Here is a 56,123-nt window from a genome sequence, read left to right on the forward strand (position 1 = left end):
GCGGTGGGCGGCTGAGCGGCCGACCCACCGGGCCGCGGACCCGCTGAGCCGCCGGGCGCCGGCCGCGCCCCGTCAGGCGTCGCCCCGCCCGAAGAGCGGCGCGAGCAGCAGCTGGGCGGCGCCCTCCGCCACCCCGCGTGTCCCGCCGGGCGCGACCCGCACCGGTACGGCGCCGTCCTGACCGCCCTCGCGCCGGGCGCGGGCGTCCAGGACGGCGCCGACCCCGTGGACGAACGCCTCGGGTGCGGCGGCGACGGTACGGCCGCCGAGCAGGACCAGGTCGATGTCCAGCAGCCCGGCGAGGTTCGCGGCGCCCGTGCCCAGCACCCTGGCCGCCTCCGCGAGGTCACCGCGGGCGACGGCGGCCAGGCACAGGGCCTCGGTGCAGCCACGGGCGCCGCAGGTGCAGGGAGGGCCGTCCAGCTGGATCACCTGATGCCCGAACTCGCCCGCGCCGGTCCGGGCGCCCCGGTGCACGCCTCCGCCGATCACGAGACCGGCGCCGAGTCCCGTACCGAGGTGCAGGTAGGCGAACGAGCCGCCCTCGCCGCCGACCGCGAGGCCGAGCGCCGCCGCGTTGGTGTCCTTGTCGACGACGACCGGCAGCCCGAGCCGCCGCGCCAGCGCGTCCCGCAACGGGAACCCGTCCCACTCCGGGAAACCGGTGACGCGGTGCAGCACGCCCCGGACGTGGTCGAGCGGGCCGGGGAGAGCGACACCGAGACCGAGCAGACCGGGGACGGCGGCAAGCACGCCGTCGGGTGGTGACGGGGTGCCGGGCGACGGTGGCGCGGCGCCGGGCGACGGTGGCGCGGCGCCGGGCGACGGTGGCGCGGCGCCGGGCGACGGTGGCGGAAAGCCACCTGACGGCGCCGGAGTACCGCCGGACAACTGCGGAAGGCCGCCCGACGGCGCCGGAGTACCGCCCGACGACAGCGGAAAGCCACCCGACGGCGCCGGAGTACCGCCCGACAACTGCGTAAGGCCGCCCAAGACTGGCGGGGCGCCACCCGCCGACCGCGACGACACCCCGCCCTCCGTCACCCCCAGCGCACCCGCGACCAGTTCCCGCGCCGCCCGCGCCACCGCCTCCACCACGGCCGGTGCCCCCGCCCCCAGATCCAGCGCGGAACGCCGCTCCCCCACCACGGCACCGTCGAGATCGACCAGCACCGCCCGCAGCTCGTCCCGGTCCAGGTGCACGCCGATCGCGTGGCCCGCCTCGGGGACCAGGCGCAGTACCGTACGCGGCTTGCCTCCCGTGGACGCACGGCGTCCCGCCTCGGTGGCGAGGCCGTCCTCCCGGAGCCGGGCGGTGATCTTGCTGACCGCCTGCGGGGTGAGCCCGGTCCGCTCGGCGAGCTCGAGCCGGCTGATCCCGCCGGCACCGGCGGTGCGCAGCAGGTCGAGCACCAGCGCGGTGTTGTGGCTGCGCAGGGCGAGCAGATTGGCCCCGCCCCCGGCCCCCAGCACCCCGGCCCCCCCGGGGACCGCGCCCGTACCCGTTCCTCCTCCGCTGCTCCTCTTCACGCCCCCATTGTCCCCGGCGCTTGCACTTTGGCAACACCGTTGCGAAAGTGGAGGACATGACTGGTACTCCTCCCGGCAGCCCCCTGCGCGTCGGCCTCGTCGGCTACGGACTCGCGGGCTCCGTCTTCCACGCCCCGCTGATCGCCGCCACCGAGGGCCTGGTCCTGGACACGGTGGTCACCTCGAACGCCGACCGGCAGCAGCAGGCCCGCGCCGAGTTCCCGGACGTACGGACCGTCGCCACCCCCGACGAGCTGTTCGACCGGGCCGCCGAGCTGGACCTCGTCGTCATCGCGTCGCCGAACAAGACGCACGTACCGCTCGCGACGCGGGCCCTGGAGGCCGGCCTGCCGGTCGTGGTGGACAAGCCGGTCGCGGGCACGGCGGCCGAGGCGCGGGAGCTGGCGGCGCTGGCCGAGGAGCGCGGCCTGCTGCTCTCCGTCTTCCAGAACCGCCGCTGGGACAACGACTTCCTGACCCTGCGCAAGCTGCTCACCGAGGGCGCCCTGGGCGACGTATGGCGCTTCGAGTCCCGTTTCGAGCGCTGGCGGCCGAAGCCGAAGGGGGGCTGGCGCGAGTCCGGCGACCCGGCGGAGATCGGCGGTCTCCTGTACGACCTCGGCAGCCACGTCGTCGACCAGGCCCTCGTCCTGTTCGGCCCGGCCACGCAGGTGTACGCCGAGTCGGTCGTGCGGCGCGCGGGCGCCGAGGCGGACGACGACACGTTCATCGCGATCACGCACGCGAACGGCGTCCGCTCCCACCTCTACGTCTCCTCCACCGCCGCCCAGCTCGGCCCGCGCTTCCGCGTCCTCGGCTCGAAGGCCGGGTACGTCAAGCACGGCCTGGACCCGCAGGAGGCGGCGCTGCGCGAGGGCAAGCGGCCCGGCCCCGGCTGGGGCGAGGAGGACGAGTCGCTGTGGGGCCGGGTGGGCGCCGGGGAGTCCCCGGTGACCGGCGGCGGAAGCGTGGCGGCGACCGTGCCGGGCGACTACCCCGCGTACTACGCGGCGGTGGCGAGTGCCCTGCGCGAGGGCGGCCCGAACCCGGTCGGCGCCCGTGAGGCGGCCGCCGCCCTGGACGTACTGGAGGCGGCCCGCAAGTCCGCCCGCGACGGAGTGGCGGTGGCCCTGTGAGCCCCTCCCCCGACACCGCCGCCCCGACCGTGGACGAACTGGAGGCGCAGGAACGCCGCCTGGTCTTCCGCCGGTTCACCCACGACGACGCGTGGGCGCTGGGCTCCCTCCTGGTCGAGCTGGCCCGGGAGCGCGAGGCGCCGGTCGCCATCGACATCCACCGGGCCGGCCAGCAGCTCTTCCACGCGGCCCTGCCAGGCTCGACCCCCGACAACGACGCCTGGATCGCCCGCAAGCGCCGCGTGGTGGAGCGGTACGGTTCCGCGTCCTACCTGGTCGGTTCCCGTTTCCGGGCCAAGGGCACGACGTTCGAGGAGTCCTCGCGCCTCGACCCCGACACGTACGCGGCGCACGGCGGCTCCTTCCCGGTCACCGTGGCCGGCGTCGGAGTGGTCGGCGCGGTGACGGTGTCCGGTCTGCCGCAGGTGGAGGACCACCGCCTGGTGGTGGAGGCGCTGGAACGCTTCCTGGGCGAGTAGGACCTCTCCAGGCCCGCTCCCCGTGTGGTCGGGGAATCAGCGGTGGGTACCCGTGGTTGGCAGGCAGGTACGCAGGATGATCACGGTGCCCACCGGAGGGATCTCAACCGATGAACGACGCGACGGCTTCACCGAAGGGTCTCAAGGAATCGGTCGGACGGTACGGCGTGTGGAGCGCGGCCCTGCGCGCCGACGACCCGGAGCGCCGTGACGAACGGGCCGGGGCCGTCGCCGAGCTGGAACGGCTCGGGTTCGGCGCCGTGTGGCTGGGCGGCAACACCTCCGCCCAGGACGCGGCCCCGCTGATCGAGGCGAGTGAGCGCATCGTCGTCGGCACCAGCATCCAGAGCATCTGGGAGCACCAGGCCTCCGAGACCGCGGCCCGCTTCGCCGAGCTGGAGGTGGCCCACCCCGGCCGCTTCGTGCTCGGCCTCGGCGTGAGCCACGGCCTCCGCGTGGAGGGCTACAGCCGCCCGTACTCGACGATGGTCGGCTACCTCGACCACCTCGACAAGGCGGGCGTGCGGCCCGGCCACCGCGTGCTGGCGGCGCTCGGCCCGAAGATGCTGGAGCTGTCCCGGGACCGGGCGGCGGGCGCGATCCCGTACCTGGTCACCCCCGAGCACACGGCGCAGGCCCGCGAGCGGCTGGGCGGGGGCCCGTTGCTGGCCCCGGAGTTCAAGGTGGTCCTCGAATCCGACCCGTCCCGGGCCCGCGCGACCGCCCGCGCCTACCTCGGCCGCTACCTGGAGCTCCCGAACTACACCAGGAACTTCCTCAACCTCGGCTTCACCGACGCCGACGTCACCGGCGGCGGCAGCGACCGCCTCATCGACGCCGTCTTCGCCTGGGGCGACGAGTCCACGATCCGCACCCGCGTCGACGCCTTCCACGACGCGGGCGCGGACCATGTCGCCCTCCAGCTGGTGGAGGACGACATGACGTCCCTGCCCAGGGAGGGCTGGCGCCGGCTGGCTTCACTACTGACGTGAGTGAAACGCGTCCCACAGGGGCGCGGGGAACGGCGCGACCAGCCACAACACACCGCAAGCCGCCCACGCAACCCCCGCCCCACCCCCCTTAGGCGCTCTTGAGCTCCTGCCTCTGCCGCCCGAGCCCCTCCACCTCCAGCTCCACGACATCCCCCGCCCGCAGATACGGCTTCGGCTCGGGCTGCCCCATCGCCACCCCCGCCGGCGTCCCGGTGTTGATGACGTCACCGGGGCGCAGCACCATGAACTGGCTGACGTACCGCACGACCTCCCCCACTGGGAAGATCTGGTCCGCCGTCGTCCCGTCCTGCTTCAGCTCCCCGTTCACCCACAGCCGCAGCGACAGCCGCTGCGGGTCGGGCACCTCGTCGGCGGTGACCAGCCACGGGCCCAGCGGGTTGAACGTCTCGCAGTTCTTCCCCTTGTCCCAGGTGCCGCCCCGCTCGATCTGGAACTCCCGCTCGGACACGTCGTGCGAGACGGTGTACCCGGCGACGCAGGCGAGCCCCTCCTCGGCCGACCCCAGGTAGCGGGCCGTACGCCCGATCACGACCGCCAGCTCCACCTCCCAGTCGGTCTTGACGGAGCCGCGCGGCACGAGCACCGTGTCGTCCGGCCCGACCACGGTGTCCGGCGCCTTGAAGAAGACGACGGGCTCGGCGGGCGGCTCGGCCCCGGTCTCCCGGGCGTGGTCGTGGTAGTTGAGCCCGATGCACACGATCTTCCCGATACGCCCCACGGGCGGACCGACGCGCAGCCCGGTCGCGTCCAGAGCGGGCAGCTCACCAGCCGCGGCCGCGGACCGTACCCGCTCCAACGCGGCATCGTCGGCGAGCAGTGCCCCGTCGACGTCCGTCACCACGCCCGACAGGTCTCGCAGGGTTCCGTCGGCGTCGAGCAGCGCGGGCCGCTCGGACCCCGACGTACCGACTCGCAACAGCTTCATGTACCCAACTCCTCGATCGCGGGCCGGCCCGCCCGATGAGTGCGACCTGGGTGCGGCAGTGACGCGACGACATCGGAGGACTGTTCGATCCTCCAAGGTCCCGTTCCACTCCGCAATACCCCGTTCACGTACTGGACCGTAGCCACGCCCCGGGGGCGGGCCGCGCTCAGCGGTAGAGCACGGCCCGCTCGACGGCGCTCCACGTCGTACTGGTGACCACGTACAGCGCGGCGGCCAGCGGTACGACGGCCACGGTGACGAGCGTGAAGAAGGACATGAACGGCATGACCTTGGTGACCGCGCCGAGCCCCGGCACGGGCTCCCCGTCACCGGCTGACGGCAGCACCGGCCGGTCGGCCATCGTCCGCTTGGTGAGCCGGTAGCTGAAGGCGGCGACCCCCGCGACCACGGCGAACAGCACCGCGTACACGACCCCCGCACCGCCGACAACCCCGCCGTCGCCGAGCGCGTCCGCCCACCGCCCGCCGAGCGGAGCGGCGAGGAGCCGGTGCGAGAGCAGTTCGTTGGCCTGCCCGCCGATCGTGGAACTGGAGAAGAGGTGGTAGAGCAGGAAGAAAGCCGGAATCTGGCACAGACTCGGCAGGCACCCCGACAGCGGCGACACCTTCTCCTCGGCGTGCAGTTCGAGCACGGCCCGCTGAAGCCTCTCCGGGTCCTTCGCATGCTTGCGACGCAGCTCGGCGACCCTCGGCTGGAGCGCGGTGCGCGCCTTCTGCCCGCGCGCGGCGACCCGGGACAGCGGGTGGACGAGGAGTCGTACGAGGGCGGTGAACAGGACGATGGCGGCGGCCGCGGCGGAGGCGCCGAACAGCGGCTGGAGCAGGTCGGCGAGGCGCTCGACCAGGCTGGCGAAAACGGACATGGGTGAGTGAGCCCTCCGGGGGTCTCGTCGTGCCGGGGTGAGGTGGAACGGCGGCATGACGACACGACCCGCGCGGGGAAAGTGCCCTGGATGGGGGGAAGTGCCCTACGCGGCGGTCGCCGGGAGGGCGTGTCCGGGTGCCCGGGGCCGGCGGCGGCCGGGGGCGTCGGGATCGCGTTGGGGCAGGAAGGCCGTACGCAGGTCCCGGTCCCTGATGGCCGTGCGCACCCGGGTGCGCGGCACGGCGGGCGCGCAGCGCGCCGCGATGACGGCACAGACGGCGAGCGCGGAACCGACGGCGGCGGTCGCGGCGAGCGCGACGGCGGCGGAGAGGCTGCCGAGGTCGACGGCGGCGACGGGCAGGACCACGAGGAGCAGCACGAGCACCGCACGGGACACCCGAACCACGGTCCGTCCCCGGCTCATCCGCGCCCCTCCCCTCGGCTCACTCCCACACATACGTTCGCCCCAGTTATACAGGAGCCGTACGCGGGCCGGTATCGCCCCCGGGGCCCGACCGCACATCCCCGGCCCCTGCCCCCGGGGCCCCTCACCATCGCCACCTCACGGCAGTACGGTGTCCTCCATGCGCCCCGACACGCCCGCCGAAAACGTCGACCACGCCGCCGAGGCGGCACGCCTGGAACGGACCGCCGGCCTCTACCCCGAGGACGCCGAGGCCCTGCTCCTGCGCGCCGCGGCCCACCTGGAGCTCTCCGGCGACCGCCCCGCCGCGACCAAGCTCTACGACCGCCTGCTCGCCTCCGACGCCCCCTTGGAGAACCCGTCGCTGGTCCGCGCCCTGAAGGCGTCGAACCTGTGGGAGTACGGCCACGAGGCGGAGGCCAGGGCGATTATCGACGGCGTCCGCACGGCGTCGCCGCGCGATCCGGCCCCCTGGGTGATCGCGGCGGAGGCCCTGGAGGCGCACGACGAGCTGGAGGCGGCGCACGAGACGTTCACGGAGGGCGCCCGCCTCCTCCTGACGGACGTCCCGGAACCCCCGTACTCCACCCACCCCCTCCTCTACGGCCGCCACCGCGTCCGCAGGATGCTGGGCCTGGCCCACGACGAGTGGGACACCCTGGCCGACACCCTGCACACCATGCCGGTCTCCCTCGACGAGCTGCACGACCCGAAGCGCGTCTGGTCCCTGGGCTCGGACAACCCGGCCGACCTGGAGGCGGAGATCTCCCGCCTGCGCGCCGAGCTGGGCGCCTACCGCGAGGCGCTCTCCCGTCCCTTCCCGGTGGCCATGCTCCACTGGCCGGCCGCCGAACTGACGGAACTCCTCGACGCGTACCCGTCCCTCTCCGCCGAGTACCCCTCCTACGACGACCACCTGGCGGCGACGGAGGCGGCCCTGCGCGAACTGGCCTCCTCCGGCACCCCCAACCTGGGCGTGGTCCGCGGCACGGTCCCCTCCTACGAAGCCTTCGCCGCCTCGGAGGGCACCTCCCCGGCCGACGCGGCCCTCCTCCCCCAGTACGCGACGACACTGGCGGCCCGGGGCCGCGCGGTGGCCTGGCCGCCGCAGCGGGGCGCGGCCTGCTGGTGCGGCTCGGACCGCCCGTACGCGGAGTGCCACGGAGCGGACATCCCGACGGACCGATGAGAATCGGCGCCGCCGGATGTCTAAAGGTGCGACAGCGTTACTCACCCTGAGGAGACGGACACCATGAGCACCGACCAGACCTCCACCCCGGCCGACGGTTTCTCCTACACCCTCACCCGCACCCTGGACGCCTCTCCGGCCCGGGTCTGGCAGGCCTGGACCACCCCCGACCAGTACGCCCAGTGGGCCCACGCCGTCCCCGGCTCCGTCGAACTCGACGTCCGCCCGGGCGGCGCCTGGAAGGCCACGATGCAGACCCCCGACGGCGCCGAGTTCCCCCTGACCGGCTCGTACGTGGAGGTGGACCACCACAGCCGCCTGACCCTCGGCATGGACATCCCCGGCCGCCCCGACCCCACCCTGATGACCATGGAACTCACGGAACAGGGCCCCCGCAACACGGTGATCGTCCTCAGCCAGACCTGCGAGACGCAGGAGGAGCGGGACATGGCGGAGCAGGGGAGCGGGATGCTGCTGGACGGGCTGGAGGGGTTCCTCGCGGACGGGGGGCAGGCCTGAGCACCGTTCCCGACGCGCACCTGCTGGCGGGACACCGACCTCGCAGGGCGTGAACACTTCCCGGTGAAGTGTTCACACCGCGCTCATGTGAGCAGCCCGCACGGCCTCGAGGCCGACTCAGGCAGGTCAGTTGATGATTTCGGCCCGACCTTCCTGATGCATCGCGGCCAGCCGGTCCCGCCACATCTGGAGGGCTTCGGGGGTCTGCCGCGTCCAGTCGGTGACCTCACCGACGATCCGGAGCGGCTCCCTGCTGCGGTAGGAGCGGGTGGGGTTTCCGGGGAACTTCTTGTCGGTGACGTTCGGATCGTTCTCGAACTGCCCGGTCGGCTCGACGGCATACACGCGCGGTTCCCCGTCACCGGCGGCAAGCTCGGCGGCAAGCCCGGCGCCGTCGCGCAACGCGGTGAAGTAGATGTGGTTCATCACGATCTCGGGCCGGTAGTTCGAGGGGAAACCAGCGGTGAGGTGATCTCCGACCCGCAGATCGGCCTTTGTGCCGTGGAAGAAAGGCCCTTTGTCCAACACCTCGTCCATTGCGGGAGGTTAGCAAAAGACGGCGGCGAGGCGAGACACTCCGGACAGCTCGGCCACCGCAGCCCGCCTCTGTACAGGAACTCCGGAGATCGCGGTGCGCCGACTGCTCCACGCGTCGGGCCTGCGTTACCGCGTGAACGTGCCGGTACTGGTCACGCCCCGCTCGGCCGACGGCGATCACGACGCTCAGGAAACTGTCGGCCAACACTGTCGATTTACGGACTGTTGTCGCCTCGTGACCGTCGATAGCCTGCCTGGTGACTGCTGGGAACACAGTCTGGGACAACGAGGGGGACCGTGGGACGGCGCGACGTGCGAGGGCATTATGACGGTCTCGCAGCCGAGTACGACGAGCACTGGGTCTACGGGCCGGGTTACGTACCGTGGATGTCCGGCCAGATCGCCAAGGCCTTGCAGCTCGGCCCGGCCGACCGGATCGCCGACATCGGCTCTGGAACCGGCCTGTTCGCCAAGGAGGTGGCCAGGCAACTGCGCCCGAGTCATCCCATTCTCTGTGTCGACCCGTCCCAGGCGATGCTCGGTGGGCTCGGCATCCCGCCCCCGCCGGGCCTGACCCCCGTCGTCGCCTCCGCGGAAGAGGTGGCCGAAGGGCGGGCGCGGCTGCCGTACGAAGCACTGGACGCGATGTGGCTGAAGGAGTCCGTGCACCACGTGGCCGACCAGGCACGTACGCTGCACGGTCTCGCCGACCGGCTGGCCCCGGGCGGCCGGCTGCTGATCGTCATGCTTCCGGCAACCATCCGGTACCCCCTGTTCAAGGCGGCCCTCGCCCGTTTCGAAGAACTGCAGCCAGATCCGGCGGTGATCGAGGCACACCTGCACCGGGCCGGGCTGGACACCCGGACCAGCCACGTCGAGCACGAGCTGCGTATCGATCGGGACAGGTACCTGGACATGGTGCGCGCACGCTACATGTCCCTCCTCTCCACGTTCACCGACAGCGAGCTGGAGGAAGGTGTGGAGGAGATGCGAGCTGCCCATCCGGAGCCCGTACTGGTCTTCCCGGACCGGTTCGCGTTCGTCCTCGGCCGGCGAGCGGAGGAGCGCGCGTGAGTACCGTCGTCGACGAACGGCTGCGGCGCCTGCGGAGCGAACTCGACGACCACACGAGAATCGCAGACCGTCTCGGTCTCGATCTGGAGCGCCCGTTACGGTCACTCAACGACGGCTACCCGGAAAACGCGGTCGCGCTGGTCGGAAAACTGACTGAGAAGCTTCTCAAAGAGTTGTGGCGGCACCACGGTGTGGAAGGCGACCCCTCCACCAAGGCACTGAACGACCTCGTCAAACGCTGCCGCCCGCACATCCGCAGTAGCACGGTCCTGGACGCCCTCGACGACATCCGCCGTCTGCGCAACCGCTCCACCCACGACGGGTACGACATCAGCGACGAGGACGGGCTGCTGGCCGTGCGCAGACTCGTCGACGTCCTCATCTGGTTCACCGACACGGGCAGCGCGGCCCTGGTCGGCGGTGAGCCGGACGTGGCCCCCGAGATCGCGCGGCGCTGCGAGTTCCTGGCCGGGCTCCATGTCACCCTTGGTTACCGGCAGGCCAAGCGGTTCGTGCTCAGCCGGGAGACCGTGTACCTGTTGTTCTGCCGCGAGTCGGGCATGCGGCTGGAGTACGTGGAGCTGATGCTCTCCCGGGATGCCGACGACCTCGGCACCGTCCTCACCTCCAGCGGAGGTGAGCTGCTCCGCACCCGGCTGCCCAAGCTGACCCGGTTCGTGGTCGTGGACAACGACGGCGGCGCGACTCCTGGAGCACTCCACCAGCTACTGGGTACGGATTTCCGGATCGTGAGATACGACGGGTTCGTCGACACCGTCGTCAACCTGGACGCCCACCTGGCCGGAATCGTCGAGGCCACCGTCCCCGACGGCACCCCGGGAGCTGCGCTCGAGCCGCGAACCGCCGTTCCCGCGACGGTCCTGAGCACCGACCCGCGCACCGGCGAGTCGACGGTGACGGAGTCCGGCGACGCGGCGGAACTCCTGACCCGTCTCGCGAGCGGCAGCGCGAACGTCCTGGTCACCGGGCGTCCCGGCAGCGGGAAGAGCACCCTCCTGCGGGCCCTCGCCGCAGACCCGGAGACCCGCCGCTTCCGCTTCTACTTCGATCTCGGCCTCAAACCAAAGGACGAACCCTTCTCCGAGTACGCCGCCCGCGTCCTCGCACCGGCCATGGCCTCGGAGCGCTCCCGAGCGTACGACCTCTTCCTCTACCTCATCCGTTCCGGGACCGCCCTGTGCGTACTGGACGCCTTCGACGAGGGGGTCGAGGAGTCGAGCCCTGCCGGCTTTCTGCGCCTGTTCACCGACCTCTCGGCCGTCCTGTCCGCGGAGTCGGCAGTCGTCATCAGCTCCCGGGTCTCCTTCCTGGCGGACTCACCTCAGGTACGTCAGCTGCTGGACAGCGGCGCCGGCCGCTCCGAGCAGCTGGTGGAGCAGATGTACGCAAACGGCGTGGACCCGTCCCGCGTACCGCACTTCCATGTTGTACGCCTCTCCGAACCGGAGGACACCCCGCTCGAACGAAATCTCAGCGCGCGGCTCGGCTTTTCTCCGGGCGAGTCCCTTGCGGACATCCTCGGCACCCACCTCACGCGTACGCTGGCGGAACGCGGACACCCGGAGCTGGAGCAGCGCCTTCCCGCCTCACTCGGCCGGGCGTTCGTCACCGACCGGACCGTGTTCTCCCTGCTCGACCTGCACCGCGAGCTGGGCGCCGACGCCTTCCAGGACGGACGGCTGGAACAGGACTCATGCGTACTCGCCCCGCTACTGCGCCCGGCGGGACAGGACCTCGTCGCCTTCGTGCACACCGCGTACCAGGAGCTGCTGGCTGCCCGGTATCTCGCGGATCCGGTACACCGGGAAGCCGCGGCAGACCTGTCCCACGGCTCTTTCCTGACAGAGCAGGTGCGTGCCTTTCTCGCCGGACTCTCCGACAACCGCGACTTACATGGCACCGCCCGCGACGACTGTGTGCTGCCCGCCGGGGCTTACGTCGTCGGCCCTGCCGAGCGGCTGCTGGTCCGCCGAGTCGACCGCGACGTGCGCTTCGACCGCCGGGCCGTGACCGTCGCCCGCTATCGTCGGTTCCTCGACGCCCTCGATGCGCAGGGCACGTCACAGTGGGATCACCCGGACCAGCCGCCGCATGTCACCCACCACCCCTGGACCGACAGGCTGCGCCATTCCGACTACTACGAGAACCCTCGCTACGACAACCACCCGGCGATCTGCGTGAGCTGGTGGAGCGCCTACGCCTTCGCCTCGTTCGAGAACAAGCGGCTGCCGACCTCACTGGAATGGGAGGCGGCGGCGCGCGGCGCCGACGGACGGCTCTTTCCCTGGGGCGATGCCCCGGACAGCAGCCGCGTCAACTGCGCCGACAGCTGGGTCGGCCGCCCGGTCGTGACGTACCAGGCGTGGTACCGGGACTTCGCGGGCGACGCCGTCCGACGGGCAGGCGTCACGCCCGCTGACGAACGCCCCGGAAACCGCTCCCCGTTCGGTGTCCTGGACATGGTGGGCAACTGCTGGGAGTGGACATCCACGTCGGTGGACGACCCGGCCGAGGCTGTCATCTGCGGTGGAAGCTACGACAACCCAATGCGCGCGGTACAGACCAGCACCAAGGGCCTCTACCGCAAGCGCGGTGGAAGCAACGCGGTCGGCTTCCGCTGCGTCGAGGACTTGGGCACCCCGGACGGTCACCTTGTCCCGAGTACGGCCGCAGTGGAGAGGACGACACCATGAGCAGCGGCGAGCCACGGCACGGAACCATCGTCGACCGCCGTCCGAGCGGCGGTGGAGCGAGCGGCTCGCTGGGCTCCTACATCGTCCGTGACGACGCCGACGAGCGGTACTACAGCTTCGACTACCGGCAGATCGTGACAGAGGGCTTCCGCACCATCCGTACGGGCGAGCACGTCCGGTTCCACATCAGCGCCGTCAGCCCCGACCGGGCAGAGTTCGTCATCCGCCTCGACCAGCCCGACCCTGCCGAGTACTACCAGTGACCACAGCCGACTCCACAGCGTCACTCGTCGAAATCACAGGGGCCCGGCAGGAGCTGACCATCGTCCTGCCCGCCCGGCTGCGTCGTGTCCCCGACTGGTCCGAGGGCCCCTTCCCGTTCGAACTCGGCAGCCGTCGTACGGACACACCGACGAGGTCCACCTACTTCGCACCAGCTTCCGCACGCGCCCTCTACGGCGCCCCCGGGCGGCCGCGCCGCTGGCATCTGCCACTGGACGTCAAGCACGACGGGCTGCGCCTGCTCGGCGTGGAGTTGCTTCGCGCGGCCACTGCACGGGATCCAGAACACGCACTTGCTGTCCTGCACTTCAGTGTCGAGAGGCCGCTCCTGCCCGTGCTGCGGACCCTGGCTGGCCGGGGCTTCGCCACCACCGAGGAGCCACTCACCGGGCTCACCGGACCGTTCGATCCGGCTCTGCTGCTCGACGGCATCGCCGACGTACGGAACCAGTCCACGCCCTTCGCCATCTCCCGGCCGTACACGATCGCTTTCCTCACGCCGACGGCACACCACACCCCCGCGCTCCGCGACGGCCGCGAAGGGGAACTGCCGGCCACCGCGGACCGCTGGCTGTGGCAGTTGGCCTCCCGCTCTACCCCACAGGACTTCCCATTGGCCCCGGAGACGGCCGCCGAGCACCTCCGGGACGCCGTGCGCATCTCCGCGGACTGGAGCGCCCTGGTACTGCGGCAGGGAGCCGCCTTCCTCGGCCACAGGCCCGACACCGGCGAGGGCGACTTCTACGGCTTCGGCGCGCTGCACGCCCGCACCGTCTACCTCGACGCCCTCCTTCTCGGCGCCCTCCAACGTGACCACATCGACGAGCTCACCGACGAACTCTCGGAGGTCTTCAGCCAACCCAGGCACCTGGCCCGCCGGGTCGCCGCCTTGGAACGCAACATCGCCCACTTCCGTAGCGGTTACTGGCGCCAGCACCTCACGGCCCACGGCCCTGCGAACGAACTGCTGCTCGCCTTCCAGAACCAGCATCGGCTGCCGGCCCGGTTCAACGAGATCCTCGCCGAGGCCGCCGACTACAGCCGGCTGGTCCAGACACAGGAAAGCCAGCAGATCAGCGGCACCCTGGGCGTACTGACCATCCTCGGCCTCCCCCTGGGCACGGCCCTTGGCATCCTGCAGGTCCTCGACGACAAGTCGCCGTCCCACCTGCTCATCGCCCTGGCTCTGTCGATCGCGGCCACGGCCGGGGTGCTGACCACGCGGTATGGGCGGTTGGTGTTGTCGTCGTTGCGGGGTGGGGAAGGGCGGCAGTGACCGCGTCCAAGGGCCGATTGCGGACGAACCACCCTTCTTCACAGTTCAACTGCCCCTATGTCGGACCTTTGCAGTACCGTCACACGAACCAACCGATCCGGAGGGCCCATCACTCGTTGAGCAGGCCCAGATCTGTGTGTAGAGGAAGCGCAATGCCCTACGAGCCCGGAACCGTCTGGCAGTACGAGGTCCCCACCACCGGGAGCACCCATCTGCCCCCGGACGCCGGCTACGGCAAGGCTTTGACCAACCAGGGCTATGGCTTCGAGGTTGCAGTCGCTGACCTGATCGACAACTCGATCGACGCTGGCGCCGACAAGGTCGTCGTGCACTTCCTGCGTGATGCCAAGCGGATCCTGACCCTGCTGGTCATCGACAACGGCAGAGGTATGGACGATGCCAGCCTGGACGGTGCTATGACAGTGGGGCGGCGCCGCGAGTACGGCGGTAGCGCCCTCGGAATGTACGGCACGGGCCTCAAGGCTGCTTCACTCTCGCACGCCGCGTCGCTCACCGTGGTCAGCCGCACCAAGCGCAGCCGCGCCGCAGGGCGTCGCCTCACCGCAGAGGGCATCGAGGACAGCTTCCGCTGTGACACCGTCGACCCTCGCTACGCCCAGGAACTCGTGGACCGGTACGACGGCGTCATCGAGTGGCACGGCACGATTGTGCGCTGGGACCAGGTGCGGGTGTTCGAGACCGTGACGACTGGCCAGAGCGACCAGTTCCTGTCCAAGGCGATTGCACGCCTGGAGACACACCTCGGTCTCTACCTGCACCGCTTCCTCCAGGGTGGCCTCAAGCTCGACATCGCCGTATGGGACGTAAGCAGCGGAGAGGGCCTTCTCGGCGAGGAAGTGGATCACATAGCTGTCGAAGCACTGGACCCCTTCGGCTACAAGGTGCCTGGGAAGGCTCGCTATCCCCGGACGTTCACAGCCCCCGTAGAGGGTCTGGGGGACATGCAGCTGACGGCACACATCTGGCCCGCCAAATCGAAGCAGGCCGGCTTCCGTCAGATCGGTTCCGTCACGGACAGGCAGGGTTTCTACTTCTACCGAAATAACCGGCTTGTCCAAGCTGGCGGGTGGAACGGTCTCCGCAATCCCGAGGGGCACCTGTCCCTGGCCCGCGTGGCAGTCGACCTTCCGAGTCACGAAAGCAGCGTGCTGAGCCTTGACGTCAAGAAGGAGAGCGTCACTGTCACGCCCGCCTTCACGCTCGGAGTCGAGAAGGCCCTTGATGCAACCGGAGGGACCTTCCACGCATATCTAGGTGACGCAGAAGCCACGTACCGCGACGGGGCGAAGCGCACTGAGATCGTCCGACGGCCGGTGACGCCTCCGGGGAAGGGGATGGACCCGAAGATCAAGCGGGTCATCAAAGAGGAGCTGCCCGAGAAGCCGGGCGAAGAACCGATCGCCTTTACCTGGGTCACGCTGCCGCAGGACAAGTTCTTCGATCTGGACCGCGAGAACAACTCGGTGCGTCTCAACAAGGCCTTCCGCAGTGACTTCAATGACGGGAGGCGAGGAGGAAGCAATGACGCACCCGTCACAAAGGCTTTGCTCTACCTCCTGCTTGAGGACTGCTTCGGCCTTGGCCGCTGGGAACGTGGCCGCCAGGACCGAGTGGACTACTGGAACACCATCCTCCTGACCTCGGTACAGGCGCAGCAAGACCGCCGGGCACAGGATGCCGACTGACCCAGTCCGCTCTGACTTCACGCCTGTTCTGGCCCTGAACGAGGAACAAGAGATGACCAACACTCCCCCTGGCGTGCTCCTTGACATCCACGCCGACGCCTTGGCGGGCATGAGCATTCTGCCGCGTCCTTTCCAGCGATGGGCAACGCTCGCCGCAGAAGACCGTCAGCCAGATGCAGACTTGGGGGAGGAACTCTTCCGTTCCCTCCTCATCAGCGGTGAGGAAACCCTGATCGCCCTCTGGTCCCGCCACCTCACCACCTGGGATTTCGCGGACAATCCTTCATGGGGCGAGGGCTCCTGTGCTCGCACCGAGGAACGGCGCGCCGTGGTCTACGAGCGCCTTCGCTTCGGAAGTGAACTTCGCAAGGCCTTGGACGAAGCGGTTCCTGTAGCCAAGGTCCCCGGCGAGACCGTCATCACCCGGCAGTTCACCCCGTGGTACACCCCTGAACGCGCAGCGGCCAGATCCTTCTACTGGGCTTCCTACGAGCAGAAGCTCCGCGACAAGGGATGGTCCGAAGCCGCTATCGCCAGCCTCGACCAGGCAAGTCGTTCAGTCGTCGAACGTCTCACCGATCCTGAACAGGAGCTCGCCAAACAGGCAAAAGGCCTGGTTGTCGGCTACGTCCAGTCCGGGAAGACAGCAAACTTCACAGGAGTGGCCGCCAAGGCCATTGACGCCGGGTACCGTCTAGTCATTGTCCTCGGGGGAACCCTCAACCTGCTCCGCGCCCAAACCCAGCGACGCCTGGACATGGAGCTGATTGGCCAGGAGAACATCCTGCGTGGCGCTGACGTCACGGACGTGGACTCCCTGGTCGGGGTGGACTATGTGGGTGATGACGAGGACTGGCCGGAATTCGTGCGCCACGGTGGCCGTCCGTCCACGCTTGGCGCGTTCGACATCGAGCGGCTGACGACACGCGAGAATGACTACAAAAGCCTTGCACAAGGAATTCGGGCCCTCGAATTCGAGAAGCGCTTGCCTGCCCGCCCGTTGCACGATCCGGCGAACCTTCACCACGCAGCGGCGCGGATCCTTGTCGTGAAGAAGAACAAGTCTGTCCTCACCAAACTCGTCAAAGACCTCAAGCAGATCCACGGAATCCTGGGGGAGCTTCCGGCTCTCATCATCGATGACGAGTCCGATCAGGCTTCAGTGAACACTTCAGACCCGAAGAAGTGGGAACGTGGGAGCACTGAGCGCACAGCCATCAACGGCTTGATATCCAAGCTCCTGGAACTGCTGCCGCGAGCCCAGTACGTGGGATACACCGCGACACCCTTCGCCAACGTCTTCGTCGACCCCGGCGACGACATGGACATCTTCCCCAGCGACTTCCTGATCTCTCTGCCACGCCCGGCCGGGTACATGGGTGTCCAGGACTTCCATGACCTGAACTCGCCCGTCCCTGGGGAAGAGCGCACCTATACCAACTCGCAGGAGAAGGCCCACGTTCGGGGCATCTACGAGTCCACGGGCGACAGACTCCAGGAGGCCATGGATGCCTTCGTCCTGTCGGGTGCGCTGAAGCTCTATCGGGCAGACCATGGCGTGCCCGACGCAGCGTTCCGGCATCACACCATGCTCGCTCACGAGTCAGTACGTCAGGATGACCACGCTGACCTGGCGCTTCGTATCAACTCTCTGTGGCACCAGGCGGGTTATAGCTCCACGGCAGGGCACGACCGTCTTGCCGCGCTGTGGGAGGCAGATTTCGCGCGCGTGACGGCAGCACGCGCAAGCAGCCTTCCGCAACCGTCCTCGTACGCCGAGCTGCGTCCGTACGTCCACGCCGCACGGCAGCGCATCGGCAGCGGCGGCAATCCGGTTGTCGTCGTGAACGGGGACACGGACCGCTATTTCGCCCAACTCGACCTCGACTTTGACCGGACACCTAACGTCTGGAAGATCCTCGTGGGGGGTACGAAGCTGTCCCGCGGCTTCACCGTCGAAGGGCTCACCGTCACCTACTATCGCCGAACCACTCAGCAAGCCGACACGCTCATGCAGATGGGGCGATGGTTTGGCTTCCGCCCCGGATACCGAGACCTCGTCCGGCTTTACATCGGCCGTGAAGAGCCGTTCGGCCGTGACAAGTACGTCGACCTTTACGAAGCGTACGAAGCAGTCTGCCGCGATGAGGAGAGCTTCCGGGAGCAGCTTGCCCAGTACTCCGAGTTGGTGGACGGAGAGCCCCAAGTAACACCAGTTCAGATCCCCCCACTGGTAGCCCAGCACCTGCCGTGGCTGAAGCCCTCTGCGCGGAACAAGATGTTCAACGCGGAACTTGTAGAGGTCCGGTCCCCGGGCCGGCCTATCGAGCCCGCCGCCTACCCTCTGAACAGTGCCGCCAACAAGCGCAACACAGAGCGCTGGCGGCCACTACTGCATGCGCTGGGAACCACACCGCTGCCCTTCAGCAACCCTCCGGATTCCTCAAGCACACTCACCAGGACTTTCACCGCTCTCACAGCCACGGTGACGCATGGGAACCTGGTAGGGGTGCTGTCCCAGCTCGAATGGGAGCGGCCACAGTACTTTGAGCCTCATCTGACTTACCTGCGCCAGCTTGACGGCAGCCTCGCAAAGGTCGATGACTGGCTTCTCATTTCCCCTCGGCTCGCCTCGGACAATCGCATCGAGGCCAGCGTCCTGGGCTCCGCCCCCCTGTCTCTCGTTCGAAGGAGCATTCAGGACGGCAAGAGTTCCTTCGGCCGTATCGCCAGCGTCGAGCACCGCACCACAGCGCAACGGCTCATCAATGAGGCTGCTGCCGGATCAGGCCGGGAGGTCGGGCCCAGGACCGGCGTCGCCCTGGTCTACGCCGTCGTGGAGGGAACCAGCACCGACAGCGTCCGGGCGGCCGTCCGTAACGGCGCCGCCGACCCGTCCAAGGTCGTCATGGCCTTCACCTTGATCCCGCCGAAGTCAGCCACCAACGCAGATCGCCGCCTGGTGCGCTTCCGGGCTAAGGACTCACGCTTCAGCAACGAGGCCACTGTGACAGTGCCACAGTCCTCATGAGCACGGGGCGCCTCCTGCTCGGACAGCAGGCGCCCCGCTGAGGGCCTGGCCTTGGCCTGGCCCTCACCCTCGATGCGCACAGTGTCCGCACTCGTGTGCGCCTCACACGTCGACTCACACCCTAGGGCAGGAATTGCTTCCCTTCGACGAAGACGCCAACACTCGAGCGGCCAACTGGATTGCACGGCACAGTATGGTCGCGCAGGATTCGGACGTGAAGAAGGTCGCCGACCACATCCTTTCACTCGATCCTGACGGAAATAGATTCGCCGCAGTTCTTCGCGAAACGATCGACCAATTACTGAACGGCGAAGCGACCGGTCGATACGCCTGGGAGCAGCTCTTCAAGACCGAAAAGACCCACGCGGGCACTCTCGTCGAGATTAACTTGCAGCGCGAGTTCAGGTTCGACGACGGTGCAGACGTAGGATTGCACGGCCAGCACCCCATGGATTACAAGATTCTCGGTGTAGACGTCGACTGCAAGTTCTCGCAGGACTTTGGCGGATGGATGATCCCGCCTGAGGCAATGGGACATCTGTGTCTTCTGGTATGGGCCGACGACCGCAGAAGCAAGTGGAGTGCCGGCATCTTCCGAGTGCGCGAGGAATGGCTCAACACTGGTAGCAACCGCGACAAGAAGCTCACTCTGAAGGCAAAGCATCGCATGGATAAAGTGCATTGGCTCTGGCACGAGGCAGAGCTACCAGAAAACGTGCTTCTCCACCTCGATGACGCCACGCGCGAGCAGATTCTTATCGAAGGACGCGGTAAAGGGCAGCGGCGAGTCATCGAATTGTTTCGGCGGGTACAGAACCGCCGTATCGGACGCGGCGCCATACGGACCGCCGCAAAACAACTGGATTACATGGCGCGCCTACGGGAAGGCAAGGGGCGGGCGCGCACGGTGCTTCGCGAGAAGGGCATCGTAATTGCTGGCCCCTACAGAAAACACCGGGATATCGCTCACCGTATCGGGGCAGAAGTTCCCCAGAGAGGGGAGTTTGTAAGCTTTCGGGTAGCTGAGGCCATGCCTCACCACGGCGACCGCCCATATGTTGAACTGGAGGGGCGCCGCTGGGTCCTGGCAGGGCCGGAAGACCCAGTGGTGACAGCACCACTCCTACCGAAGGTCACGGGTGAAGAAGAAGCCTGACCAGGCAAGCAGCAACAGGGACACACAGGCAGGCGGGCCCGGCGGCACTGCCGCCTGGGTGCCCCCCGCCGGCTCCTGGGCTTCCTCAGCCGCGCGAAGGCGCAACATGCAGGCGATCCGCAGTCGGGACACCACACCCGAGCGCCTGATCAGACAACTGGTGCACGCGCAGGGGCTGCGCTATCGGGTGGCCGCGAGGCCGCTTCCCGATCTTCGCCGGACGGCTGACTTGGTCTTCCGCCCCTCGAAGGTGGCTGTCTTCATAGACGGCTGTTACTGGCATGGGTGCCCTGAGCACTACGTACCGCCCAGAACCAACTCTGGCTACTGGTCAGACAAGGTCGCACGGAACATGGCTCGTGATCGAGACACCGACCAGCGCCTCACCTCGGAGGGCTGGACGGTGCTCCGGTTCTGGGAACACGAACCGCCGGAAGAGTGTGCCGCCTACATCGCTGCGGAAGTAGAAAGGCGTCGCAACACCGCACGAAAGGATCGACCCAGCAGCTAGTCAGTCCTTCCCGTCACGCTCACGGGCCGCCTTGAGTACCTCCATAATCGACTCCCCAACAGCTCGGGCTACTGGCGGAGGGAAGGCGTTGCCCACCTGACGGTACTGTGCAGTCTTCCCACCCGAGAAGTCCCATTCCGACGGGAAGCCCTGGATCACAGCAGCCTGCCGGACTGTGAGCATCGGGCCATCAGCACCGAAGAGGTCACGCTCTTCGCTGGCCTTCTGCTCGCAGGTCTCGATGTCGTTGGCGACACCCATGCCCGAGATCCCGAGTTGCTTCCAGGCCGCCTTGGCACGACTGGGCCCGAGATCTGCGCCACCGTGCTTCTTCGAGCCGCCGACGAGTGTGGGAGCGATACCTCCGCCCTTGCCCTTGAGTTCGGCGTCTCGTTTGCGAGCCTTCTCAAGCCACCGGTCGAAGCCCTGGCGGGCACGTTCCCCGTGCACGCCGTTGAAGTACCGCTTGTACCTCTCTCGCATGGTCGGCTCAAGGCTCACCGCGACACTGACCGGTTCCTCATGAGTGGGCGCGGGCCACTCGTACTTGAGGTCCTCGATGACGTCATCACGGAACGCGACGAGGATGGCACGCGGACGAAGCTGAGGGACGCCGAAGTCGCTGGCTTCCAGGACGTCCCACCTGCAGACGGTGTACCCGAGACCCTCCTCACGGGCGGTCTGTCCATCGTCCGCCCGGTACTCGCCCCCCTCGAGCCGAGCCCTGATCCAGTCGCGGTAATCAGAGAACTTCGGGTCCATGATCCCGCGGACGTTCTCGATCATCACCGCTCGGGGCTTCAGCTTCTCAACCAGTTGCAGCATGCGGGGGAACAGATCACGTTCATCGTCCTTCCCCAGCTGCTTGCCCGCGTGGGAGAAGGGCGGGCACGGCACGCCCCCGGCCAGGAGATCCAGCCCGTTGGCCGCCAGCAGACCGGCACCCTTGTGCAGGTCCTGGTGAGGCTCGAACTTCGTGACGTCGGCCGACAGGACGTCGCAATGGTCCCGTTCCCAGGACCACACCTCATGATCTTCGATGTTGAGGCGCAGCGTTTCAACCGCGTACTTGTCAATCTCCACCAGCGCAAGGTGCCCGAAGCCGGCCTGATGCAGCCCGATGGCCTGGCCGCCGGCGCCTGCGCAGATCTCGATCGACGTAAAGGCGGGTTCCCTTCGCTCCTCCGTTGCGGGCTTCGGATCAGTTGTGCGGGTCATGCCCCCTCCTTACAGTCGTGCAGCGGCAGGCACTCTTTGCAGCCCACCATCACTGAGGGTGACAGACCCCACTGACAACAACGAGACCTCACCAAGTTTGCAGCACGTCTCACGGTCCGCCGTACACGCCTCACGCCACAGCGAACACTCATACGATATTCCACATGCGGATACCTGCCTGGACTGCGGACGAACTCGTGCTGGCCGGAGCCCTCGTGGTGCGGAACGGCTGGCGTGAGCTGCGAACAGGAGATCGCGAGGTCGAGTACATGTCGGAACTGCTCCGGTCGCTGCCGCTCCACGAACCCGAGGCGCGCACACTACCCTCCTTCAGATCCGTAGACAGCGTGAGCCGCAAGACTACGGATTTCATGACAAACCACCCGAACTACGTCGGCAAAGCAACCCGGTGCGGCAGACCGACACTGCTCATGATCCAGGCCTTCATCACGCGGGAAAGAGAAATGCTTCAGGTCGCCCAGGCCATTGAGGACGGCATCGGCTCTGGCGAGCTGCACCTGCTTCCCGCACAACCCGACGAAGTCGATGAAACGGGCAATTCTGCCATCGAGGGGCGACTCCTCGTCCGACGGGCTCTGGCTCGCGAACGGAACCCTCAGCTCCGGGCCCAGAAGATCAAGCACGTTCAGCGTCACGGCGCTCCGCTCCGATGCGAAGTCTGTGCGTTCAGCTTCGCTGAGACGTATGGGGAACTGGGCGAGCAGTACATCGAAGTCCACCACCTCACCCCCCTTCACATCTCCGGAGTAGGAGAGACCCGGCTGGATGACCTCGCGTGCCTGTGCGCGAACTGTCACCGCATGTGCCACAGGGCCAGCCCCGGGGAATCCTGGCGCACGCCGGCCGCCCTCCGGGAGCTGATGCGCGCGCCGAGAAGCGAGACGGATGAACACTAGGCGGCCTCCTCTTCCGCCTCGTAGTGCATCTGGGCTTGGTCCAACACGTCATCCGGAGCCAGACCGCGCCCCGACGCCCAGTGCAGTAGGTCGGCGATCAGCTCGATCGCCGACTCCTCGAGAGCCGCTTCGCGTGGGCGCCCTTCAAGGACCCTGCCGCGGCCCGCCTGATAGTTCTCCAGCGCGAGCACGGCACGCTCGACTCGACGGCACATCGCCTCGGAGCCCAAGCTGATCTCGCACCACACTGCTTTGCCTACGGCCGTCATCATGACTCCCCAGTCCAGCGACATCGCCATGAGCATGTGCAGACCACGGCCACATTCCGTGTCACAGGCGGCGGCTCGCAAGATGGGCAGCGACGCGTTCTTGTCGTGCATTTCCACGCGCAGCCGCCCGTCCTTCCTCTCAAGGACCAGGGTTGCCGACGCACCCTCACCCACGTGCTTGATGACGTTCGTCGCCAGTTCCGTGACGACGAGCTGCGCCTCGTCGTGGGCCACCGGGATTCCCCACTGAGCTAGTTGGGTTGCGGCAGCTCTCCGAAGCAGCCGCACTTCTGACGGCAGCGCCTCAAAAGGCAGGATGCAGCGGCGTACGCAGCCCGTGGCGTCATCAGCAGACATGAGCACTCCTCCTCCCCGCCACGCTCATGCTGCGCCCACCGTGCCCTTACGGCTGCAATGCGTAGCGGTCCGTAACGTGAGAATGACACAGAGAACTCTCGCCATGTAACTTCTCATCGGTTCTCGATCGAGTGAATCCAATGGTGAGCCGCCCGCCGCGATGCCTAGCCTGTTCACGCCCGAGCGCGATGCGCCGGCCCCCTCAAAGGAGCCCCATGCCCGTAAGGACCACCACGCGCCGTCGCCAACTGGGCGCCATGTTGCGCAAGTTGCGTACACACAAGGGAATGACCCTTGAGGACGCAGGGCGACTGGTCGGTGTATCCAAGGCGACAGTCAGCCGGTACGAGACTCAGGCTGGGCCAGTGAAGTGGATCGTCGTCGACGCTCTCTGCCGCGAGTACGGAGCGTCGGACGCCGAGCGAGAGGCTGTCGTAAGGCTGGCCAAGGACGCGAAACAGCAGGGCTGGTGGAGTTCGTTCGCCGACTCCATCCCGGAGAGTATGAACTTGCTGCTGACACTGGAGGACGAAGCCGTTCACGAGAACCACTTCTCCTGCGTCTACGTCCCCGGCCTTCTGCAGACTCGCGCCTACTGCACCACCTTGCAGAAGGCGAACGAGGTGCCGCTGGGACCAGCCGAGGTCGAACGGCTTGTAGACATCCGTATGAAGAGGCAGGGGGTCCTCAACCGGCCGGAGCCGCCACGCCTGTGGGCAATCCTTGACGAGTCAGTGATCCGCCGCGTGGTCGGCTCCCCGGAGATCATGAAGGAACAGCTCGGTCGGCTGCTCGAAGCGAACGACACTCCCCACGTCACGCTTCAAGTACTGCCGTTCTCCAAGGGAGCCCACAGCGCCGCCCTCGGCAGTTTCGTGATCATCGGCGGTATCGAGCCCACATTGGACGTCGTGTACGTCGACTTCCATACGGGCTCGCTTTTCCTGGAGAAGGACGAGGAACTGGCGCGGTACAGACTTGCGTTCGAGTACCTACGCGCACAAGCGTTGGACGTGGAAGCTTCCTCCGCCATGATGCACCGCGTCCAGAAGGAGCTGTGATGTCTCTCAGCCGCCAGCCTGCTACCCCTGCGCCTTCCTGGTTCAAGTCGTCGTACAGCGGCGGCAACGCCACTGAGTGTGTCGAGTGCGCCCACGCCTCGCCTCGAACGCTCATACGCGACTCAAAGTGCGCAGACGGCCCTGTCCTATCCGTAGACGCCAAGGCCTGGCGTCGCTTCGTCGAGGCGCTACGCCAGGGCTGACGAACCACAGAGAGCCAGACTCATAGAAGTTCGTGCAAGTAGCCGACACGCAGAGCTGCGGCCGCGCAAGCCTGTTCATCTCGACACTCCTCAATGCCACCGAAGGCCATCATGACGCTGCCGCCTGGGCAAGGGCCCGAGAGTCCCAACGTCGGTTCTTCTGCCGTGTATCTAGACGACGAAGCGGGGAACTGCATCAGCGACACTGGCGGGTCACAGATGCTGAGCTTCTGGCGCGGTGAGACACCCCGGGCACGAGACGTTGATCGAGCTGCCCACGCGCACTATGCAGTTCATCCCGGAGGTGAGCGGCCGTGCCTCAGATGACGTTTGAGGAGCTCTTCCGGTCAGCCCGGCACAGCGCCTATCACCTGGAGATGCGCGACGCGTACGGCCTTGACGAGGACTACCGGGAGTGGTCAGCGGGCCACCGGTTCGACCCAGCGGAGCGCTGGCCCTGGTGGATCGAGCTCGTCTCCTCGGCGGTGGCCCGCGGCGTGGCCGTGCACCGCGCTCGTGTCGTTTCCGAACCACTGTCCTCCTACGCTCGCTACGAGTACGAGCTGACCAGCGGGCACAACGTCAAGGCCGGCGAAGACGTACGCTGGCTACCCCGCAGGCAGGCTTCGGGCCTTGCTCTGCCGGGAAACGACTTCTGGCTCTTCGACGACACATCCGTCCTGTTCAACCACTTTGCCGGGGATGGGACGATGACTGGCGAGGAACTTTCGACCGACCAGAGCGTCGTCAGCCTGTGCACTTCCGCGTTCGCTGCCGTGTGGGAGCGGGCGATCCCACACGACGAGTACCGCCCGGGCTGACAGCGACCGTCTGCCTCGTCGCCTAAAACCTCAGGCCTGGTCGCCGTCCCGTCCCTCGTCGCCACCGTCGACGACCCTTAGGTCGGCACGTTCCCCTGCGTACGGGTCGGGAGTCCCGGCAGGAATACCCTGCACCGCCTGGCCCTGCGCTACTCCATTGCCGTTGAAGACAAAATCGGGACGGATGCGCCAGTTGCGGCCGTCGGGGTAGATGAACCCCTCGGCCGCGAGCTGCTTGAGGGCGCGCGAGACGGACGCCTGCGACATGCCCACCTGCTCGGCGAACTTCGTCTGGCTCTCCACCAGGACCAAGCCGTGATCCTTGCGGTTCTGGAGGGCGCACATCTTATGGAACAGCTTGTATGCGCTGACGCTGAGATTCGCGTCGGCGAGGGCGTTGTGTGCCGCGTATCCCATCGTGGTGAATCCTCCTCCCCTGAACCAGAGACCGTGCGCGGCCGAGGCCGAGGAGTGGACGGTGAAGTCGTTCACCTCGCCCGTCCGCTTGTTCACGGTCTCGATCCGGGTCACTCGCCGGGCCGCACGCACAGAGTACCCCCAAGGGTGAATGAAAGACGGGCAGCGCTGACTGAAGCATTGCAGAGCTGCCGAGATGCGATTCAGCACTGCATAGTCTAGATCGTTTATTCAGGTCTGAATGACACTATCCAGTACTGTAGTAGGCCTCTTGCATTCCCCCAGGTCACCGGCCTGGCCGGGATCGTGCGTCTTTAACAGGTAAGGGGCCCGCCGTCCTCGCCTCCCCTCACTGCCCCGTGGGCGGACGCCGTGCCCCGTCACTGGCCGTCGCGGGTACTCCAACGTCATCGAATGGCGTGGCTGATGCCCGGACGTGGCTGATGGAGGCACACGTGACGGGCGACCGTCCGGCTGTCCCACCGTCGTGGCGTGCTTTCGGCGGCTGAGGTCCCCGGGGCCGGGTCCGTAGAGGCCGAGCTCAGGTGTTCCACGGACTGTGGTGGGCCCGCCCCCCAGGGCCGTTCGGTGCGATGCCCTCTACCCACGGGCCTCGGGACCCGGCTCGATATCCTGCGCCCATGATCCGCGCAGTAGCTTTCGATGTCGGTGAGTGTCTCGTGGACGAGACCGGGGAGTACGGAACGTGGGCGGACTGGCTTGGGGTGCCGCGGCACACCTTCCATGCGATGTTCGGCGCCGTGATCGCCCAAGGCCGCGACTACCGTGAGGTCTTCCAGGAGTTCCGGCCCGGGTTCGACCTCTACGCGGAGCGTGAGAAGAGAGCCGATGCCGGGCAGCCCGAGACCTTCGACGAGGGTGATCTTTACGGGGACGTCCGAGAGTCCTTGCAACGGCTGCGGGCCGATGGCCTGTGGCTCGGCATCGCCGGGAACCAGACGGTCCGCGCCGGTGGCATCCTCCGCGAGCTCTTCTCCTCCGATGTCGACCTGATCGGCACGTCTGACGACTGGGGGGCCAGTAAGCCAGACCCCGAGTTCTTCAAGCGGGTCGCGGAGGCGGTTCCCTTCGAGGCCGACGAGATCCTGTACGTGGGCGATCGCTGCGACAACGACATCCGGCCGGCCCGCGAAGCAGGGATGCAGACCGCACTCGTCCGTCGGGGGCCTTGGGCCACCATCCAGTGGGAGAGCACGGAGGCCCGGGAGCTGCCGACCTTCCGTATTGAGACCCTGGCTGAACTTGACGGCCTGATCCGTCGGTTCAACGGCTCAGCGCACTAACTGTGGTCGACCAGTCGTAGAGGCGGTCGTCCAGGTCGCGAACGCAGCGCTCCTGCTGGTGAGGAGTCAGCGCGCGCCGGACTTCGCGCACTCGGTCCATGCCGGTTGCATACCAGGTCAGAGCCAGTTGGTCCAGGGCTTGTCCGGCGTACGAGCACGCTCCTTCCGGGTTTCCGGACGCAGCTTCGACGGCCGCCAGATCGCCGTAGACGACGGTTCGTTGTTTCTCCTCGCCGGGCGCCATGGCGTCCAGCGCCTCCAGCAAGGTCGTGCGGGCCTGCGGTAGGTGCCCGGCGAGCAGTTGCGTGTTGCCCTTGAAGGCCGCGAGCCTCGCCGGGGAGAACCAGTCCATCCACTCCGGTGACGAGTGGGCGTTGCCGTCCTTCATTACATCCTCGGCGTGCCCGATCAGCCGGAGGGCCATACGGGGATCACCGCACCGCGTCTCGCACTCCGCTTCGACCGCGTCCAACCAGGCCAGAAATTCCGCCGACGCGTGGGTGCGACGGGCGTAGGTCCGTGCTGCGGTCATTCGCTCACAGGCTGCCTCACGGTCCCCGACCCAGCCGGGAATGAAGGCCATGTGCGCGATGACCGCCGAGCCGAGCAGCGGTGCATCAGCCTCACTGGCCGCTTGCAGCGCCAGGAGGAGCGTCTCGTGAGCCAGGCCGGGCTCACGCAGGTCGAAGAACTCGATCCGGCCAGCCAGGAGGTACGTCTCCGCCAACGCCGCGGCGATCACGCTCCGGGTGGGCTCGGCAGCCTCCCGAAGCAGGACGCAGCCCAACGTGGCGTGAGCCTCGACGGCGGGATGCAGGCCGGCCGGTGCGACCGTCCAGTAGAGCCGCCGGTGCGACTTGGTCACCGCGTGAAAGTCTGTTCCCACGGTTGCCGGGTGGGACGCTGTTGTTCTCCGGCCCGGGACACCTGGTAGTCCCAGGGCCGTCGCTGCCCCTGGCACGGGCACGCGCTGCCCAGGGCCTGCACTCACTCCGTCGGTGCCTCATGGCGGTGTGAATCCGAGGGCCTCCAGGCTCTGGCCCAGCAACTGCGCCAGCACACGCTGGCAGTCCGGCTGCGGCCACGGCGGGTTGTCGGACTCCCAGCGCCGGACCTGCCTGACCCCGATGGAGAGCCCGCGGACGCCCATGCGCTTCGCATGCTCCGATAGGGCATCGGCGAGGCCCTGCTGCGAGTTGAACCCGGCGGCCACACGTGCCGCTTTGAGACGGACGTTTCCTGTCGGCCTGGTCACGGACACCTCCTGGAGGTTCGACTCGTTCAAGCCTCCCACAGCGAGTCCGCTCCGGAGCCTTCTACCACTCTCAAGTTGGCCGGTACGTCCGCTTCAAGTCCTCTCGAAGGCCCTCAGAAGACCTATGTTCAGTCCGCCTGCTCGTGGAGTCTGAACCGCGTACCCCACCATGAAGAGGCGCAGGAGGCATCGGTGTTCACGCAGGAGGCTCTGGACAGGGTCATTTCCGAGTGGCTGGCCCGGAGTGGTCCAAATCCGGAGCGGGCTCGGCTGGAGTGGGCAACCCATGGCGTCGCGCTCCTGCCGCTCGGGGAGCGTTTCGCGGCTGTGCGCTTGCCCGGACGCGTCGTTCACGCGGCGGTGCGCTCCGAGGACCCCGATCAAGTCGCCGTGTCCCTGGGCGAGTCGCTAGGAGGGTCGATCATCCACGACCGACGGGTGGAGGGTGGCACTTACTACGCGCTGATCCAGGGCCATGTCGCTCTCGTATGGCCGTACGACGACATCGCGACCTGTCTCGGCCACGGCACCTACCTCGGCGTTCCCCACATCGACCGGCAGCAGCCGCCCGGCACTTACTGGGTGGTCCCGCCTCGGTACGAAGGCGACCTGTGCGCTCCCCGTGCGATCACGGCGTTGGTACGGGACGGACAGGCACGCCTCGCTCAGCAAACCGAGCAGGTCGGGACTCTCGCTTCCGCTTCCTGCGCGAAAAGGAGTGAACACATGGCTCACACGACGACACCGGCCCCCTGGGCCCTACGTCTGGTCACCAATCGGCTCCCTGTCTCACCGGCCCCCTACGCATCCGTCACCCTCGACGCCACCACCCAGACCGCCCGCTACACCGACGCCCTCGGCAAGGTGGTCGAGATGGGCAAGCACGGGACGTCCCGGACGAGCAGTACGGCGTCCGTTTCGGGCGGCGGGGACGGGCAGCAGCCGCAGCCTCAGTCTCAGGACGACACGACGACCGACTACGAGTCGGACTGAACGATGACACGTACCGTTCTGGTGCTCACTGCCCTGGAGGACGTGACCGCGGACTGGGTCATCGCCGCGCTGAACGAGCGCGAGGTGCCGGTGGTGAGGGCCGACCCGGCCGACATCGGCCGACGTCTGACCTTCGGGTTCCGCCTCGGGGCCGGTGAGCCTGCGTGGAGTGGGCCGCTGCGTACGGAGAGCCGGGAGGTGGACCTCGGGGAGATCGGAGCCGTTTACTACCGTCGCCCCACCCCCTACTCGGACCGGTTCGGAGAGCTGCCGCGACAGCAGCGGCGATTCGCGGCGGCCGAGGCGAGGCACGGGCTCGGGGGTGTGCTGCGGAGTCTGCGTTCCGTCCGGTACGTCAACCATCCGGCGGCTGTGGCCCGCGCGGAGTTCAAGCCGGGGCAGCTGCAAGCCTTCGCCGAGCTGGGGTTACGGGTTCCGGCGACGCTCGTCACCAACGATGACGTGGCGGCGCGGGAGTTCGCCGAGGAGCAGCCGTCCGTCGTGTGCAAGACCTTTCGCGGGCTGCCGCCCGGGGAGGACGGGCGAGCGGGTGCGATCTGGACTCAGCGTGTTCATTCGGAGGACTTCGATGACTCGCTCTCGGTGACGGCTCATCTGTTCCAGGCCGAGGTTCCGAAAGGCAGCGACGTACGGATCACCGTGGTCGGCCGGCGCGTCTTCGCCCAGCGGATCACTTCACCGCGCGGAGCCGTCGACTGGCGGTGCGGGGACTGGAGCGACCTCGTCCACGCGCCCGTCGTCGTGCCCCCAGTCGTCGAAGCCGCCCTGCACGGCTATCTGGCTGCTTCCGGGCTGGCTTTCGGGTGCTTCGACTTCGCGCTCACAGGTGACGGAAGTGATCCGGAGGACTGGCACGCAATCGAGTGCAATCCCAACGGTCAGTGGGGCTGGCTTCCGGACGCCCCCGCAATCACCGAAGCCTTCGCCGACATTCTGAGCACGGAAGGGACTGGCAGCTCATGACTCTGCCCACAGACCTCGCCAACGACGCGGGGGCGCTGCGCGCGGCGATGGTGAAGGGGCTGACCGATGCCGGGGAACCGGTCCACCCGGACTGGCTCGCGGCCGCGGGGAAGGTGCCCCGCCACGCCTTCGTGCCCGGCTTCTACCTCCCGGCCGACGAACCGGACGTACGCGGGCTGACGGTGTGGGAGCCGGTGACGTCGAAGCTCGACTACGGCCGCTGGCTTGCGGCGTCGTACTCGGACGCCACGCTGGTCACCCAGTTCGACGGGGAAGAGACCGACTGGGAGCAGCCGGCCGTACGGCACGGAGGAGCGCCCACGTCGTCGTCGACGCTCCCATCGCTCGTGCTGCGTATGTGGTCGGACGCCGATGTCCGCGAAGGGCACACGGTGCTGGAGGTCGGGACGGGGACCGGGTACTCGACGGCGCTGGCCTGTGAACGGCTGGGCTCGTCGCACGTGACCAGCATCGAGGTCGATCCCGCCAGGCTGGCAGGCGCCGCCGACGCCCTGTACGGCTGTGGCTACACGCCGACGCTCGCCCGGGCCGACGGGCTGTACGGGTACTGGCCCGAGGCCTGGTTCGACCGGATCGTGGCCGCCTGCTCCTTCCGGTCCGTGCCGCCCGCTCTGCTCCGGCAGGTCCGTCCCGGCGGGAAGATCCTGCTGCCCCTGTCGGGATGGCTCTACGGCAACGCCCGCGTCCTGCTCACCGTCGCCGGGGACGGGGCCGCCGAGGGGCCGCTGCTGCCGGGGACCATCTCCTTCATGCCCGCCCGGACCGATGCGGCACCGGCGTACGGGAATCCGGCGGACTGGGTCGCGGGGCTCGACGAGGAGCGGTCCCGGTCCGCGCGGCACGCGCCGGAGCGGCTCACGGCTCCGACCGAGGAGGCCTTCCACCTGCGGTTCCTCGCCCAGAGTGCCGTACCGGACGCGCAGCTGGTCACCATCGGCGATGTGCCGCACCTCATCGACGTGGTCTCCGGGTCCGCCGCCACGCTCACTCCCGAGGGTGGGGACTGGAGGGTCCGGGAAGGCGGTCCGCTCAAGTTGTGGAGTCGGGTCGAGCACTTCATCGACGCCTTCGACGCCGCGGGACGGCCCGGGCCGGAGACGTACACCCTGCGGATGGACGGCGACGGGCAACGGCTGCTGCACGCACACGTGCCGCGGCTGCGACTGCCCCGAGGGTACTGATCGGCAGGGAAGCGCCCCGCACGGAGCCAAGAGCTCGGGGGCTCAGGAACTCACGTGCGGGGCCGCTCGCTGGGTGCGGGCGCCGTCAGACCGCGGTCAGGTCGAACGTGCCCGTGCCGTCCTGCCGGCCGCTGGAGTACTGGCGTATGAACTCCCCGTCCGCGTACCGGTCGTAGCCCATCATGGAACCGGTGTACTTGTTCTGCACACCGATCTTCGAGCTGCCGGGTACGTCGCGGTAGATGTAGAACCGCTGGAGGTCGTCCTCCGCGCAGGGGACCGTCATCAGGACCGCCCGCTCGGTGGACGCGTTCTGCTCGGCGATGGTCGCGCAACCGCCGTTGCCCCAGTTCCACAGGGACGCCTCGATGACCCCGTCGCGCTCCGTCACGTTGCACAGGCGCCAGTTGTCCAGGTGGGCGCTGAAGATCGACGAGGGGCGCAGTCGGACGCCGTCGTCCGCCAGGAGCGGGGCGCCCCAGGACAGGGGCTTGCCGGGTACGGCGATCTTGTAGGCCTCGGCCGAGCAGTCGAGGGCGGCCCGCGCGCTGTGCGCGGTGGCCGTGGGCTGTTCGGCGGTGGTGCCGGTGGTGGGAGCCGGGTCCGGCGCGGAGCGGGCCTGCTTCTGCTGCGCCGTCGGCGCCACCGCGCCCGCCGGGTGGTCGGCCTTCGCGGCCGCCGAGCCGCAGTCGAGGAGGGCCTGCGCCTTGGCCATGATGCTGTCGGCGGGCACGCTGTCCTCGCAGCGCACCGCGCCTTCCTCAAGGGTCGTGAAGGTGGTGAAGCTGCCGCCGCCGGGTCCCTCGGTCCACTCCAGCGCCCAGCTGCCGTCGTCCTGTTGGGCGCGGTTGCAGTTGAGGCTTCCGTAGGTGCCGGTGACCTTCTTGGTGCCCTTGTAGAAGCCGTAGTAGCCCGGCTGGGTCAGGTTCCAGGTGACCGAGCTCGACTCATTGCTGGTGGAGGTGTACTCGAGCTGCACGTCCAGACCGACGGTCGCCTTGACGCTGCTGAGCGCCTCTACCGCGAAACTGGTCTCGATCGTGTCGTTGAGGCCGACGGAGACCTTGATGACCGTCGTGGTGTCGGTGCTGACGGTCTGCTCACCGGTGGTGCCCTCGGTGACGTACCAGCCCTTGAAGTGGGTGATCGTCGGCGACACTTCGGTGGTCTTGATGTACGGGTGGCGGGTGCCGAGGTCGGCCGCCGTACAGCTGTCGCCGGGCCGGGGCGCCGTCGCGTCGGTGGGTGCCGCGGCGGCCGGTGTGGCGGCGAGGCTCAGGGCGGTGACCGCCCCGGCGGCCGCGGTGGCGGTCACCGCCATGAGTGATCTGCCGATGCGGCTGATGGGTCGTGCGGAGCGCGTCATTGACTGTTCCCCCTGGTCGAGTGGGTCGGGTCGGGGGTGAATGTAGCGGCCACACAGGGTGGTGGTGTGAGGCCCGAACTGGCCACGAATGATCACGGAGGGGCTTGTTCCGCAGGTACGTGCACACACTCATCGGCGGCCCGAAGTCAACCTGAAGAGTTGCAGGACCAGGTCGGCACGCCCTCCCCCTAGCTTGGCCGAGGACAGGAACGACCCATCCTCAAGGGGGAGTGACATGATGAGCAGGCTTCGTCGGCTGGCCGGAACCGCGGCTGCGGCCGCGGTCGTGACCGGAACCATGGGCGCCTCACCCGCCGCTGCCGCCGCCCCGCCAGAACTGCCGGCCGCCGTCCAGGGCATGTGCAGCGGCACGGCCACCGACCGGGTCGAGGTCGTTGTCGACAAGGGGTACATCAGGACTGGTTACTACCAGTCGACCTCCGTGGTGAAGACCGTGTACCGGGGTGCTTCGCTGGCCTTCTTCGACAGCGTCAGGAACAAGTACGGAAACGAGTGGTTCAAGGTCCAGTACTCCAACCGCACCAACGACTGGTGCGGCTGGATCTACACGGGCTCCGTCTGGTAGGAGGACTGAGCTTCTCCAGCCTTGCCGCTCCCGGCCGTGTCCGGGTTCCGGCCGCGACGCGTCCCCCACCGTCCCCCGGGAGTTTCCCCGCCGCACCTCTCCCGTTGGCCGCGCACCGCTACCTTCGCCTCGCCCGGTCCTGCGCAGGAGAGGTATGTCCCCATGAGCACCCCGGTCCAGCACCCCTCGCCCCGGCCGTCCGTGGCCACGCTGGCGTCGGCCAGGCAGCGTCGGCAAGGGGGCGGGAGCCGGGCCGGGAGTGCGTCCGGGACCTCGGCGGAGACGGCCTTTCTCCAGTTCCAGTCCGCCGTCGGCAACCGGGCGGCGACGGCGGCGGTGCAGCGCGTCAGGAACGCGACGGCGGAACGGGCTCCGGAGTCCGCCGGGTCGTCCCGGCCGGGCACCCCGGACAGCTTCGTGACGGCGAGCGCGTCGGAGAGCTTCGTGACGGCGCGGGAGACGGAGAGCTTCGAGACGGCGCGGGAGACGGAGAGCTTCGAGACGGCGCGGGAGACCCAGGTGGACGACACCGCCGCCGGGGCGAGGCCGGTGAACGACCTGGCCAAGCGGGCCGCCGAGCTGATGGACCGGTTCAAGAAGAACCTCGACCCCGTGGACAACGCCGTCAAGGGCGCCCAGACCCCCACCAGCGCCGGTCTCGGCCAGGCGGCCACCGCCTCGGGCAACGGAGCCCTGAAGCACGATGCCGCGGCCTCGGGCACCTCCGCCGGAGCGTGGAACCTCCTCACCGAGGTCACCGGCGTCGTGGTCAACGCGTACGACTCGCTCAAGAACCTGAAGGACGCCAGGCGGAACCGGACCGGGGCCGCGCACCACACGGCGAGCAGGAAAGGGAAGACGAAGGGGGCGGACGCGGTCGTCGGCACGGCCAGTTCGGGCGGGTACGGCGCCGCCGTCGCCAAGGAGGCCACCAAGGTCCAGGGGGCGGCGGACGCCGCGACCGCCGCCGAGGTGAGCGGCATCTTCAGTGCCGTCACCGGCCTGTGGAAGGGCGCCAGGGCCGCGGGCAAGGTCGGGGGCGCGACCCGCAAGTACAAGAGGATCAAGCGGCTCGGCGACCCGGGCGCCGTGCACGCCGAGTTGCTGGGCCGGTTGCAGGAGGAGGCGAACCGGGCCGAGCAGCGGGTCGACGAGGCGTTCGAGCGGCTGAACGCCATCACGGAGGCCGGCCAGGGGCGCCCGCCCAGGGAGTGGTACCCGGCCGCGGAGGCCGCCTTCGACGCCCTGCGGGAGGAGTACGAGCGCGCCGGCCGCGCCGCGGCCGCCCACCAGCGCGCCGTGCAGGACACCGAAACCCTGGGCGAGACGCAGAAGTACGCGAAGAAGAAGCAGGTCGCCAAGATCGGCAAGGAGACGGTGGGCGGCGTGGTGGGCGAGCCCGCCAAGGCCGCGGGCGGCATCGTGGTGGCGGTGACCGCGGCGGGTGCGCTGGGGAGCAACCCGGGCGGTTGGATCGCCGCCGCGGTCGGGGCCGGTCTCGTCCTCGGCGTCGCCGGTTACAAGGCGGGCCGTGCGGTCACCAAGCGCTACGAAGAGGCCCGGCACCCCGAGCGCTGGGCGGCGGAGGACGAGGGACCGGTGGAGGGCAAGTCCCGCACGGACTCGCTGAAGCACGCCCTGAAGGTCTGGAAGAAGGTGTCCAAGGGCGAGCGCCAGGCCATGGCGCGCAAGATCTACGGCCTGGCGGCGGGACCCGGCGTCCCCGGGAGCGCCGACACCACGCCCGAGTTGCGGCAGTCCGCCCGGGAGCTGCTCGTCGCGCTCAAGGCGGGCCCCGAACAGCACAAGCTGGCCCCGGAGGCGTGGGCGGCGACCCTCGACGACCCGGAGCGGAAGGCCGCTTGGGTGAAGGAGATCGCGGAGCAGCTGGCCTCCGGGTGACCCCGGGGAGGGGTGAGGGACGGCGGGGTCGTCCACCGTCCCGGACGCCTCTTACCAGTGCACCGCCTCTCGTTCCAACTTCCTTTTCAGCCATAGGGGTTCGGCGGTCATCGACGTATTTTTCGCGTCAAACCCACGGCGGTTACCCGCCATGGTCACCGGGGTCGCACGACCCTTGAGCACATCGTGAGCACAAACGGTATGGTCCCCTTCCGTAAGTCGAACGCCGGTCGTGGATACGGGAGTTCGAAACGGGTCGGGATGGTGCGCGGTCCCCTTCCGCTTCGAGTCCGCGTCGTCGTCGCCCCGCTGCTCGGACCGGTCCGCCGCTCGTACCGGCCCTCGCGTGTTCCTTGGAGATCCATGTCGTGCGCCCTCGCCGTCGTCCGCGTCGCCGACTCCGCGGCACGTGGTGGCCACGGGAGACACCGGTCCGCTGCGGCCTGTTGAGAGCCCGGTCGTCATCGGGCCGCCCCGGCGCCTCGCCGCTTCGCGCCGTCCGGCCCCGGCCGCCCTCCCCCACACCGACGGCTTCCCATCCGTGAGGACCTGATGACTGAACTGATAGTGACCGCCACCGCCGTACTGGCGGTGGCCGGAGTCGGGGCCGCGTGGTACTTCCGGCGCGCGTACGGGCGGGCCCGGCGCCGCTCCGAGCAGCTGCGCGAGCACGCCGACCGGCTCACCCTGCAACTCGTCGCGGCCGAGCAGTGCGTGGGGCACCTCACGGCCGCCGTGATCCCGGCGGTGGTGAAGGGCGGGCACGGTGGTGAGGGCACCGAGGGCGGGCCGCTGCCCGTGCCGGCGCAGCTCGACGGGACACCGCTCGCCGAGCGGCTGCGTGCCGTACCCGGCGCGCTGGCCTCGGCGGTGGGGGACGTACGGGCGCGGGAGCGGGCGGCCGCCGAACGGGCCGCGGCCCACGCCGCCGACCAGGTACGCCAGGACGCCGAGCGGCGGATCGCGCAGGTACGGCAGGAGTCGGCCGGCGTGGCCCGGGCCGCCGTGCGCGGCTTCGCCAACAACATCGTGGCCCGGTCGGCGAGGCTGGGCCGGGCCGTCAGCCAGGGTGTACGGCGGCACATCTCGGACGAGGCCTACGCGACGCTCGTGGAGATCGACCACCTCGCGCAGCAGATGCTGCTCACGGCCTCCGGGTACTCCGTGCTCGCCGGGGACAAGCTGTCCCGGCGCTGGCCCGCCACCACGCTGACCGACATCGTGCGCGCGGCCATGGGCCGGATCGAGGGGTACGAGCGGGTCAAGCACCCCGAGATGGGGTCCGTGGTCGTCGAGGGCCGCGCGGTCGAGGCGGTCGTGCACGCGCTCGCCGTACTGCTGGACAACGGGCTGCGCTACTCGCCGCCCGCCGCGAGTGTCCACGTGTCGCTGGAGCAGGGGCACCACGCCTGCTTCCTGATCGTGGACGACGCCGGGCTGCGCATGGACGACGAGCGGCTGATGTGGGCCAGCGACGTGATGTCCGGCGAGCAGCGCGACGACATCACCCGGCTGGGCGCCCATCCCCAGACCGGGCTGCGCGTGGCGTCCCTGCTGGCGGAGCACTACGGCTTCCGCGTCGAGCTGACCGCGCCGAACATCTACCAGGGGACCCGGGCCATGGTCGTCCTGCCGAAGAACCTCCTCGTCGATCCGGCGGCTGCCCAGGCGGTGCCGAGGGCTGCCGCCGCGCAACCGGCCCAGGCGGCCCAGCCCGCACTGGCGGCCCCTGCGGCCCAACCTGTCCCGGTGGCCCAACCTGCCGCGGCGGCTCACGCGGCCCCGGCGGCTCAGGCGGCTCCCGCGGCCCAGGCGGTAGCCGCGTCTCCCGTCCCGCCCGCCGCGACCGTCGTGGCTGCCGCAACCGTCGAGCCCGCCGCGACCGCCGAACCCGCCGCGCCTCGCGAACCCGCCGCTGAGCCCGGCGCTGAGCCGGCCGCCCCGCCGGTGACCGCCGCCACGGGCAGCTCGGCGGCCCCGTCCGTCGGAGCCACCCCCTCGGCCACCGCCCCCTCGACCGACACCCCCTCGGCCACCACCGCCAGCGGGCTGACCGTCCGCCGCCGCTCCACCGCTCCCGCTCCCGCGCGCCGCCCCGCCGCCTCGGACGACACTGAGCCCGGCCGGCCCGCCGTCGCCGCGGCCTGGGCGGCCGGCAGTCGCCGCGGAAGGGAGGGGGAGCCCTCGCGGGCCTCCGCCGACGCCACCCACGACGCCGCCCGGACCCCCGGCACATCCCCCCGCACCGCCGCTGACGACGAAGGACACTGATCGTGCAAGACACACACACCAACAGCCTGGGCTGGCTGCTGGACCAGGAACTCGGCAGCGTCGAGGGCGTCCGGTACGCCGTGCTGATGAGCAGCGACGGGCTGCTGAAGGCCCGTACCGAGACGATCGGCCAGGACGACGGGGAGAGGTTCGCCGCGCTGACGGCGGCGCTGCGCGCGGCGGGCAAGGCCTGGGACGAGTTCACCGGCGGCGCGGGGATGCGGCAGCTGCTGATCGAGTCGGTGGGCTGCATCGGCCTGACGACCACCGCGGCGAAGAACACCATGCTGTCGGTGTGCACGACCGGCCCGGACGCCGACGTCGGCCTGATCTCCCACCACATGGTGCGGCTCGCCACCCGGGTGGGGCACGAACTGGCCACGGAGGAGCGCGTGCCGGTCCAGCAGCGGGTACCGGTCGCGGAAGGCGGCTCACCGGCATGAGCGGGCCGCGGCGCGACCCCGACATGGTCCGGCCCTACGTCCGCACCGGGGGCCAGGTCCGCGCGCGTGACGACGTGCGCCTGGAGAGCGTGGTCGTCGCCGCGAACGGTCCCACGGACACCCTCGGCCCGGACGCCCGCCGGGTGATGCGGCTGTTCGCCGGCGCCCGGGGCGGACTGGCCGTCGCCGACATCGCCGCCGCGCTGGAGCTGCCGCCCTCCACGGTGCGCATCCTCGTGTCCGCGCTGATGGACTCCGGCCACCTCTCCAGCCCGGTCGCCGCGCTCGACGACCAGCCCGACTTCGACCTGCTGCAGGAGGTACTCCGTGGACTTCGCTCCATGGTCTGACGGAACCGGCCGGCCCGACCGGCCCGACCGGCCCGACGGGGTGGCGGACCCGGCCGTCACTTATGTCCCGGCCTCGGTGACCCGGTCGGCCAAGATCGTGGTGGCGGGCGGCTTCGGCGTCGGCAAGACGACGTTCATCGGCAGCGTCTCCGAAGTACGGCCGCTGCGGATGGAGGAGCCGATCACGCAGATCAGCGCCGGTGTGGACGACCTGCGCGGCACCCCGCACAAGACGACGACCACCGTGGCGATGGACTTCGGCCGCATCCACATGGCCGGCGGCCGGATCGCGCTGTACCTGTTCGGGCTGCCGGGGCAGTCCCGTTTCCAGCCGCTGTGGGAGGACCTGGCCGAGGGCGCCCTCGGCTGTCTCGTCCTGGCCGACACCCGCGACCTCGACGCCTCCCACGACGCCCTCGGTCTGCTGGACGGCGCGGGAATCCCGTACGCCGTCGCCATCAACACCTTCCCCGGTGCCCCGGCTTACCCCGAGGCCGAGCTGCGCGAGGCGCTGGCCCTCGAACCGGCCACCCCGCTGACGTACTGCGACGCCCGTGACCGCACATCCTCCCTGCACGCCCTGATCACGCTCACCGAGTACCTCACCGAGCACCGTTCAGCCGCCCTCCTGGAGTCCCGCCGATGACGTTGCCTTCCGCCGAGCCCGCACCGGACGGCTCGCCGGGCCGTGTCGCCCTGTACGCACCGGAGTTCGCCGCCGACCCGCACGCCGCCTACCGGCGGATGCGCCGCACCCACGGCCCGCTCGTCCCCGTCGACCTGGCGCCCGGTGTCCCCGCGACCCTCGTGATCGGCTACTACCAGGCCCGCCGCATCCTCAACGACCCGCTGCACTTCCCGGCCGACCCGCGCGCCTGGGAGAAGCTCATCCCGGCGACCTGCCCGGTCCGGCCGATGATGGAGTGGCGGCCCAACGCGCTGCGCTCGGGCGGCGCCGAGCACGCCCGCTACCGGGCGGCCAACACCCACGCCATCGACAAGGTCGACCAGCACGGGCTGCGCGCCCTGGTCGAGAGGGTCGCCGACGGCGCCATCGACGGATTCCGCGCCGCCGGGTCGGCGGACCTGCTCACCCAGTACTCGTTCCCCATCGCCTTCCGGGTACTGAGCGCGCTGCTGGGCTGCCCCGACGAGATCGGGCAGCGCATCGCCGACGGCATGGCGAAGATCTTCGACACCACCAACGCCGAGCAGGGCAACCAGATCCTCGGGCAGGCCGTGTCCGACCTGGTGGCCCTGCGCCGCGCCCAGCCCGGCGACGACATCACCTCCCGGCTGACGCTGCACACCGCCGAGCTGACCGACGAGGAGATGAGCCATCAGCTCGTCACGCTGTACGGCGCGGGGATCGAGCCGCTAACCAACCTGATCAGCAACACGATCCTGAAGATCCTCACCGACGACGACTTCTCCGCGGACCTGCACGCCGGTCTGTCCACGGTGCGCGACGCGCTCGACGCCGTCCTCTACACCGACCCGCCGATGGCGAACTACTGCATCTCCTACCCCCCGTACCCCATCGACGTGGAGGGCGTGCTGCTCCCGGCCGACCAGCCGGTCGTGATCTCGATGGCGGCGGCGAACAACGACCCGGCCCTCACCGAGGGCGTGCCCGAGGGGCAGCAGGGCGGCAACCGCGCCCACCTGGCCTGGAGCACCGGCCCGCACACCTGCCCCGCCCGCTCGCACGCCTACCTCATCGCCGAGACCGCGGTCACCCACCTCCTGGACGCGCTGCCGGAGACCGACCTAGCCCGGCCCCTCGCCGAACTGACGTGGCGTCCGGGCCCGTTCCACCGCGCCCTGGACTCCCTGCCCGTCACCTTCCCCGTCACCCCCGCAGCCGCACAGCACACCACGCACCCCACCTCGCACCCCGCCGCACACTAAGGAGCCAGGCCATGGCGACCCAGCAGCCCGCCCTCGTCCTCGACCCGACCGGCGCCGGTCACCACGCCGAGCACCGCGCCCTGCGCGACCGCGGCCCGGCGACGCTGGTGGACGTCCTCGGAGTCCAGGCCTGGTCGGTCAGCGATCCCGCCCTCCTCAAACAGCTCCTCACCAGCCCCGACGTCTCCAAGGACGCCCGCGTGCACTGGCCGGCCTTCGGCGAGGTCGTCGGCACCTGGCCGCTGGCCCTGTGGGTGGCGGTGGAGAACATGTTCACCGCGTACGGACCCGACCACCGCAAGCTGCGCCGGCTGGTGGCGCCCGCCTTCAGCGCCCGCCGCGTCGAGGCGATGCGTCCGGCCGTCGAGTCGATGGTGACCGGGCTCGTCGACCGGCTCGCGGAACTGCCCGCCGGCGAACCGGTCGACCTGCGGCAGGAGCTGGCCTACCCGCTGCCCATCGCGGTGATCGGCCACCTCATGGGCGTACCCGAGGAACGGCGCGACGGCTTCCGCGCCCTCGTGGACGGTGTCTTCGACACCACGCTGGACCAGGCCGAGGCGCAGGCCAACACCATGCGCCTGTACGAGGTCCTGGACCAGCTCATCGCCGCCAAGCGCGCCGCCCCGGGCGACGACATGACGTCCCTGCTCATCGCCGCGCGGGACGACGAGGGGGACGGCGACCGCCTCTCCCCCGAGGAACTGCGCGACACCCTGCTGCTGATGATCAGCGCAGGCTACGAGACCACCGTCAACGTCATCGACCAGGCCGCGCACACCCTGCTGACCCGCCCCGACCAGCTGGAGCTGGTCCGCAAGGGCGAGGTCACCTGGGGGGACGTGGTGGAGGAGACGCTGCGCCACGAACCGGCGGTCAAGCACCTGCCGCTGCGGTACGCCGTCACGGACATCCCCCTGCCGGACGGGCGGACCATCGGGCGCGGGGAGGCCATCCTCGTCTCGTACGCCGCCGCCAACCGTCACCCGGACTGGCACGCGGACGCCGACACCTTCGACGCGACCCGCACGGTCAAGGAGCACCTGGCCTTCGGCCACGGCGTCCACTTCTGCCTGGGCGCGCCGCTGGCCCGCATGGAGGTGACCCTCGCGCTGGAGAGCCTCTTCGGCCGCTTCCCCGAGATCCGCCTGGCCGATCCGGCGGAGGAACTGCCGCCCGTGCCGTCCCTGATCAGCAACGGTCACCAGCGGCTCCCGGTCCTGCTGCACGCCGGCTGAGCGGCGGGCGGGCAGGACCGGGCCGGGAAGCACTAGGGCCGGGGGTTCAGCCGAACATCCCCGGCTCGTAGTCGCCCGCCGGGTTCTGGAGCATGACGTTCACTCGGTTGTACGTGTTGATCAGGGCGATCAGGCCGACGAGCGCGGCGAGCTGGTCCTCGTCGTAGTGCTTCGCCGCCTCCGCCCACGCCTCGTCGGTGACGCCGCCGGCGGCGTCGGCGATGCGGGTGCCCTGCTCGGTCAGCTCCAGGGCTGCGCGCTCGGCGTCGGTGAAGACCTTGGCCTCCCGCCACGCCGCGATCAGGTTGAGGCGCAGCGAGGTCTCGCCCGCCTTCGCGGCGTCCTTGGTGTGCATGTCGAGGCAGAAACCGCAGCCGTTGATCTGGCTGGCGCGGATCTTCACCAGCTCCTGCGTCGCGTGCGGCAGCGTCGAGTCCGACACGACCTTGCCCGCCGAGTTGATGTGGCGCACGAGCTTGCCCGCGATCGGGTTGGCGAACATGTTGAGACGCGCTTCCATGGTGACTTCCTCCGTCGTCGTTCATCGGTGGGCGTACACAGCTACGACGGACCGCGGCGGCGGGATGTGACAGGCCCACGGAGCACATGGATGTGACCTGCGTCTCATGTGTTCCGGGTCGGCCGGGACAACAACCGGAGCAGGGCCGTCGTCACGTCGGCCGGGCGTTCGTCCATCACCCAGTGGCCGGTGCCGGGCAGCATCGTCAGGTCGGCGCCGGGGATCGTGCCGGCCAGTTCCGTCGCGATCGCCGGGCTGAGGTACTGGTCGTCGCGGCCCCAGACGACCGCCGTCGGGCATCCGACGGCGGCCAGGTCCCGGCGCAGGCCGGGGCGGGCGGGGGTGCGGTAGTCGGCGAAGTAGTGGAGCAGCCAGCGGCGGCCCTCCGGTGTGTCCATCCAGTCGACGTAGCCGCGCAGGAGGTCCGGGGCGAGGTGGCCCGCGCGGACCAGCGGGCTGAGGGTACGGCGGTGGAGGGCTGCGTACGGCAGGCGCAGCGCCGCCCGGTGGAGGGCGGGCGTCCGGGCGAGTACGCCGATCAGGGTGAAGACGGCGTACCAGCGGCGGGTGAACGTGGCGTGGGCGCGGCTGTTGAGGAGGGCCAGCCGGCGTACGCGGCCGGGGTGGCGCTGGGCGAAGCCCAGGGAGAGGAAGCCGCCGTAGTCGTGGCCGGCCAGGTTCACCGAGTCCAGTTCCAGGGCGTCCAGCAGCCGGCCGAGGCGGGCGACCTCTGTGTCGTAGTCGAAGGGCAGGTGCAGGGGGCGCTCGGACCGGCCCCAGCCGAGGAGGTCGGGGGTGATGACCCGGTGGCGGCGCGACAGGGGCGGGACCTGGTGGCGCCAGCAGCGGTGGTCGGCGGGGTAGCCGTGCAGGAGGACGACCGGTTCGGCGTCGGGGGGTCCGGACTCCCAGCAGGCCACGCGGGCGCCGTCCACCGTGACGGACCGGGTGCGGGGCGGGGACCGGTGGTCCGCGCCCGGGCTCTGCGTACTCATCGCGCTTCCGGCTCCTTCGCTGCTCGCCGCTCACCGTGCGTCGCCTCCCCTAACTGTGCGCATACCCCGGAGTGCCGGGGTCAGGGCACGCGGTTCGGCCGATCGAGGGGTGCGCCGTCGGTACGACCCGGGGCGGGCCGGCCGTCCGGCGGGGATTAGGGGGTGTCGTTTGGATCAGGCCGGCTCCGAGTAGCGGTGCCTTGCAGGCGACCCCGGCAAGATCCAAACGACACCCCGTAACCTCGGCTGGAGCAGCTACTCAGGGCAGGAGGCGGTGCGGAGATGGTGAAGGTTCCCGGCGCGGTGGTCGCCGCGGGCGGTCTGGTCGGCGGGTACGGCGTGGCCCGGTGGACGAAGAGGCGGGAGCTGGGCGGGGTCGTGCTGGCCGTCGCGGGCGCCGCCGCCGCGCGGCAGTGGCGGGCGCGGGCCGGCGGGAAGGCCGCGGGTGCGCTGACGGCGGCGTACGTCGCCGGTTTCGCCGGGTCCCACCCGCTGGCCAAGAAGGTGGGCGCCTGGCCGTCCGTCCTCGGTGTGGCCGGTGCCGTGGCGCTGGCCTCCTGGGCGGTCGCCGACCGGAAGGCCTGAGCGCCCGTCCGTGGCATCGGACTACGGTGCCGGTGGTGGGTCAGGTCCGGTGGTGGGTCAGTACGTTGACCACCCGGCCGGTCGGGTCCCGGACGAAGAAGCGGCGTACGCCCCACTCCTCGTCCTTCAGCTCCCGTACGATCTCCGCGCCCGACGCGGTCACCCGCGCGTACACCGCGTCCACGTCCTCGACCTCCACGCTGAGGTCGGGGACGAGGGGCGCGGTGCGTTCCTCGGTGAACAGGCTGATCTGGGCGGTGGGGTTGGACGGGGAGGCCAGGGTGGTCACCCAGCCCATGTCCATGACCTCTTCGAAGCCCAGCAGGCCGTAGAAGTCACGGCTCGTGTGCAGCTGTTCCCCGTCCTCGACCCGGATGTCGGGCACGATCCTGCGAATGGTCATGGGCGGCTCCTCCCCGCCGAGCCGGCCGAGTAGTCCCCCGGACCGGCCTGTACCGCCGACAGCGGTTCCGCGATGTCCTCCAGGGAGCGGCGCTCCGCCTTCACCGCCAGGAACACCGCCACCAGTCCGGCCGCGCACATCAGCCCGGCGCCGATCTGGAAGGCCAGGACGGTGTCGCCCACGACGCCGGACTCGGTGAGGTTGGCGAAGAGCAGCGGGCCGCTGATGCCGCCGGCGGCGGTGCCGAGGGCGTAGAAGAAGGCGATGGCCATGGCGCGGGTCTCCATGGGGAAGACCTCGGACACCGTCAGGTAGGCGCTGGAGGCGCCCGCGGAGGCGAAGAACAGCACCACGCACCAGCACGCCGTCATCGTCGTGGCCGTCAGCGAGCCCTGGTCGAAGAGCCACGCGGTGCCGAAGAGCAGGATGCCCGACAGCAGGTAGGTGCCCGAGATCATGATCCGGCGGCCGACCGTGTCGAAGAGGGGGCCGAGCAGGAGCGGGCCCAGGAAGTTTCCGGCGGCGATGACGGCGAAGTAGTAGCCGGTGGAGCCGGTCGGCACGTCGAAGAAGGTGATGAGGATGGTGCCGAAGCCGAAGGTGATGGCGTTGTAGAGGAAGGCCTGGCCGATGAAGAGGGACAGGCCGAGGACGGCGCGGCGCGGGTAGCGGCGGAAGACGGTCTTGGCGATCAGGCCGAAGCCGATGCTCTTGCGCTGGTGGATGGTGATCTCACCGGCCGGGGGCGGCAGTTTCTCGCCCTTCTCCTCCTCGATCTCGCGTTCGACGGAGTCGACGAGTGCGTCGGCCTTCTCGCCGTGGCCGTGGATGAACTGCCAGCGTGGACTCTCCGGCACGTGCCGCCGCACCAGGAGGATGACCAGGCCGAGGACGACGCCCATGGCGAAGCTGAGCCGCCAGCCGAGGTCCTTGGGGAAGATGTCGGTGTCCAGCATCACGATGGACAGCAGCGAGCCGCCGATCGCGCCGAGCCAGTAGCTGCCGTTGATGATGAGGTCGACCCGGCCGCGGTACTGGGACGGGATCAGCTCGTCGATCGCGGAGTTGATGGCCGCGTACTCGCCGCCGATGCCGAAACCGGTGAGGAAGCGGAAGAGGAAGAACCACCAGGACTCGAAAGAGAGCGCCGTCAGCGCGGTCGCCGCCAGGTAGACCGCCAGCGTCGCGATGAACAGCTTCTTGCGGCCGTAACGGTCGGTCAGCCAGCCGAAGAACAGGGCCCCGGAGCAGGCACCCGCCACGTACAGGGCGGCGGCGAGGCCGGTGACCTGCGAGGCGCTGATGTCCAGGCCGCTGCCTTCCTCAGCGATGCGTCCGGCGACATTGCCGACGATCGTGACTTCCAGGCCGTCCAGGATCCAGACGGTGCCCAGACCGATCACGATCATCCAGTGCCATCGCGACCAGGGCAGGCGGTCCAGACGGGCGGGGACGGCCGTGGTGACGGTGCCGGTGGAGACGGGCCCCGAGGACGACGACGCATCTGACGACGAATCCGCTGTCATGGCTCCCTCTCCGTCGGGCGAACGCCTCCCGTGTGCCCTGCACCGGGAGGAACACGCCCGCCGCGCCGGGAGGCCCGAGGGCCGCGCGTGGCGGCCCTACGCCCCCAGGATGCGGGAGACCGCGTAGATCAGCAGCCCGGCCAGCGAGCCGACCACCGTGCCGTTGATGCGGATGAACTGGAGGTCGCGGCCGATGTTCGCCTCGATCTTCTTCGTGGTGTGCTCGGCGTCCCAGCTCGCCACCGTGTCGGTGATCAGGGAGGTGATCTCCTTGCGGTAGGTGGTGACCACGTACACCGCGGCACCCTCCACCCACGCGTCGACCTTGCCCTGCACCTTGGCGTCGGAGGCCATCCGGGCGCCCAGCGACAGCAGCGAGGCCCTCACCCGCATGCGCAGTTCGCTGCGCTCGTCCTCCGCCGCCGAGACGATCATGGCCCGTACGGCCGTCCAGGCGGACGCGATCAGGTCCTGGACCTCGCCGCGCCCCAGCACCTCGGACTTCAGCCGCTCCACGCGCGCACGGGTCTCCGTGTCGGACTGGAGGTCGGAGGCGAAGTCGGTGAGGAAGCGGTCGAGGGCGCCGCGCGCCGGGTGGGCGGGCATGTCGCGCATCTCGGTGACGAAGCGCAGCAGCTCCTTGTAGACGCGCTCGCCGACCCGCTTGTCCACGAACCGGGGCGTCCATCCGGGTGCCCCGCCCTGCACGGCGTCCATCACGGAGTCGCCGTGCAGGATCAGCCAGTCGTGGGCGCGGGAGACGATCAGGTCGACGGCGCGCTTGTGGCCGCTGTCGGCGACGATCCGGTCCAGCATCTTGCCGATGCCGGGGGCGATCTCCTGGGCGTCGGCCCGGCGGGTGATCGCCTCGCCGACCACCGCCTGCACGTCGGAGTCGCGCAGCACGGTCAGCGCGCCGCGCAGGGCGGCGGCCAGCTCGGCCGTCACCCGGTCGGCGTGTTCGGGCACGGCGAGCCAGGCGCCGAGCCGGCTTCCGATGCCGACGGCGCGCAGCCGCTGCCGTACGACGTCCTCGGAGAGGAAGTTCTCGCCGACGAACTCGCCCAGCGAGACGCCGAGCTGGTCCTTCTTCTTGGGGATGATCGCGGTGTGCGGGATGGGGATGCCGAGCGGGTGGCGGAAGAGCGCGGTGACCGCGAACCAGTCGGCGAGCGCGCCGACCATGCCGGCCTCGGCGGCGGCCGAGACGTACCCCGCCCAGGCGCCCGCGCCCCGGTGGGAGGCCCACTCGGCGAGGACGTAGACCAGGGCGACGAAGAGCAGCAGGCCGGTGGCGGTGAGCTTCATGCGGCGCACGCCGCGCCGCTTCTCCTCGTCCGCCGCGCTGAAGGACGTCATCGCGCGGTCGCGGACGGCACCGCTCCCGCCGCCGGTACCGCTTCCGGTGTCGCCGGATCCATCCGGAAGCTCCGCTTTCGTGCGTTCCATCCACTCCACCGTTCGCCGATCCGCCCCGCACACATTGTCCCTTCCTGACCGACTCCTGGAACGGAACACAAGTTCCCGGCGTCTGTCCGGAAGGGGAACGCGCGGGGGTCGTACGGCGTTTCCCCGACCCGTGCCGCATCATGGATACATCGGACCGGAGCCTCGGGCTCCCCTCGCCCGAGGAGAACAACACAGCATGACCCGGGGTCGTGACGGAGGCACGGGGGCGCCTCCCACCAAGTACCGTGCCCTGCTCGCCGCGATCGTCACTCTGGTAGTGGCGATCTCCGCGGCCATATACGCCTCGGTGTCGGCCGACGGCGGCGCCCGGGACCGCACGCCCCTCGCCGGCGGCCCCGCCCCGCGCGGCGACGCCGCTCCCGCCTCCACCGGCACCTGGGTCGGCGCCTGGTCCGCCTCCCCGGCCGCAGCCGAACCGCGCACCGAGACCACCGGCACGGCCGGCCGCTCGGTACGCAACGTCGTGCACGCCGGCGTCAGCGGAACGAGCGCGCGGATCACCCTGTCCAACCTCTACGGGCAGTCCCCGCTGACCATCACGCACGCGACCATCGCCCTGTCGGCCGGCCCCGACAGCGCCGCCGCGCTCGCCGACACCATGCGCCGGCTCACCTTCGGCGGCAGCCCCCAGGTCGTCATCCCGGCCGGCGGGCGGGTGATGAGCGACATCGCCCGTCTCGCCGTCCCCTACGGCGCGGACGTCCTGGTCACCACGTACTCCCCCGTCCCCTCCGGACCGGTCACCTACCACCCGCACGCCCAGCAGATCAGCTACCTCGCCGACGGGGAGCACACCGCCGACGTCACCGCCGTCGCGTACACGACCGAGACCCGGGTCTGGCGGTACCTGACCGCCCTGGACGTGCTCAGCCACGAGGCCGACGGCACGGTCGTCGCCCTCGGCGACTCGATCACCGACGGCTTCGGCTCGGACACGAACGCCAACAACCGCTGGACCGACACCCTCGCCGAGCGGCTCCACGAGGCGGCCGGGGACGGGCGGGACACGCCCCGCTACAGCGTCGTCAACCAGGGCATCAGCGGCAACCGCATCCTCACCAGCCGGGCGGGCCGGCCCGCCGACAACCCCAGCGCCCTCAGCCGGTTCGAACGGGACGTCCTGGACCGCACCAACGTCAAGGCCGTCGTCATCGTGCTCGGCGTCAACGACATCCTGCACAGCCCCGAACTCGCCGACCGCGAGGGCATCCTCGACGGCCTGCGCACCATGGTCGACCAGGCGCACGGCCGGGGACTGAAGGTCATCGGCTCGACGATCATGCCGTTCGGCGGGCACGGCGGGTACACGAAGGCCCGCGAGAACATGCGGCAGCAGATCAACGAGGAGATCCGCTCCGGCCACGTGTTCGACGCGGTCGTCGACTTCGACAAGGCGCTGCGCGACCCCTACGACCCGCGCCGGCTGCGCTCCGACTACGACAGCGGCGACCACCTGCACCCCAGCGACAAGGGGTACGAGCGCATGGGCCGGGTCCTCGACCTGGACGACCTGAAGGGCGCGGCACCGGTCCAGCTGTGACCGGCACCGGGGTGGACGCGGCGCGTCCGCGACGGGTTCCGCACGCGCGGCACACGGCAGGTCCTCGTAGGCCCCGTCCCGGCCCCCGGCCTGCGGGTTCGGTCACCCAACACGCCGGCGTCGCGGGTGACGCCTCACCCGCCACCCGGTCCGCCGGACTTGGCACCCGGCGACAGACTCGACCGTGAAGTCCGACCCCGCCCCGCCCCGGCCCGTCCACACACCCACACACCGACTCCTGCCCCCGGCGCGCAGCGCCTGCCCGACGACACCAACGACCGCCGGACCGGCACCCAGCGCGCACAGCCTCCTGCCCGCCGACGCCGCCGCCCGCAACCCACCGGACCCCGCTCCGCGCCGGCCCGATGGGCAACGCCCCGCTCAGTGCTCGCGGCAGCCCACGCCCCCGTCCCCGCGCCCAGCGGCGCGCGCCCCGCTCAGTCCTCGCCCCGCCTGCGCCGGTCCCGTTCCTCGCGGCGCAGTTCACGCTGCTCGCGGCGTTCGTCGCGGTGTTCGCGGAGCATGTCCCGGTGGCTGTCCAGCATCCGGAGGTGGTCCTCGGCCGCGTCGTCGCGGGAGGAGGCGCGCAGTTCCTGGCGGGCGGCCCGGCGCTCCAGCTTCTCCTGCCGGCGCTCCTCCCTGATCCGCAGCTTCTCCGCCCGGGTCAGCTTGCGCCGGACACCGACGCCGCCCCAGAACGCGAACCCGGTCACGATCACCCGCGGGGCGCCCGGGTCGCCCGGCACACCGGACTCCCGGTGGTCGAAGTCGCCCATGACGCCGACGCCCCGCACGATCACCTCGACGCCCGGCGGCACGATCACGTCGATCCCTCCCATGACCGCCACGCAGTTGATCACGACCTCGCCGTCCGCGAAGAGCGCCTCGCGCAGGTCGATCTCCCCGCCGCCCCAGAACGCGAAGGAGTTGAAGCGGCGCGGCACGGTCCAGCGGCCCTTGCGCTGGAACCCGCCCAGCACGGCCACCGCCCACGACGACGAACCCTCGCCGCCGGTGATCCGGCCCGCCCAGTCCCCGGCCGCCGCCGGATCCTTCGTCATCGACACCTTGGGCGCCGCGACCGCCGTACCGACCGGCAGGTCACGGGTGATCGGCGCCAGTTCCCCGTAGGTCCGCGCGCTGTACGTCGCGTCCAGCCGCTCCTCGAACTCGGTCATGTCGAGGCGTCCCTCCGCGAGGGCGTCCCGCAGGACCTCGGCGACTCGTTCACGGTCGGCGTCGGATGCGCGCAGCTCCGGGGCGTCGTCGGTCATGTACAGCAGCCTACGAGGTCGCCGCGCCGGAAACTACGCGCTCGAGCGTTCCGCGTACATCTTCGCGATCACCGACTCGATGTCCGGCTCCCGCACCGACAGGTCCACCAGCGGATACCGCGCCGCGACCGCCGCGACCAGCCCCGCCGCCGACTCCGACGCCGGGAACGCCAGCCACTGCCGCGGCCCCTCCACCCGCACCACCCGCGCGGGCGCCGGCGCCTCGATCGGCGGCAGCTCCCGCTCCAGGTCCACCACCAGGGTGCGTTCGCTCTCCCCCGCCTCGTGCAGGCCGCCCAGGGGGCCGTCGTACATCAGCCGGCCGTGGTCGATGACCATCACCCGCGAGCACAACTGCTCGATGTCCTGGAGGTCGTGCGTGGTCAGCAGCACCGTCGTGCCGCGCTCCGCGTTCAAGTCCCGCAGAAAGCCCCGCACCTTGGACTTCGACACCACGTCCAGGCCGATCGTCGGCTCGTCCAGGTACAGCACCTCCGGGTCGTGCAGCAGCGCCGCCGCGATGTCGCCGCGCATCCGCTGGCCCAGCGACAGCTGCCGCACCGGCACGTCCAGCAGCTCGCCCAGCTGGAGGAGGTCCACACAGCGGTCCAGGTTCTCCCGGTAACGGGCGTCCGGGATGCGGTACATGCGGTGCATCAGCCGGTAGGAGTCGATCAGCGGCAGGTCCCACCACAGCGTCGTACGCTGCCCGAAGACCACCCCTATGCGGTGCGCCAGCCGGGTCCGCTCCCGCGACGGGTCGATGCCCGCGACCCGCAGCCGGCCGCCGCTCGGCGTCAGGATGCCGGTCAGCATCTTGATCGTCGTCGACTTCCCGGCACCGTTCGGCCCGATGTAGCCGACCACCTCCCCGCGCGCCACGGTGAACGACAGCCCGTCCACCGCCCGTACCTGACGCCGCTCCCGCTTCAGGAAACCCGTCTTCTTGCGCACGTCGAAGACCTTCTCGACGCCGTCGAGCTCGATGAAGGCCCCCGCGCCCGACCCCGCGGAATCCGCCCCGGCCACCGTCCCCAACTCCCTCAGCTCCCTGTACTCCGGTAAGAACGAAGCCCCGCCCGCCACGCCAGCCCCGCCAGCGCCCCGCAGCCCACGGCCACCAGCGGCGCCGTGAACGCCACCCAGCCGGGCAGGTCCAGCGGGTACGGCCGGTCCAGCACGAAGCACGCCGGCAGCCAGTTGACGAAGGCCAGCGGCACCACGAAGGTCACCCCCCGCACCAGGTCCAGCGCGAACACCGTCGGCGGGTACTGCAGCATCGTCGTACCGCCGTACGTGAAGGCGTTCGCCACCTCGGAGGCGTCCTGCGCCACGAACTGGAACGCCCCCGCCGCCACGAACACCGCCGCGAAGATCCCCGCCCCGCCCAGCAGCATCACCGGCATCAGCAGCAGCTTCGCCGGCGTCCAGTCGATGTCCACGACCACCAGCGCGTAGCCCAGCACCAGCAGTCCCTGCGTCACCCGCCCCAGCCGCCGCAGCGCGAACCGGTCCGCCGCCACCTGCGCCAGCACCGGCGCCGGACGCACCAGCAGCGTGTCCAGCGTCCCGTCCCGCACCCGGCGCCCCAGCCGATCCATCGACCCGATCGCCAGGTCGGCCAGCCCGAACGAGACCCCCGACAGCCCGTACAGCAACGCCACCTCGCCCAGCGACCAGCCGCCCAGCGCGTCCACGCGGGAGAACATCAGCAGGATCGCCACGAAGTCCAGGGCGGTCATCGCGAAGTTCCCGAACGTCGTCAGCGCGAACGACGTCCGGTACGCCATCGTCGACCGGATCCACATCGCCGCGATCAGCCGGTACGCCCGCAGCCCCTCCACGACCCGCCCGCGCGGCTCGCCCCTCGCGGCCGTGCCCCGCGCCTCCGCCGTCTCAGCCACCCTGCACCACCACCCGCCGCGTCGCCGCCGACTGCACCAGCCGCCCCACCGCCAGCAGCGCCACCGCCCACGCCGCCTGGAACACGAACGTCCCCAGCGGCGCCGCCTCCCCCAGCAGCACGTCCGCCGGCGCCTGCAACAGCGACGACCACGGCAACGCCCGTACGACTTCGCCCAGCGCACCGGGGAACACGTTGAGCGGCAGCAGCATCCCCGAGCAGAACAGCCCCGCGATCCACGCCATGTGCAGCACACCCGTGCCGTCCATCAGCCAGAACGCCGACAACGCCACCAGATAGCGCAGCGCGAAGCTCACCAGCGCCCCCAGCCCCACCGCCACCAGGAAGGCCGCCCACGTGGACACCTCCCGCGGCAGCGCCACCGGGAAGAACAGCGAACCGAACGCGAACGGCAGCACCCCGCGCCCCAGCAACTGGAACACCGCCCGCCCCGCGTCCGCCGCCAGCCACCACAGCTGCAGATCCGCCGGCCGGTACAGGTCCACCGCGATGTCACCCGTTCGGATGCGCTCCATCAACTCGTCCTCGAACCCGCCGCCGCCGATCGCCAGCGCCGCCAGCAACGCCTGCCCCAGCCACACGAACGTCACGGCCTGCGCCTGGTCGTACCCCCCGAGCTGCGGCTTCTCGTCCCACAGAGCCAGATAGGTGTACACGAGGATCAGCCCGAAGACCGTGTTGGTGAACACCCCGGCGGCGGTGGCCGCCCGATACGTCGCGTAACGTCGGAATCCGCCCGCCGCGACGGCCGCGTACAGCCGCCCCGAGCCCAGACCCACAGCCCTCCCCCTCCGACCGGCACCAAAGCGCAGGAGCCTAGTGCGACGGCGCGAGCCGGTGCCACGGAATTTCACGGGTGTGCCGTCGAGTGGGAACGGAACGGGCGGTGCGAGAGTCTTCTTCTGAGGACATCAGACGGCGCAGAGGCGTACAGGCCGTACGAGACCAGTCAGTACGACGCGAAGACCATTACCGCGCGAAAAACGCGAAAAACGTACGATGCGAAAACCGTACGACGTGAAACAGGAGTCCGTGCACGAGATGAGCGACGAGCCGCAGCCGCAGCCGAAGACCCCGGGCTGGGCGTCCAGAGAGTCACTGGCGGCCGGCGACCCACAGACCGCCGGACCCGAGGGCGCGGGCAAGTCGAAGAAGCCCAAGCGGCCCAAGCGAACCGGATGGCGCCGGCTGATCCCGACCTGGCGCATGGTCGTCGGCACCTTCGTCGTCGGCGTCCTGCTTCTGATCGGCGGCTTCTTCCTCGGCTACTCCCTGGTCCACATCCCGGCCGCCAACGCCCTCGCCACCAAACAGGCCAACGTCTACCTGTACGCCGACGGCAGCGTCATCGCCCGTGACGGCGAGGTCAACCGGGAGAGCGTCGGTCTCGCCCGCATCTCCAAGGACGCCCAGCACGCCGTCCTGGCCGCCGAGGACCGCGACTTCTACACCGAGTCCGCCATCGACCCCGGAGCCATGGTCCGCGCCGGCTGGAACACCGCCACCGGCAAGGGCAAGCAGTCCGGCTCCACCATCACCCAGCAGTACGTCAAGAACTACTACCTGGCCCAGGAACAGACCATCACCCGCAAGGTGAAGGAGTTCTTCATCTCGATCAAGCTCGATCGCGAGAAGAGCAAGGACGAGATCCTCGAGGGCTACCTCAACACCAGCTTCTTCGGCCGCGGCGCCTACGGCATCCAGGCCGCCGCCCAGGCCTACTACGGCGTCGACGCCAAGGACCTCACCGCCGGCCAGGGCGCCTACCTCGCCTCCCTCCTCAACGCACCCAGCCAGTACGACGTCGTCGCCCACCCCGAGAACCGGCCCGCCGCCGAGGCCCGCTGGAACTACGTCCTCGACGGCATGGTCAAGAAGGACTGGCTCACCCCGGCCGAACGCGCCGCCCAGAAGTTTCCCGTGCCCAAGGAGTCCACGATCTCCACCGGCATGTCCGGACAGCGCGGCTACATCGTCAACATCGTCAAGGACTACCTGATCAGCAACGAGATCGTCGACGAGGAGGAACTCGACCGCGGCGGCTACCGCATCACCACCACCCTCCAGAAGGACAAGCAGAACGCCTTCGTGAAGGCCGTCGACGACAAGCTCATGTCCCAGCTGGACAAGAAGGAACGCAAGGTCGACACCTACGTCCGCGCCGGCGGCGCCTCGGTCGACCCCAGTACCGGCAAGGTCGTCGCGATGTACAACGGCATCGACTACGTCAAGCAGTACACGCCCAACGCCACCCGCCGCGACTTCCAGGTCGGCTCCACCTTCAAGCCGTTCGTGTTCACCTCCGCCGTCGAGAACCACTCCGAGACGCAGGACGGCCGCACCATCAACCCGAACACGATCTACGACGGCACCAGCGAACGCCCCGTCCAGGGCTGGAGCGGCGGCCGCTACGCCCCCGAGAACGAGGACCACCGGGACTACGGCGACGTCACCGTCCGCGAGGCCACCGACAAGTCCGTGAACGCCGTGTACGCCCAGATGGCCGTCGACGTCGGCTCCGACAAAGTCATGCAGACCGCGATCGACCTCGGCCTCTCCAAGAACACCCCCGAGCTCACCCCCTCCCCCTCCATCGCCCTCGGCGTGGCCACCGCCAGCCCCCTCGACATGGCCGAGGCGTACGCCACCCTCGCCAACCACGGCAGGCACGGCACGTACACGCTGGTCGAGAAGGTCATGAAGGACGGCAAGCACGAGGTCGACCTGCCCGAACGGCGCGAACACCAGGCCGTCAGCCGCGAGGCCGCCGACACCACCACCTCCGTCCTGCGCAGCGTCGTCCAGAACGGCACCGCCACCGCCGCCCAGGCCGCGGGCCGCCCCGCCGCAGGCAAGACCGGCACCGCCGAGGAGGACACGGCCGCCTGGTTCGCCGGCTACACCCCCGAACTCGCCACCGTCGTCGCGGTGATGGGCCAGGACCCCGAGACCGCCGCCCACAAGTCCCTCTACGGCGCGATGGGCCTGCCCCGCATCAACGGCGGCGGCGCACCCGCCGAGATCTGGGGCCAGTACACCCGCGAGGCCCTGGAGGGCGAACCGGTCTCCGACTTCGACCTCCGGCTCCAGACCGGCGCCGACGTCACCGCCGCCCCCACCGCCGACTCCTCCGACGAACCGGGCAGCGGCGAGGAGAGCGGCACCGGCGCCCCGGACGACGAGTCGAGCGGCGACGAGGACACCGGCACCGAGACCCCGGGCGGGTCGGCCAGCACCCCGCCCGGCGACACCGGCGGCGAGGGCGACACCTCCACCGGCGGCCCCGCCACGGGCGGCCCCAGCACCGAGCCCGGCCCCACGGGCGGCGCCGGCGGCGGCGAGGACGACTCCTCGGGCGGCGGCACCACCGAGGGCGGCGACGGCGGGGAAACGACCGGCGCGGGCGGCGGCGGGGACTCCGGCACCGGAACGATCACCGGACTCCCCACCCGCCCCGGGCGCGAGAGTCAGTGACCGGAGGTCGCCTTCAGACCCACCACGGCCACCAGCAGCAGACAGATGAAGAAGATCCGGGCGGCGGTCGCCGGCTCACCCAGCACCACCATGCCGAGCACCGCCGCACCGGCCGCACCGATGCCCACCCACACGCCGTAGGCGGTACCGATGGGCAACGTCCGCGCCGCGTACGACAGCAGCACCATGCTCGCGACGATCCCGGCACCGGTGAACACACTCGGCCACAGCCGCGTGAAACCGTCGGTGTACTTCATCCCGATCGACCAGCCGACCTCGAGCAGACCGGCGACGAGCAGCAGAACCCACGCCATGACAGGCACCTCCGTGAACGAACTGAACGGGGTGCGTCGTCTTTTCCTTCAACCCGGTACGGCGCGTCTCGTCGGGATGCTTCCCAAGGTAGCAAAAACAGCGGAAAGGGGCCGGTGACCTCGATCACCAGCCCCTGAAGCCCGTTACGGCTCTGATTCAGAGATACAGCCCGGTGGAATCCTCCGACCCCTCGAACCGGTCCGCGGCCACGGCGTGCAGATCGCGCTCGCGCATCAGCACGTAGCCCACACCCCGCACCTCGACCTCCGCCCGGTCCTCCGGGTCGTACAGCACCCGGTCGCCCGGCTCCACGGTCCGCACGTTCTGCCCCACCGCGACGACCTCGGCCCAGGCCAGCCGCTTGCCGACGGCGGCCGTGGCGGGGATCAGGATGCCGCCCCCGGAACGCCGCTCGCCCTCACCGGTGTCCTGCCGCACGAGTACACGGTCGTGCAGCATCCGGATCGGCAGCTTGTCGTCCTGCGGGTGCTCGTTTCTCTTGGCGCTCACGCCCAGAAACCTACCTGTCCCCGCTCAGCGCTTACGCCGCCGGGTACCGCCCAGAGCGAGCAGCCCCACCACCCCGACCACGACGAGCGCGACGGGCACCACCCGCTCCATCCGCGGCGCGCCCTCCTCGTC

54 protein-coding genes, 1 pseudogene and 1 riboswitch (2 of these 56 only partly in view) are annotated in these 56,123 nt (G+C 69.8%); of the genes and pseudogenes, 33 read left to right on the forward strand and 22 right to left on the reverse strand.

Annotation, left to right across the window (positions count from 1 at the left end; translation table 11 throughout):
• On the forward strand, positions 1 to 15 hold the final stretch of the coding sequence (locus AMK11_RS05160) for a PQQ-dependent sugar dehydrogenase (protein ID WP_073723473.1). The gene continues 1,512 nt to the left of window position 1, outside the view; only the last 15 of its 1,527 coding nucleotides appear in the window; the start codon falls outside the window, past its left edge; its stop codon occupies positions 13 to 15.
• A gap of 57 nt (positions 16 to 72) precedes the next feature.
• Here the strand turns inward: AMK11_RS05160 and AMK11_RS37310 are convergent, their stop codons facing one another.
• A complete protein-coding gene (locus tag AMK11_RS37310) occupies positions 73 to 1,530 on the reverse strand; it encodes an ROK family transcriptional regulator (protein WP_443333922.1) in 1,458 nt (485 codons plus the stop codon).
• A 56-nt stretch (positions 1,531 to 1,586) separates the two neighbouring features.
• Here AMK11_RS37310 and AMK11_RS05170 point away from each other — a divergent pair, with 56 nt between their 5' ends.
• The 3 genes from AMK11_RS05170 to AMK11_RS05180 all read left to right on the forward strand — a co-directional run bounded on the left by AMK11_RS05170 (position 1,587) and on the right by AMK11_RS05180 (position 4,137).
• Positions 1,587 to 2,666, forward strand: a complete 1,080-nt coding sequence (locus AMK11_RS05170) for a Gfo/Idh/MocA family oxidoreductase (protein ID WP_073723477.1) — start codon at positions 1,587 to 1,589, stop codon at positions 2,664 to 2,666.
• Positions 2,663 to 3,145 (forward strand): heme-degrading domain-containing protein, encoded by a 483-nt coding sequence (locus AMK11_RS05175; RefSeq protein ID WP_073723479.1) that lies wholly within the window; start codon positions 2,663 to 2,665, stop codon positions 3,143 to 3,145. The genes AMK11_RS05170 and AMK11_RS05175 overlap by 4 nt, the downstream gene beginning before the upstream one ends.
• A gap of 110 nt (positions 3,146 to 3,255) precedes the next feature.
• Complete coding sequence (locus AMK11_RS05180) at positions 3,256 to 4,137, forward strand: LLM class F420-dependent oxidoreductase (protein ID WP_073723481.1); 882 nt, start codon at positions 3,256 to 3,258, stop codon at positions 4,135 to 4,137.
• Between the two features lie 88 nt (positions 4,138 to 4,225).
• Here the strand turns inward: AMK11_RS05180 and AMK11_RS05185 are convergent, their stop codons facing one another.
• From AMK11_RS05185 to AMK11_RS05195, 3 genes are all read right to left on the reverse strand, one after another.
• Positions 4,226 to 5,083, reverse strand: a complete 858-nt coding sequence (locus AMK11_RS05185) for a fumarylacetoacetate hydrolase family protein (protein ID WP_073723483.1) — start codon at positions 5,081 to 5,083, stop codon at positions 4,226 to 4,228.
• A gap of 166 nt (positions 5,084 to 5,249) precedes the next feature.
• Positions 5,250 to 5,966, reverse strand: a complete 717-nt coding sequence (locus AMK11_RS05190) for a YidC/Oxa1 family membrane protein insertase (protein WP_073723485.1) — start codon at positions 5,964 to 5,966, stop codon at positions 5,250 to 5,252.
• Between the two features lie 105 nt (positions 5,967 to 6,071).
• Positions 6,072 to 6,392, reverse strand: coding sequence for a DUF6412 domain-containing protein (locus tag AMK11_RS05195; RefSeq protein WP_073723487.1), 321 nt, complete (start codon positions 6,390 to 6,392; stop codon positions 6,072 to 6,074).
• A 160-nt stretch (positions 6,393 to 6,552) separates the two neighbouring features.
• Here AMK11_RS05195 and AMK11_RS05200 point away from each other — a divergent pair, with 160 nt between their 5' ends.
• Positions 6,553 to 7,581: an SEC-C domain-containing protein gene (locus tag AMK11_RS05200; protein ID WP_073723489.1), complete on the forward strand. Its 1,029-nt coding sequence runs from the start codon at positions 6,553 to 6,555 to the stop codon at positions 7,579 to 7,581.
• A 63-nt stretch (positions 7,582 to 7,644) separates the two neighbouring features.
• Positions 7,645 to 8,100: an SRPBCC family protein gene (locus AMK11_RS05205; protein ID WP_073723491.1), complete on the forward strand. Its 456-nt coding sequence runs from the start codon at positions 7,645 to 7,647 to the stop codon at positions 8,098 to 8,100.
• A 126-nt stretch (positions 8,101 to 8,226) separates the two neighbouring features.
• Here the strand turns inward: AMK11_RS05205 and arr are convergent, their stop codons facing one another.
• Positions 8,227 to 8,637, reverse strand: a complete 411-nt coding sequence (gene arr / locus AMK11_RS05210; protein ID WP_073723493.1) for an NAD(+)--rifampin ADP-ribosyltransferase — start codon at positions 8,635 to 8,637, stop codon at positions 8,227 to 8,229.
• 312 nt (positions 8,638 to 8,949) lie between these two features.
• Between arr and AMK11_RS05215 the strand changes: the two genes are divergently transcribed.
• The 8 genes from AMK11_RS05215 (at position 8,950) to AMK11_RS05250 (ending at position 20,387) form a co-directional block, all read left to right on the forward strand.
• Positions 8,950 to 9,711 carry a class I SAM-dependent methyltransferase gene (locus AMK11_RS05215; RefSeq protein ID WP_241846888.1) on the forward strand — a complete coding sequence of 254 codons (762 nt, stop codon included), beginning with the start codon at positions 8,950 to 8,952 and terminating at the stop codon, positions 9,709 to 9,711.
• Entirely contained in the window at positions 9,708 to 12,425 is a 2,718-nt protein-coding gene (locus tag AMK11_RS05220; RefSeq protein WP_073723497.1) for an SUMF1/EgtB/PvdO family nonheme iron enzyme, read from the forward strand. Before AMK11_RS05215 ends, AMK11_RS05220 begins: the two co-directional genes overlap by 4 nt.
• Positions 12,422 to 12,688: a hypothetical protein gene (locus AMK11_RS05225; RefSeq protein WP_073723498.1), complete on the forward strand. Its 267-nt coding sequence runs from the start codon at positions 12,422 to 12,424 to the stop codon at positions 12,686 to 12,688. Before AMK11_RS05220 ends, AMK11_RS05225 begins: the two co-directional genes overlap by 4 nt.
• Entirely contained in the window at positions 12,685 to 13,983 is a 1,299-nt protein-coding gene (locus AMK11_RS05230; protein ID WP_241846889.1) for a ZIP family metal transporter, read from the forward strand. Before AMK11_RS05225 ends, AMK11_RS05230 begins: the two co-directional genes overlap by 4 nt.
• A 152-nt stretch (positions 13,984 to 14,135) precedes the next feature.
• A complete protein-coding gene (locus AMK11_RS05235) occupies positions 14,136 to 15,689 on the forward strand; it encodes an ATP-binding protein (RefSeq protein WP_073723500.1) in 1,554 nt (517 codons plus the stop codon).
• Positions 15,690 to 15,741: 52 nt separating this feature from the next.
• Positions 15,742 to 18,720: a Z1 domain-containing protein gene (locus AMK11_RS05240; protein ID WP_073723502.1), complete on the forward strand. Its 2,979-nt coding sequence runs from the start codon at positions 15,742 to 15,744 to the stop codon at positions 18,718 to 18,720.
• A gap of 214 nt (positions 18,721 to 18,934) precedes the next feature.
• On the forward strand, positions 18,935 to 19,876 hold the full coding sequence (locus AMK11_RS05245) for a NaeI family type II restriction endonuclease (protein WP_241846890.1): 942 nt from the start codon (positions 18,935 to 18,937) through the stop codon (positions 19,874 to 19,876).
• Positions 19,877 to 19,934: 58 nt separating this feature from the next.
• A complete protein-coding gene (locus AMK11_RS05250) occupies positions 19,935 to 20,387 on the forward strand; it encodes a very short patch repair endonuclease (RefSeq protein WP_073723980.1) in 453 nt (150 codons plus the stop codon).
• Here AMK11_RS05250 and AMK11_RS05255 read toward each other — a convergent pair whose 3' ends face one another.
• Positions 20,388 to 21,605 (reverse strand): DNA cytosine methyltransferase, encoded by a 1,218-nt coding sequence (locus tag AMK11_RS05255; RefSeq protein ID WP_073723506.1) that lies wholly within the window; start codon positions 21,603 to 21,605, stop codon positions 20,388 to 20,390.
• 164 nt (positions 21,606 to 21,769) lie between these two features.
• Between AMK11_RS05255 and AMK11_RS05260 the strand changes: the two genes are divergently transcribed.
• Positions 21,770 to 22,522, forward strand: a complete 753-nt coding sequence (locus AMK11_RS05260) for an HNH endonuclease (RefSeq protein ID WP_073723507.1) — start codon at positions 21,770 to 21,772, stop codon at positions 22,520 to 22,522.
• Here the strand turns inward: AMK11_RS05260 and AMK11_RS05265 are convergent.
• On the reverse strand, positions 22,519 to 23,148 hold the full coding sequence (locus tag AMK11_RS05265) for an ATP-binding protein (RefSeq protein WP_073723509.1): 630 nt from the start codon (positions 23,146 to 23,148) through the stop codon (positions 22,519 to 22,521). The genes AMK11_RS05260 and AMK11_RS05265 overlap by 4 nt on opposite strands.
• A 215-nt stretch (positions 23,149 to 23,363) precedes the next feature.
• On the opposite strand from AMK11_RS05265, the gene AMK11_RS05270 reads away from it, so the two are divergent.
• The 3 genes from AMK11_RS05270 to AMK11_RS05280 all read left to right on the forward strand — a co-directional run bounded on the left by AMK11_RS05270 (position 23,364) and on the right by AMK11_RS05280 (position 25,233).
• Positions 23,364 to 24,209 carry a helix-turn-helix domain-containing protein gene (locus AMK11_RS05270; RefSeq protein WP_073723511.1) on the forward strand — a complete coding sequence of 282 codons (846 nt, stop codon included), beginning with the start codon at positions 23,364 to 23,366 and terminating at the stop codon, positions 24,207 to 24,209.
• Complete coding sequence (locus tag AMK11_RS05275; RefSeq protein WP_073723513.1) at positions 24,209 to 24,412, forward strand: DUF397 domain-containing protein; 204 nt, start codon at positions 24,209 to 24,211, stop codon at positions 24,410 to 24,412. Before AMK11_RS05270 ends, AMK11_RS05275 begins: the two co-directional genes overlap by 1 nt.
• 323 nt (positions 24,413 to 24,735) lie before the next feature.
• Complete coding sequence (locus AMK11_RS05280) at positions 24,736 to 25,233, forward strand: DUF6879 family protein (RefSeq protein ID WP_073723982.1); 498 nt, start codon at positions 24,736 to 24,738, stop codon at positions 25,231 to 25,233.
• 30 nt (positions 25,234 to 25,263) lie between these two features.
• Here the strand turns inward: AMK11_RS05280 and AMK11_RS05285 are convergent, their stop codons facing one another.
• Positions 25,264 to 25,764 carry a helix-turn-helix domain-containing protein gene (locus tag AMK11_RS05285; protein ID WP_073723515.1) on the reverse strand — a complete coding sequence of 167 codons (501 nt, stop codon included), beginning with the start codon at positions 25,762 to 25,764 and terminating at the stop codon, positions 25,264 to 25,266.
• A gap of 527 nt (positions 25,765 to 26,291) precedes the next feature.
• Between AMK11_RS05285 and AMK11_RS05290 the strand changes: the two genes are divergently transcribed.
• Positions 26,292 to 26,954, forward strand: a complete 663-nt coding sequence (locus AMK11_RS05290; RefSeq protein ID WP_073723517.1) for an HAD family hydrolase — start codon at positions 26,292 to 26,294, stop codon at positions 26,952 to 26,954.
• Here AMK11_RS05290 and AMK11_RS05295 read toward each other — a convergent pair.
• Positions 26,935 to 28,209, reverse strand: a pseudogene (locus tag AMK11_RS05295) (transcriptional regulator). The gene AMK11_RS05290 and the pseudogene AMK11_RS05295 sit on opposite strands and share 20 nt — an antisense overlap.
• Before the next feature lie 726 nt (positions 28,210 to 28,935).
• On the opposite strand from AMK11_RS05295, the gene AMK11_RS05300 reads away from it, so the two are divergent.
• Genes AMK11_RS05300 through tgmC form a run of 3 tightly spaced genes read left to right on the forward strand, consistent with a single transcriptional unit; the run spans position 28,936 to position 31,388 of the window.
• Entirely contained in the window at positions 28,936 to 29,202 is a 267-nt protein-coding gene (locus AMK11_RS05300) for a putative ATP-grasp-modified RiPP (protein WP_073723984.1), read from the forward strand.
• A gap of 21 nt (positions 29,203 to 29,223) precedes the next feature.
• Positions 29,224 to 30,186, forward strand: a complete 963-nt coding sequence (gene tgmB, locus AMK11_RS05305; protein WP_241846891.1) for an ATP-grasp ribosomal peptide maturase — start codon at positions 29,224 to 29,226, stop codon at positions 30,184 to 30,186.
• Positions 30,183 to 31,388 carry an ATP-grasp peptide maturase system methyltransferase gene (tgmC, locus tag AMK11_RS05310; RefSeq protein ID WP_073723521.1) on the forward strand — a complete coding sequence of 402 codons (1,206 nt, stop codon included), beginning with the start codon at positions 30,183 to 30,185 and terminating at the stop codon, positions 31,386 to 31,388. The genes tgmB and tgmC overlap by 4 nt, the downstream gene beginning before the upstream one ends.
• Positions 31,389 to 31,473: 85 nt before the next feature.
• Here tgmC and AMK11_RS05315 read toward each other — a convergent pair whose 3' ends face one another.
• On the reverse strand, positions 31,474 to 32,709 hold the full coding sequence (locus AMK11_RS05315) for a hypothetical protein (RefSeq protein WP_198941307.1): 1,236 nt from the start codon (positions 32,707 to 32,709) through the stop codon (positions 31,474 to 31,476).
• Between the two features lie 280 nt (positions 32,710 to 32,989).
• Between AMK11_RS05315 and AMK11_RS05320 the strand changes: the two genes are divergently transcribed.
• From AMK11_RS05320 to AMK11_RS05355, 8 genes are all read left to right on the forward strand, one after another.
• Positions 32,990 to 33,340, forward strand: a complete 351-nt coding sequence (locus AMK11_RS05320) for a hypothetical protein (protein ID WP_073723525.1) — start codon at positions 32,990 to 32,992, stop codon at positions 33,338 to 33,340.
• A gap of 162 nt (positions 33,341 to 33,502) precedes the next feature.
• Entirely contained in the window at positions 33,503 to 35,242 is a 1,740-nt protein-coding gene (locus AMK11_RS05325) for a hypothetical protein (protein ID WP_073723527.1), read from the forward strand.
• Positions 35,243 to 35,794: 552 nt separating this feature from the next.
• Positions 35,795 to 37,513, forward strand: a complete 1,719-nt coding sequence (locus AMK11_RS05330) for an ATP-binding protein (protein WP_073723529.1) — start codon at positions 35,795 to 35,797, stop codon at positions 37,511 to 37,513.
• 2 nt (positions 37,514 to 37,515) lie between these two features.
• Positions 37,516 to 37,956, forward strand: coding sequence for a roadblock/LC7 domain-containing protein (locus AMK11_RS05335; RefSeq protein WP_073723546.1), 441 nt, complete (start codon positions 37,516 to 37,518; stop codon positions 37,954 to 37,956).
• The gene (locus AMK11_RS05340; protein WP_073723548.1) at positions 37,953 to 38,306 is read left to right on the forward strand and encodes a DUF742 domain-containing protein; all 354 of its coding nucleotides are present in this window, start codon (positions 37,953 to 37,955) and stop codon (positions 38,304 to 38,306) included. The genes AMK11_RS05335 and AMK11_RS05340 overlap by 4 nt, the downstream gene beginning before the upstream one ends.
• Positions 38,284 to 38,952, forward strand: coding sequence for a GTP-binding protein (locus AMK11_RS05345; protein ID WP_383581762.1), 669 nt, complete (start codon positions 38,284 to 38,286; stop codon positions 38,950 to 38,952). The genes AMK11_RS05340 and AMK11_RS05345 overlap by 23 nt, the downstream gene beginning before the upstream one ends.
• Entirely contained in the window at positions 38,949 to 40,217 is a 1,269-nt protein-coding gene (locus AMK11_RS05350; protein WP_073723550.1) for a cytochrome P450, read from the forward strand. Before AMK11_RS05345 ends, AMK11_RS05350 begins: the two co-directional genes overlap by 4 nt.
• An 11-nt stretch (positions 40,218 to 40,228) precedes the next feature.
• The gene (locus AMK11_RS05355; protein WP_073723552.1) at positions 40,229 to 41,455 is read left to right on the forward strand and encodes a cytochrome P450 family protein; all 1,227 of its coding nucleotides are present in this window, start codon (positions 40,229 to 40,231) and stop codon (positions 41,453 to 41,455) included.
• Positions 41,456 to 41,501: 46 nt separating this feature from the next.
• On the opposite strand, the gene AMK11_RS05360 is transcribed toward AMK11_RS05355, so the two are convergent.
• On the reverse strand, positions 41,502 to 41,975 hold the full coding sequence (locus AMK11_RS05360) for a carboxymuconolactone decarboxylase family protein (protein ID WP_073723554.1): 474 nt from the start codon (positions 41,973 to 41,975) through the stop codon (positions 41,502 to 41,504).
• A 104-nt stretch (positions 41,976 to 42,079) separates the two neighbouring features.
• The gene (locus AMK11_RS05365; RefSeq protein ID WP_073723556.1) at positions 42,080 to 42,970 is read right to left on the reverse strand and encodes an alpha/beta fold hydrolase; all 891 of its coding nucleotides are present in this window, start codon (positions 42,968 to 42,970) and stop codon (positions 42,080 to 42,082) included.
• Positions 42,971 to 43,252: 282 nt separating this feature from the next.
• Between AMK11_RS05365 and AMK11_RS05370 the strand changes: the two genes are divergently transcribed.
• Positions 43,253 to 43,555 carry a hypothetical protein gene (locus AMK11_RS05370; RefSeq protein ID WP_073723558.1) on the forward strand — a complete coding sequence of 101 codons (303 nt, stop codon included), beginning with the start codon at positions 43,253 to 43,255 and terminating at the stop codon, positions 43,553 to 43,555.
• 40 nt (positions 43,556 to 43,595) lie between these two features.
• Here AMK11_RS05370 and AMK11_RS05375 read toward each other — a convergent pair whose 3' ends face one another.
• From AMK11_RS05375 to AMK11_RS05385, 3 genes are all read right to left on the reverse strand, one after another.
• Positions 43,596 to 43,958 carry a VOC family protein gene (locus tag AMK11_RS05375; RefSeq protein ID WP_073723560.1) on the reverse strand — a complete coding sequence of 121 codons (363 nt, stop codon included), beginning with the start codon at positions 43,956 to 43,958 and terminating at the stop codon, positions 43,596 to 43,598.
• Entirely contained in the window at positions 43,955 to 45,484 is a 1,530-nt protein-coding gene (locus AMK11_RS05380) for an MFS transporter (protein WP_073723562.1), read from the reverse strand. The genes AMK11_RS05375 and AMK11_RS05380 overlap by 4 nt, the downstream gene beginning before the upstream one ends.
• A gap of 96 nt (positions 45,485 to 45,580) precedes the next feature.
• Positions 45,581 to 46,933, reverse strand: a complete 1,353-nt coding sequence (locus AMK11_RS05385; RefSeq protein ID WP_198941293.1) for a DUF445 domain-containing protein — start codon at positions 46,931 to 46,933, stop codon at positions 45,581 to 45,583.
• 196 nt (positions 46,934 to 47,129) lie between these two features.
• Here AMK11_RS05385 and AMK11_RS05390 point away from each other — a divergent pair, with 196 nt between their 5' ends.
• On the forward strand, positions 47,130 to 48,494 hold the full coding sequence (locus tag AMK11_RS05390) for an SGNH/GDSL hydrolase family protein (protein ID WP_073723566.1): 1,365 nt from the start codon (positions 47,130 to 47,132) through the stop codon (positions 48,492 to 48,494).
• Positions 48,495 to 48,931: 437 nt separating this feature from the next.
• On the opposite strand, the gene AMK11_RS05395 is transcribed toward AMK11_RS05390, so the two are convergent.
• The 4 genes from AMK11_RS05395 to AMK11_RS05410 are packed head-to-tail and all read right to left on the reverse strand — an operon-like array spanning position 48,932 to position 52,471.
• The gene (locus AMK11_RS05395) at positions 48,932 to 49,768 is read right to left on the reverse strand and encodes a DUF1707 SHOCT-like domain-containing protein (protein WP_073723568.1); all 837 of its coding nucleotides are present in this window, start codon (positions 49,766 to 49,768) and stop codon (positions 48,932 to 48,934) included.
• Positions 49,769 to 49,801: 33 nt separating this feature from the next.
• Positions 49,802 to 50,806 (reverse strand): ABC transporter ATP-binding protein, encoded by a 1,005-nt coding sequence (locus AMK11_RS05400; RefSeq protein ID WP_383581770.1) that lies wholly within the window; start codon positions 50,804 to 50,806, stop codon positions 49,802 to 49,804.
• A 5-nt stretch (positions 50,807 to 50,811) separates the two neighbouring features.
• On the reverse strand, positions 50,812 to 51,672 hold the full coding sequence (locus tag AMK11_RS05405; protein WP_079187222.1) for an ABC transporter permease: 861 nt from the start codon (positions 51,670 to 51,672) through the stop codon (positions 50,812 to 50,814).
• Complete coding sequence (locus AMK11_RS05410; RefSeq protein WP_107429643.1) at positions 51,665 to 52,471, reverse strand: ABC transporter permease; 807 nt, start codon at positions 52,469 to 52,471, stop codon at positions 51,665 to 51,667. Before AMK11_RS05410 ends, AMK11_RS05405 begins: the two co-directional genes overlap by 8 nt.
• Before the next feature lie 262 nt (positions 52,472 to 52,733).
• Here AMK11_RS05410 and AMK11_RS05415 point away from each other — a divergent pair, with 262 nt between their 5' ends.
• Entirely contained in the window at positions 52,734 to 55,166 is a 2,433-nt protein-coding gene (locus AMK11_RS05415) for a transglycosylase domain-containing protein (protein ID WP_198941308.1), read from the forward strand.
• Here the strand turns inward: AMK11_RS05415 and AMK11_RS05420 are convergent.
• The 3 genes from AMK11_RS05420 to AMK11_RS05430 form a co-directional block, all read right to left on the reverse strand.
• Positions 55,160 to 55,480: a DMT family transporter gene (locus AMK11_RS05420; protein WP_073723570.1), complete on the reverse strand. Its 321-nt coding sequence runs from the start codon at positions 55,478 to 55,480 to the stop codon at positions 55,160 to 55,162. The two genes, AMK11_RS05415 and AMK11_RS05420, sit on opposite strands and share 7 nt — an antisense overlap.
• 30 nt (positions 55,481 to 55,510) lie before the next feature.
• A riboswitch (guanidine-III (ykkC-III) riboswitch) is annotated at positions 55,511 to 55,578 on the reverse strand.
• Positions 55,579 to 55,637: 59 nt separating this feature from the next.
• A complete protein-coding gene (locus AMK11_RS05425) occupies positions 55,638 to 55,940 on the reverse strand; it encodes a GroES family chaperonin (protein ID WP_167307483.1) in 303 nt (100 codons plus the stop codon).
• A gap of 75 nt (positions 55,941 to 56,015) precedes the next feature.
• Positions 56,016 to 56,123 carry the 3' end of a DUF3618 domain-containing protein gene (locus AMK11_RS05430; protein ID WP_073723572.1) on the reverse strand. It continues 225 nt past the right edge of the window, so only the last 108 of its 333 coding nucleotides appear in the window; the start codon falls outside the window, past its right edge; its stop codon occupies positions 56,016 to 56,018.

Source organism: Streptomyces sp. CB02414, assembly GCF_001905385.1.
GTDB lineage: Bacteria > Actinomycetota > Actinomycetes > Streptomycetales > Streptomycetaceae > Streptomyces.

Bases quoted from the DNA above. Each gene is read 5' to 3' on its own strand.
- AMK11_RS05340 (WP_073723548.1), top strand. From the start codon at position 37,953: ATGAGCGGGCCGCGGCGCGACCCCGACATGGTCCGGCCCTACGTCCGC.
- AMK11_RS05425 (WP_167307483.1), bottom strand. From the start codon at position 55,940: ATGCTGCACGACCGTGTACTCGTGCGGCAGGACACCGGTGAGGGCGAG.
- AMK11_RS05420 (WP_073723570.1), bottom strand. From the start codon at position 55,480: ATGGCGTGGGTTCTGCTGCTCGTCGCCGGTCTGCTCGAGGTCGGCTGG.
- AMK11_RS05255 (WP_073723506.1), bottom strand. From the start codon at position 21,605: ATGACCCGCACAACTGATCCGAAGCCCGCAACGGAGGAGCGAAGGGAA.
- AMK11_RS05415 (WP_198941308.1), top strand. From the start codon at position 52,734: ATGAGCGACGAGCCGCAGCCGCAGCCGAAGACCCCGGGCTGGGCGTCC.
- AMK11_RS05365 (WP_073723556.1), bottom strand. From the start codon at position 42,970: ATGAGTACGCAGAGCCCGGGCGCGGACCACCGGTCCCCGCCCCGCACC.
- AMK11_RS05195 (WP_073723487.1), bottom strand. From the start codon at position 6,392: ATGAGCCGGGGACGGACCGTGGTTCGGGTGTCCCGTGCGGTGCTCGTG.
- AMK11_RS05280 (WP_073723982.1), top strand. From the start codon at position 24,736: ATGACGTTTGAGGAGCTCTTCCGGTCAGCCCGGCACAGCGCCTATCAC.
- AMK11_RS05370 (WP_073723558.1), top strand. From the start codon at position 43,253: ATGGTGAAGGTTCCCGGCGCGGTGGTCGCCGCGGGCGGTCTGGTCGGC.
- AMK11_RS05330 (WP_073723529.1), top strand. From the start codon at position 35,795: ATGACTGAACTGATAGTGACCGCCACCGCCGTACTGGCGGTGGCCGGA.
- AMK11_RS05235 (WP_073723500.1), top strand. From the start codon at position 14,136: ATGCCCTACGAGCCCGGAACCGTCTGGCAGTACGAGGTCCCCACCACC.
- AMK11_RS05200 (WP_073723489.1), top strand. From the start codon at position 6,553: ATGCGCCCCGACACGCCCGCCGAAAACGTCGACCACGCCGCCGAGGCG.
- AMK11_RS05320 (WP_073723525.1), top strand. From the start codon at position 32,990: ATGATGAGCAGGCTTCGTCGGCTGGCCGGAACCGCGGCTGCGGCCGCG.
- arr (WP_073723493.1), bottom strand. From the start codon at position 8,637: ATGGACGAGGTGTTGGACAAAGGGCCTTTCTTCCACGGCACAAAGGCC.
- AMK11_RS05300 (WP_073723984.1), top strand. From the start codon at position 28,936: ATGGCTCACACGACGACACCGGCCCCCTGGGCCCTACGTCTGGTCACC.
- AMK11_RS05205 (WP_073723491.1), top strand. From the start codon at position 7,645: ATGAGCACCGACCAGACCTCCACCCCGGCCGACGGTTTCTCCTACACC.
- AMK11_RS05390 (WP_073723566.1), top strand. From the start codon at position 47,130: ATGACCCGGGGTCGTGACGGAGGCACGGGGGCGCCTCCCACCAAGTAC.
- AMK11_RS05185 (WP_073723483.1), bottom strand. From the start codon at position 5,083: ATGAAGCTGTTGCGAGTCGGTACGTCGGGGTCCGAGCGGCCCGCGCTG.
- AMK11_RS05375 (WP_073723560.1), bottom strand. From the start codon at position 43,958: ATGACCATTCGCAGGATCGTGCCCGACATCCGGGTCGAGGACGGGGAA.
- AMK11_RS05180 (WP_073723481.1), top strand. From the start codon at position 3,256: ATGAACGACGCGACGGCTTCACCGAAGGGTCTCAAGGAATCGGTCGGA.
- AMK11_RS05360 (WP_073723554.1), bottom strand. From the start codon at position 41,975: ATGGAAGCGCGTCTCAACATGTTCGCCAACCCGATCGCGGGCAAGCTC.
- AMK11_RS05395 (WP_073723568.1), bottom strand. From the start codon at position 49,768: ATGACCGACGACGCCCCGGAGCTGCGCGCATCCGACGCCGACCGTGAA.
- AMK11_RS05190 (WP_073723485.1), bottom strand. From the start codon at position 5,966: ATGTCCGTTTTCGCCAGCCTGGTCGAGCGCCTCGCCGACCTGCTCCAG.
- AMK11_RS05315 (WP_198941307.1), bottom strand. From the start codon at position 32,709: ATGGCGGTGACCGCCACCGCGGCCGCCGGGGCGGTCACCGCCCTGAGC.
- AMK11_RS05290 (WP_073723517.1), top strand. From the start codon at position 26,292: ATGATCCGCGCAGTAGCTTTCGATGTCGGTGAGTGTCTCGTGGACGAG.
- AMK11_RS05350 (WP_073723550.1), top strand. From the start codon at position 38,949: ATGACGTTGCCTTCCGCCGAGCCCGCACCGGACGGCTCGCCGGGCCGT.
- AMK11_RS05275 (WP_073723513.1), top strand. From the start codon at position 24,209: ATGTCTCTCAGCCGCCAGCCTGCTACCCCTGCGCCTTCCTGGTTCAAG.
- AMK11_RS05385 (WP_198941293.1), bottom strand. From the start codon at position 46,933: ATGGAACGCACGAAAGCGGAGCTTCCGGATGGATCCGGCGACACCGGA.
- AMK11_RS05380 (WP_073723562.1), bottom strand. From the start codon at position 45,484: ATGACAGCGGATTCGTCGTCAGATGCGTCGTCGTCCTCGGGGCCCGTC.
- AMK11_RS05325 (WP_073723527.1), top strand. From the start codon at position 33,503: ATGAGCACCCCGGTCCAGCACCCCTCGCCCCGGCCGTCCGTGGCCACG.
- AMK11_RS05240 (WP_073723502.1), top strand. From the start codon at position 15,742: ATGACCAACACTCCCCCTGGCGTGCTCCTTGACATCCACGCCGACGCC.
- AMK11_RS05260 (WP_073723507.1), top strand. From the start codon at position 21,770: ATGCGGATACCTGCCTGGACTGCGGACGAACTCGTGCTGGCCGGAGCC.
- AMK11_RS05170 (WP_073723477.1), top strand. From the start codon at position 1,587: ATGACTGGTACTCCTCCCGGCAGCCCCCTGCGCGTCGGCCTCGTCGGC.
- AMK11_RS05270 (WP_073723511.1), top strand. From the start codon at position 23,364: ATGCCCGTAAGGACCACCACGCGCCGTCGCCAACTGGGCGCCATGTTG.
- tgmC (WP_073723521.1), top strand. From the start codon at position 30,183: ATGACTCTGCCCACAGACCTCGCCAACGACGCGGGGGCGCTGCGCGCG.
- AMK11_RS05225 (WP_073723498.1), top strand. From the start codon at position 12,422: ATGAGCAGCGGCGAGCCACGGCACGGAACCATCGTCGACCGCCGTCCG.
- AMK11_RS05355 (WP_073723552.1), top strand. From the start codon at position 40,229: ATGGCGACCCAGCAGCCCGCCCTCGTCCTCGACCCGACCGGCGCCGGT.
- AMK11_RS05265 (WP_073723509.1), bottom strand. From the start codon at position 23,148: ATGTCTGCTGATGACGCCACGGGCTGCGTACGCCGCTGCATCCTGCCT.